This window comes from Salinivibrio sp. PR932 (assembly GCF_001996125.1).
In the GTDB taxonomy this organism is placed as follows: Bacteria; Pseudomonadota; Gammaproteobacteria; order Enterobacterales; family Vibrionaceae; genus Salinivibrio; species Salinivibrio proteolyticus.
The window spans coordinates 1-49,911 of sequence record NZ_MUFM01000023.1; the positions used below are offsets into that span (position 1 = coordinate 1).

General features: G+C 49.4%; 40 protein-coding genes and 3 pseudogenes. 9 read left to right on the forward strand and 34 right to left on the reverse strand.

The genetic code is table 11. The annotated features are described in order from the left end of the window. The 7 genes and pseudogenes from BZG84_RS16625 to BZG84_RS11335 form a co-directional block, all read right to left on the reverse strand. A pseudogene (locus BZG84_RS16625) lies at positions 1-3,085 on the reverse strand (VCBS domain-containing protein); the annotation flags it as partial. Further along, positions 3,071-3,997: pseudogene (locus BZG84_RS16630) on the reverse strand (VCBS domain-containing protein); the annotation flags it as partial. The pseudogenes BZG84_RS16630 and BZG84_RS16625, both read right to left, overlap by 15 nt. A 9-nt stretch (positions 3,998-4,006) precedes the next feature. Continuing rightward, a pseudogene (locus BZG84_RS16635) lies at positions 4,007-4,780 on the reverse strand (cadherin-like domain-containing protein); the annotation flags it as partial. Between the two features lie 259 nt (positions 4,781-5,039). Next, positions 5,040-6,911 (reverse strand): PhoX family protein, encoded by a 1,872-nt coding sequence (locus BZG84_RS11320; RefSeq protein WP_077481058.1) that lies wholly within the window; start codon positions 6,909-6,911, stop codon positions 5,040-5,042. Positions 6,912-7,137: 226 nt separating this feature from the next. Continuing rightward, positions 7,138-7,989: a lipase family protein gene (locus BZG84_RS11325; RefSeq protein ID WP_077481056.1), complete on the reverse strand. Its 852-nt coding sequence runs from the start codon at positions 7,987-7,989 to the stop codon at positions 7,138-7,140. Between the two features lie 127 nt (positions 7,990-8,116). Further along, positions 8,117-8,620, reverse strand: a complete 504-nt coding sequence (locus tag BZG84_RS11330; protein WP_077457878.1) for a hypothetical protein — start codon at positions 8,618-8,620, stop codon at positions 8,117-8,119. Positions 8,621-8,764: 144 nt separating this feature from the next. After that, positions 8,765-9,529 carry a substrate-binding periplasmic protein gene (locus BZG84_RS11335; protein ID WP_158011490.1) on the reverse strand — a complete coding sequence of 255 codons (765 nt, stop codon included), beginning with the start codon at positions 9,527-9,529 and terminating at the stop codon, positions 8,765-8,767. Between the two features lie 434 nt (positions 9,530-9,963). Between BZG84_RS11335 and BZG84_RS11340 the strand changes: the two genes are divergently transcribed. After that, positions 9,964-10,629, forward strand: a complete 666-nt coding sequence (locus BZG84_RS11340) for a TetR/AcrR family transcriptional regulator (RefSeq protein ID WP_077481052.1) — start codon at positions 9,964-9,966, stop codon at positions 10,627-10,629. Between the two features lie 33 nt (positions 10,630-10,662). Here BZG84_RS11340 and BZG84_RS11345 read toward each other — a convergent pair whose 3' ends face one another. The 11 genes from BZG84_RS11345 to cspE all read right to left on the reverse strand — a co-directional run bounded on the left by BZG84_RS11345 (position 10,663) and on the right by cspE (position 23,317). Further along, the gene (locus BZG84_RS11345; RefSeq protein WP_077481050.1) at positions 10,663-11,382 is read right to left on the reverse strand and encodes a YebC/PmpR family DNA-binding transcriptional regulator; all 720 of its coding nucleotides are present in this window, start codon (positions 11,380-11,382) and stop codon (positions 10,663-10,665) included. Positions 11,383-11,534: 152 nt separating this feature from the next. Next, complete coding sequence (locus tag BZG84_RS11350) at positions 11,535-13,769, reverse strand: methyl-accepting chemotaxis protein (RefSeq protein ID WP_077678224.1); 2,235 nt, start codon at positions 13,767-13,769, stop codon at positions 11,535-11,537. Between the two features lie 193 nt (positions 13,770-13,962). Continuing rightward, entirely contained in the window at positions 13,963-15,492 is a 1,530-nt protein-coding gene (locus BZG84_RS11355) for a bifunctional GNAT family N-acetyltransferase/carbon-nitrogen hydrolase family protein (RefSeq protein ID WP_077481046.1), read from the reverse strand. A 32-nt stretch (positions 15,493-15,524) separates the two neighbouring features. After that, the gene (locus BZG84_RS11360) at positions 15,525-16,787 is read right to left on the reverse strand and encodes a GGDEF domain-containing protein (protein WP_077481044.1); all 1,263 of its coding nucleotides are present in this window, start codon (positions 16,785-16,787) and stop codon (positions 15,525-15,527) included. A gap of 164 nt (positions 16,788-16,951) precedes the next feature. Next, a complete protein-coding gene (locus BZG84_RS11365) occupies positions 16,952-17,587 on the reverse strand; it encodes a LysE family translocator (protein ID WP_077481042.1) in 636 nt (211 codons plus the stop codon). Between the two features lie 211 nt (positions 17,588-17,798). Beyond that, a complete protein-coding gene (locus tag BZG84_RS11370) occupies positions 17,799-19,226 on the reverse strand; it encodes an aspartate kinase (RefSeq protein WP_069589806.1) in 1,428 nt (475 codons plus the stop codon). Positions 19,227-19,304: 78 nt separating this feature from the next. Next, positions 19,305-19,694: an ectoine synthase gene (locus BZG84_RS11375; protein ID WP_077457892.1), complete on the reverse strand. Its 390-nt coding sequence runs from the start codon at positions 19,692-19,694 to the stop codon at positions 19,305-19,307. A gap of 45 nt (positions 19,695-19,739) precedes the next feature. Beyond that, on the reverse strand, positions 19,740-21,017 hold the full coding sequence (gene ectB, locus BZG84_RS11380) for a diaminobutyrate--2-oxoglutarate transaminase (protein ID WP_077662528.1): 1,278 nt from the start codon (positions 21,015-21,017) through the stop codon (positions 19,740-19,742). Positions 21,018-21,028: 11 nt separating this feature from the next. Further along, complete coding sequence (gene ectA, locus BZG84_RS11385; RefSeq protein ID WP_077457896.1) at positions 21,029-21,586, reverse strand: diaminobutyrate acetyltransferase; 558 nt, start codon at positions 21,584-21,586, stop codon at positions 21,029-21,031. 360 nt (positions 21,587-21,946) lie between these two features. Further along, the gene (locus tag BZG84_RS11395; RefSeq protein WP_077481862.1) at positions 21,947-22,945 is read right to left on the reverse strand and encodes a bacteriohemerythrin; all 999 of its coding nucleotides are present in this window, start codon (positions 22,943-22,945) and stop codon (positions 21,947-21,949) included. 165 nt (positions 22,946-23,110) lie between these two features. Next, complete coding sequence (gene cspE, locus BZG84_RS11400; protein ID WP_069589811.1) at positions 23,111-23,317, reverse strand: transcription antiterminator/RNA stability regulator CspE; 207 nt, start codon at positions 23,315-23,317, stop codon at positions 23,111-23,113. Positions 23,318-23,866: 549 nt separating this feature from the next. On the opposite strand from cspE, the gene BZG84_RS11405 reads away from it, so the two are divergent. Together BZG84_RS11405 and BZG84_RS11410 are read left to right on the forward strand one after the other, a co-directional pair. Continuing rightward, on the forward strand, positions 23,867-24,814 hold the full coding sequence (locus BZG84_RS11405) for a slipin family protein (protein WP_069589812.1): 948 nt from the start codon (positions 23,867-23,869) through the stop codon (positions 24,812-24,814). 1 nt (position 24,815) lies between these two features. Further along, complete coding sequence (locus tag BZG84_RS11410) at positions 24,816-25,310, forward strand: NfeD family protein (protein ID WP_077678225.1); 495 nt, start codon at positions 24,816-24,818, stop codon at positions 25,308-25,310. 337 nt (positions 25,311-25,647) lie between these two features. On the opposite strand, the gene BZG84_RS16395 is transcribed toward BZG84_RS11410, so the two are convergent. Then, positions 25,648-25,821: a hypothetical protein gene (locus tag BZG84_RS16395; RefSeq protein WP_167370411.1), complete on the reverse strand. Its 174-nt coding sequence runs from the start codon at positions 25,819-25,821 to the stop codon at positions 25,648-25,650. Positions 25,822-26,089: 268 nt separating this feature from the next. Between BZG84_RS16395 and metC the strand changes: the two genes are divergently transcribed. Next, entirely contained in the window at positions 26,090-27,286 is a 1,197-nt protein-coding gene (gene metC / locus BZG84_RS11420; RefSeq protein ID WP_077482025.1) for a cystathionine beta-lyase, read from the forward strand. 49 nt (positions 27,287-27,335) lie between these two features. Here metC and BZG84_RS11425 read toward each other — a convergent pair whose 3' ends face one another. From BZG84_RS11425 to BZG84_RS11445, 5 genes are all read right to left on the reverse strand, one after another. Next, positions 27,336-28,934: a methyl-accepting chemotaxis protein gene (locus BZG84_RS11425; RefSeq protein WP_077678226.1), complete on the reverse strand. Its 1,599-nt coding sequence runs from the start codon at positions 28,932-28,934 to the stop codon at positions 27,336-27,338. A 155-nt stretch (positions 28,935-29,089) separates the two neighbouring features. Beyond that, the gene (locus tag BZG84_RS11430) at positions 29,090-30,316 is read right to left on the reverse strand and encodes a quaternary amine ABC transporter ATP-binding protein (RefSeq protein WP_077662523.1); all 1,227 of its coding nucleotides are present in this window, start codon (positions 30,314-30,316) and stop codon (positions 29,090-29,092) included. Then, positions 30,309-31,205 (reverse strand): ABC transporter permease, encoded by an 897-nt coding sequence (locus BZG84_RS11435; RefSeq protein WP_077457908.1) that lies wholly within the window; start codon positions 31,203-31,205, stop codon positions 30,309-30,311. Before BZG84_RS11435 ends, BZG84_RS11430 begins: the two co-directional genes overlap by 8 nt. Positions 31,206-31,267: 62 nt before the next feature. Then, a complete protein-coding gene (locus BZG84_RS11440; protein WP_077482031.1) occupies positions 31,268-32,263 on the reverse strand; it encodes an ABC transporter substrate-binding protein in 996 nt (331 codons plus the stop codon). 166 nt (positions 32,264-32,429) lie between these two features. Continuing rightward, entirely contained in the window at positions 32,430-32,969 is a 540-nt protein-coding gene (locus BZG84_RS11445) for an isochorismatase family protein (RefSeq protein ID WP_077482033.1), read from the reverse strand. Between the two features lie 159 nt (positions 32,970-33,128). Here BZG84_RS11445 and BZG84_RS11450 point away from each other — a divergent pair, with 159 nt between their 5' ends. Continuing rightward, positions 33,129-33,998 (forward strand): DMT family transporter, encoded by an 870-nt coding sequence (locus BZG84_RS11450; RefSeq protein ID WP_077482159.1) that lies wholly within the window; start codon positions 33,129-33,131, stop codon positions 33,996-33,998. Positions 33,999-34,001: 3 nt separating this feature from the next. On the opposite strand, the gene BZG84_RS11455 is transcribed toward BZG84_RS11450, so the two are convergent. After that, positions 34,002-34,976, reverse strand: a complete 975-nt coding sequence (locus BZG84_RS11455; protein ID WP_158011491.1) for a lipid A deacylase LpxR family protein — start codon at positions 34,974-34,976, stop codon at positions 34,002-34,004. 138 nt (positions 34,977-35,114) lie between these two features. On the opposite strand from BZG84_RS11455, the gene BZG84_RS11460 reads away from it, so the two are divergent. Beyond that, entirely contained in the window at positions 35,115-35,954 is an 840-nt protein-coding gene (locus BZG84_RS11460) for a sulfurtransferase (protein WP_077481211.1), read from the forward strand. Between the two features lie 8 nt (positions 35,955-35,962). On the opposite strand, the gene BZG84_RS11465 is transcribed toward BZG84_RS11460, so the two are convergent. Further along, the gene (locus tag BZG84_RS11465; protein WP_077481209.1) at positions 35,963-36,802 is read right to left on the reverse strand and encodes a phosphate ABC transporter substrate-binding protein; all 840 of its coding nucleotides are present in this window, start codon (positions 36,800-36,802) and stop codon (positions 35,963-35,965) included. Positions 36,803-37,163: 361 nt separating this feature from the next. Between BZG84_RS11465 and BZG84_RS11470 the strand changes: the two genes are divergently transcribed. After that, the gene (locus tag BZG84_RS11470; RefSeq protein WP_108743616.1) at positions 37,164-38,837 is read left to right on the forward strand and encodes an AAA family ATPase; all 1,674 of its coding nucleotides are present in this window, start codon (positions 37,164-37,166) and stop codon (positions 38,835-38,837) included. Further along, complete coding sequence (gene viaA / locus BZG84_RS11475) at positions 38,830-40,299, forward strand: ATPase RavA stimulator ViaA (protein WP_077678228.1); 1,470 nt, start codon at positions 38,830-38,832, stop codon at positions 40,297-40,299. Before BZG84_RS11470 ends, viaA begins: the two co-directional genes overlap by 8 nt. Here viaA and BZG84_RS11480 read toward each other — a convergent pair. The 4 genes from BZG84_RS11480 to BZG84_RS11495 all read right to left on the reverse strand — a co-directional run bounded on the left by BZG84_RS11480 (position 40,293) and on the right by BZG84_RS11495 (position 44,056). Next, a complete protein-coding gene (locus tag BZG84_RS11480) occupies positions 40,293-41,210 on the reverse strand; it encodes an EamA family transporter (RefSeq protein WP_077678229.1) in 918 nt (305 codons plus the stop codon). The genes viaA and BZG84_RS11480 overlap by 7 nt on opposite strands. Before the next feature lie 149 nt (positions 41,211-41,359). Next, positions 41,360-42,154, reverse strand: coding sequence for an ABC transporter ATP-binding protein (locus BZG84_RS11485; RefSeq protein ID WP_077481201.1), 795 nt, complete (start codon positions 42,152-42,154; stop codon positions 41,360-41,362). Beyond that, a complete protein-coding gene (locus BZG84_RS11490) occupies positions 42,151-43,062 on the reverse strand; it encodes an ABC transporter permease (RefSeq protein ID WP_077678230.1) in 912 nt (303 codons plus the stop codon). Before BZG84_RS11490 ends, BZG84_RS11485 begins: the two co-directional genes overlap by 4 nt. A gap of 25 nt (positions 43,063-43,087) precedes the next feature. Then, complete coding sequence (locus BZG84_RS11495) at positions 43,088-44,056, reverse strand: ABC transporter substrate binding protein (RefSeq protein ID WP_077481197.1); 969 nt, start codon at positions 44,054-44,056, stop codon at positions 43,088-43,090. Positions 44,057-44,567: 511 nt separating this feature from the next. On the opposite strand from BZG84_RS11495, the gene nhaD reads away from it, so the two are divergent. Beyond that, positions 44,568-45,998 carry a sodium:proton antiporter NhaD gene (gene nhaD / locus BZG84_RS11500; protein ID WP_069588405.1) on the forward strand — a complete coding sequence of 477 codons (1,431 nt, stop codon included), beginning with the start codon at positions 44,568-44,570 and terminating at the stop codon, positions 45,996-45,998. A gap of 103 nt (positions 45,999-46,101) precedes the next feature. On the opposite strand, the gene BZG84_RS11505 is transcribed toward nhaD, so the two are convergent. The 4 genes from BZG84_RS11505 to BZG84_RS11520 are packed head-to-tail and all read right to left on the reverse strand — an operon-like array spanning position 46,102 to position 49,515. Further along, positions 46,102-46,542, reverse strand: coding sequence for a universal stress protein (locus BZG84_RS11505; RefSeq protein WP_077457664.1), 441 nt, complete (start codon positions 46,540-46,542; stop codon positions 46,102-46,104). 21 nt (positions 46,543-46,563) lie between these two features. Continuing rightward, on the reverse strand, positions 46,564-47,847 hold the full coding sequence (locus tag BZG84_RS11510; protein WP_069588401.1) for a TRAP transporter large permease: 1,284 nt from the start codon (positions 47,845-47,847) through the stop codon (positions 46,564-46,566). Positions 47,848-47,859: 12 nt separating this feature from the next. Next, positions 47,860-48,435, reverse strand: coding sequence for a TRAP transporter small permease (locus BZG84_RS11515; protein WP_069588399.1), 576 nt, complete (start codon positions 48,433-48,435; stop codon positions 47,860-47,862). Between the two features lie 57 nt (positions 48,436-48,492). After that, entirely contained in the window at positions 48,493-49,515 is a 1,023-nt protein-coding gene (locus BZG84_RS11520; RefSeq protein ID WP_069588397.1) for a TRAP transporter substrate-binding protein, read from the reverse strand. Positions 49,516-49,911: the final 396 nt, after the last annotated feature.

Sequence of the window (49,911 nt, forward strand, 5' to 3'; positions counted from 1 at the left end):
GGTGCCGGTGGCAGTGACAGGTGCATCGCCCACGTTGCCTTCGGTCACTGAGCCGGTAAAGTTACCGGTGACTTCAGGCGCATCTTCGCTACCAGTAATAGTGATGACAATATCTTGCTCAGTACCATCGTTTGCGGTCAGGGTGATGGTGTCGGTGACTTGATCACCGGCATCTAAATCTTGCACCGCAGACTGATCAAGTGTGTAAGTCCAATTACCGTTAACTAGCTGGAGCGAACCGTAAGTGCCGGTTGCTGTGGTATCAGMAAAGGTCGGCGTATCGTCACCGTCGATATCACTGATCGCAATGGTACCCGTGGCAGTAACAGGCGCATCACCTTCGTCTCCTTCGGTGACTGAACCAACAAACTCACCACTCACTTCTGGCGCATCATCGGTCCCCGTAATGGTGATGACAATATCTTGTTGCGTGTTATCGCTTGCCGTCAGGGTAATGGTATCGGTGACCTGATCGCCGGCATCTAAANTCGATATCACTGATCGCAATGGTACCCGTGGCAGTAACAGGCGCATCACCTTCGTCTCCTTCGGTGACTGAACCAACAAACTCACCACTCACTTCTGGCGCATCATCGGTCCCCGTAATGGTGATGACAATATCTTGTTGCGTGTTATCGCTTGCCGTCAGGGTAATGGTATCGGTGACCTGATCGCCGGCATCTAAACTCTGCACGGCAGATTGATCGAGGGTGTACGTCCAATTACCGTTCACTAGCTCGAGCGAACCATAGGTGCCGGTCTCTGTGGTATCGGCAAAGGTTGGATTATCGTCGCCATCCACATCACTGATCGCAATGGTGCCGGTTGCAGTCACCGCCGCATCACCTGCGTCACCCTCGGTGACCGAGCCGGTAAAGTTACCGGTGACCTCAGGGGCGTCGTCCGTACCCGTAATAGTGATAACAATATCTTGCTCTGTGCCATCAGAGGCAGTCAGGGTGATGGTGTCCGTCACCTGATCACCGGCATCTAAATCCTGCACGCTGGCTTGATCAAGGGTGTACGTCCAAGCTCCATCTACTAGCTCCAATGAGCCATAAGTGCCTGCCTGTGTAACATCGGCAAAGGTCGGATTGTCATCGCCATCGACATCACTGATCGCAATCGTACCCGTCGCAGTGACAGGCGCATCGCCCGCGTCACCTTCGGTCACCGAGCCGGTAAAGCTACCGCTTACTTCTGGCGCATCGTCGGTCCCCGTAATGGTGATAACAATATCTTGTTGCGTGTTATCGCTCGCAGTCAGGGTAATGGTATCGGTGACCTGATCGCCGGCGTCTAAATTCTGCACGGCAGACTGATCAAGGGTGTAGGTCCAATTACCGTTCACCAGCTCGAGCAACCCATAGGTGCCTGCCTGTGTGACGTCGGCAAAGGTTGGCGCGTCGTCACTATCGACATCACTGATCGCAAGGGTGCCGGTGGCAGTGACGGGTGCATCACCTGCGTCACCCTCGGTGACCGAGCCGGTAAAGTTACCGGTGACCTCAGGGGCATCATCGGTACCGGTAATGGTGATAACAATATCTTGCTGGGTGCCATCAGAGGCAGTCAAGGTGATGGTGTCCGTCACCTGATCGCCAGCATCTAAATCCTGCACGGCAGACTGATCGAGGGTGTAGGTCCAAGCGCCATCTACTAGTTCCAGCGAGCCATAAGTCCCCGCTTCTATAGTATTCGCAAAGGTTGGCGCATCGTCGCCATCCACATCACTGAGCGCAAGGGTGCCCGTGGCAGTGACCGCATCGCCTTCGTTGCCTTCGGTGACCGAGCCGGTAAAGTTACCGGTGACCTCAGGCGCATCGTCGGTCCCCATAATGGTGATCACGATATCTTGTTGCGTGTTATCGCTTGCGGTGAGGGTGATGGTGTCGGTCACCTGATCGCCGGCATCTAAATTCTGTACTGAGCTCTGATTTAGCGTGTAAGTCCAGTTGCCGTTCACCAGTTCTAGCGAGCCATAGGTACCCGCCTCAGTGGTATCGGCAAAGGTTGGATTATCGCCGTCATCCACATCACTGATCGCAATGGTACCGGTGGCAGTGACTGGCGCATCGCCTACATCACCCTCGGTGACGGAACCAATAAACTCACCACTTACTTCAGGGGCATCGTCGGTCCCCGTAATGGTGATAACAATATCTTGCTGGGTGCCATCAGAGGCAGTCAGGGTGATGGTGTCCGTCACCTGATCGCCAGCATCTAAATCTTGCACCGCAGACTGATCGAGGGTGTAAGCCCAATTGCCGTTAACCAGCTCTAGCGACCCATAAGCACCAGTCTCAGTGGTATTGGCGAAGGTAGGTGTATCGTCACCGTCGACATCACTGATCGCAAGGGTGCCGGTGGCAGTAACAGGCGCATCACCTTCATTGCCTTCGGTGACTGAACCAACAAACTCACCGGTGACTTCTGGTGCATCGTCGGTGCCCGTAATAGTGATGACAATATCTTGCTCAGTACCATCGTTTGCGGTCAGGGTGATAGTGTCGGTGACTTGATCACCGGCATCTAAATCTTGTACCGCAGACTGATCGAGGGTGTAGGTCCAGTTTTCACCGACTAGTTCCAGCGAGCCATAAGTGCCGGTTGCTGTGGTATCCGCAAAGGTCGGATTATCGCCGTCATCAATATCGCTGATCGCAATGGTGCCGGTGGCAGTGACAGGTGCATCGCCCACGTCACCTTCGGTCACTGAGCCGGAAAAGCTACCGCTCACTTCAGGGGCATCATCCGTCCCCGTAATAGTGATAACAATATCTTGCTCTGTGCCATCAGAGGCAGTCAGAGTGATGGTATCGGTGACCAGATCACCGGCATCTAAATCTTGTACCGCAGACTGATCGAGGGTGTAGGTCCAAGCGCCATCTACTAGTTCCAGCGAGCCATAAGTCCCCGCCTCAGTGGTATCCGCAAAAGTCGGATTATCGCCGTCATCAACATCACTGATCGCGATGGTGCCCGTGGCAGTGACCGCATCGCCCACGTTGCCTTCGGTCACTGAGCCAACAAACTCACCGGTGACTTCAGGCGCATCTTCGCTACCAGTAATAGTGATAACAATAGCTTGCTCAGTGCCATCAGAGGCAGTCAGGGTAATTGTATCGGTCACCTGATCGCCAGCGTCTAAGCCTTGGATAACGCTACTGTTATTATCGAGCGTATAAATCCATGTACCATTCACCAGTGATAACTCACCATACTGACCCGACACATTGCCATCGGAAAAGCTCGGGGCATTGTTACCATCTGCATCCGAAATACTGAGAGATCCTGTCGCTTCTAAAATGCTGTCTTCGACAACATCGCCAAGGGTTTGGCCGCTAATCACAGGATCATCATTTGTACCTGTGATAGTTATCGCGATCACTTGGCTGCTGCCGTCTGATGCAGTCACAGTGAAGTTATCCGAAACCGCATCGCCCTCGCTAAGAGATTGCACAGCATCGCTATCTGCGGTGTAGGTCCAGTTGCCATTAGTGAAGACGAGCTCACCATACAGGCCGGATTGCGTGCTATCGATCCACGTTGGGCTATCGTCCGGATCGGTGATCGACAAGGTACCGGAAACCGAGTCTCTGGCTACCAAACTTCCATCAGAGCCATCGATTTCACCCTCCGAGAGCGTGCCTGAGGTATCACCTGTGATGGATGCGGGATCGTCAATACGTTCCACTGCTGAGGTGAAGGTTTCAGAGGTGCTCGTTTCGCCGTCTGAGGCAGTGATTGTAAATGTCAGCGAGGCGATATCTAGTGCATCGTTATTGATTGCATCTACGCCTGCCTGAGTGAGAACAACATTATTACCCTGCAACTCGACATAGTTTTGTCCGCCATCAGTCAACGACAGAGTGAGGGTATCGTCTTCTATATCCGTCGCCGTCACAGTGCCGACGCTATCGCCAGCCGCGACCACATCCTCGGTGACCGCCGTCGCTGAAAATTGCAGCGTGGGAGCATCGTTGACGGGATTCACGGTGACCGTGATATCGGACGGCGTTTCTGCTTGGCCATCGGAAACAATGACGGTGAGATCAAGGTCACCATTGAAATTGGGCGGTGGTGTGATAACGATATTGCCAGACGCGTCTTCGTCGATTTCGACATCTGGATTACCACTGGTGATGGAAACAATAGTGAGAGTGTCACCATCTGGATCGTTGATTTGCTGCAGTATTTGATTGGGCGTCAGCACTAATGGTTGGTCTTCATCTGTGCTGAAGGTCAACGACTCGGCGCTCGGCGCTTCATTGGTCTCTGCGGCGGGGAATACCGCGTCTGCGCTTGCCAATCTTAACGCCGTTAAAGCAAAAAGCTGTTCGTCGGTAATGCCACTTTCTGGGTCAGTGATACCTTCGGTCTGTAAGCCTGCAATGATCTCGCCAATACGGCCGTTCGCTTCAATGATTGCCATGGCCGTGATTGCAGAACCTGAAGCCGCCGCACCGGCTGCGGTGGCGGCATCTTCAATGGCATTGGGATCTTCACCGCGTTGGATGGCTTCAATGATTTCAAGTACATCCTCAGGTAAATCTTGTACCAGTGTATCGTCTTCACCTTCGCCGACAAGCAAGGCAGACAATGCAAGGTTTGCATCGACACCATTCTCAAGGCGTACAGAGGCAGGCTCGTTACCTACCGCGGTGACGAGCTCTCCCGTCGAAACCGTTTGATTGGCCTCTATCTGACGTACTTGGCCATCAGGCTGAACGGCAGCAACCGTTCCTTGTGTCTCGGTGACTTGTGTCTCTGTCGCCATGCTGTCGGCTCCTTCGGTAACTGCATTGTGCCAACGCGTTGTTTTTGAATGAGTTACATTCTTTTATCAACCTGTTAGGTGCAGTTTGGCGCATTATCGATACATATACCCTCTGTAAATATAGTTGATAGTTTGCAGATAAGTGCAACATTTGCGCGCTTGTCATAGTCGCGCATAGTAAAAAGCCCTCGTCATGACAAGGGCTGAATGGCGTTGGTTAGGTAGCGCGCGAACGTGAATGTGTCGCGGCGGAGCGCTGTTAGGTTCCGATCACGCCACCGTCGTCTTTAGTGATCATGATCACTGAAGAGCGGGGAATGGCATCACCCCCAGCAGGAAAGTGAGCGCCTGGATGTTGCACGCCCACAAACATAGTGCGTGAGTCAGGGGTAAAGGTTAGTCCCGTGATCTCACATGACGTTGGCCCGGTAAGGAAGCGGCGAATTTCTCCTGTTTGCGTGTCGGCACACAGCATTTGGTTATTGCCCATGCCAGCGAAGTCTCCCTCGTTGGAGTAATCACCGTCGGTTTGAATCCAAAGACGACCGGCACGATCAAAGCCGATACCATCCGGGCTGTTAAACATGTTGTTTTTGTTGATGTTATCGGTACCCGCCATTAACCCAGATTGCTTCTCAGGGTGGCCAGCCATCACGAAGATGTCCCACTCAAAGGTCGTCTGAGTATGATCGCCTTGGGTCGGCGCCCAGCGAATAATATGGCCATACGGGTTTTTGGTGCGTGGGTTGGCGGCATTTAATGGTTGGTTGTCTTTCACACCACGGTACTTGTTATTGGTGAGGGTGCAAAAAACATGCTTGTTGTCGGCGTGCACGGCGACCCACTCTGGGCGATCCATGGTAGTGGCACCGACTTGTGTCGCGGCTTCGCGGGCAAAAATGAGCACGCTGGCTTGGTCAGGAAAACCGTTTTCAGGGGTTAGGCCATTTTTACCAAAAGTGAGCTCTAACCACTCCCCGTGGCCTTTTAGCTTATCGTCGCTGCCAGTAAATTTCGCGACATACAAGGTGCCATTTTCGAGCAAATCGCGATTAGCGCTACCTTTACTTGGATCGTATTTTCCCTCAGAGACAAATTTGTACAGGTGCTCGCCACGTTCATCATCGCCCATATACACGACAACATGACCATCATCATTGACTGTTAGTGCGGCATTTTCGTGCTTAAAGCGGCCCAGTGCGCTGCGCTTTTTCGGGGTCGAATTGGGGTCCATAGGGTCAATTTCGACCACCCAGCCGAAGCGATGGGGCTCATTGGGGTGCTTGGCGACATCAAAGCGTTCGTCGTGTTTATACCAGTCGTACCCCCAATCGGTATCGCTGATGCCGTAGCGTTGATAGGTTTTGCCTAAGGTCACGGTTTTTTCGCTGGCGAAATAGCCATTAAAGTTTTCTTCGCAAGTGAGATAAGTGCCCCAAGGCGTTTCGCCGTTGGCACAATTATTAAAGGTGCCGAGGATCTTTTTACCCGAGGGATCAGCTGCGGTTTTAAGCAGTGAATGGCCGGCGGCTGGGCCTGTCATTGCCATCTCCGTATATGCGGTAATACGACGGTTTAAGCGACCTTGCGGGTTGATTGTCCAGCGACCATCGACTTTCTTGAGTTCAACCAAAGAGACGCCATGCGCCGCTTGTGATTTACGCGCATCATCGGCTGAGATGTTTTTACCGCCGTGCGTAAACAGAAACTCATCGTTGATGTACTCGTTATTGACGGCGAGTAAGGCGCGATCATTGGCGAGAGGGAAAAATGTCATGCCATCATTATTGTCACCAAACTGTTGTGCTTGGGCGCTGGCATCGTTTTGCTGCGAAAAGGCGGGGGCATTGGCAAAGATAGGATCGCCCCATGATACCAGTACCTCCGCTTTGTATCCTTCGGGCACAGTGACGGTGTCAGCCGTCGAGGTTGGGATGGCTTTAAAACCGAGTAATTCACTTTTACTCAAGCTGCCAGCCACAGCCTTTGCAACTGGGTTAGCGGCGAAAAAAGCTACGGTACTTGCCGCGCCTGCGCCTTGTAAAAAGCGGCGACGGCTCACGGCGGCGTCAATAAAACGGTTGAATTCGGGCTCTGCATCCAGCGGACGCTGATCAATATGCTTGCTCACGACATGACTTCCTTTCTGTTCGTTATCGTATTTATGGGTTTAGTGATAGCGAGGCTCTACGCCACCGGGCGCAAAGTTGGTCGAGAGTCTGGCGAGTCAATATTAAATCGAGGTGACTGTTGAGTGACAGTCTTGGGACACGAAAGTGGGCCGTTAACCCGATCACAGATTGGTTTGGATAAATGGCATTTAGTGACAACGTCACGTATTGGCTGTCACGAAACGATCAGTGTTGATCAAAATAGTCTTTGCGTCGGATATATTTGTCCATGTAGTGATAAGCAATCGGACGGGTTAGCCAGCTGAACAAGACGCGTAGTACTCGAATGACGGAAGGTGTGTCGGTGTAGATCTTGTTCTCATGTAGCCAAAGCAGGCGTCCGACATGCCAATACAGCATGGGAATACCAGGCAAAAATGTAATGATGTCGACATCACAACAAATACGGTAGGTTTTGGTGTGAAAAGGATAATATCGCTTAAAACGCCACATACCGGCAGCCGGCTGGCCAAAGGTGACGATGCGCTTGATTGCCTGTCCCATGGAGGGATAAAGCATTGCGGCGGCAATGACGGCCATTGCGCCTCCCGATGAGTGGCCAATAAAGGAGACCTTTTTGTTGGCTTGGAGCAGCGGCGCGAGTGCTGCCTCTAGCTTATCCAGCACTGTGTTGCCGGCCAGTGAACAGGTGTCGGCAGCTTGCGCTACATCCGCAAACTGGCTTGTGGTCATGAATTGATAGCGGCGCTTGTGCTGTTGCCACGGTAAGCTTTTTTGAGTGAGGAGATAATGAAATCCCCAGTGCACAAAACACCTAACATTGCCCATTCGTATCTGCTTAGGTCCACACGCGCAATTAACCAGCCAGTCCCACGCGGTTTGTGAGCCGCGAAATACCACCACCACGTCGTCATCATCGCGCCAGAGCACGCGAATAATGCACCGTCCCCAGCGATCATAGATATCCCTTCGTCCATTTGGGCTAAATCCATAATGGGTATGATCAAAATAGCTCGGATAGGACGCGCGGCATAAAATGGCATAACGCTCGTATTGATATCGCTTTAATCGTTTCACAGTCGCCCAATTAATTGCCTATTTGGAACGAGGTTACGCAACTAAGGTGACGAAAAAACGAAACTATCGTAACGAATGAGTGGGAGAGCGTCAGCGTGAACACACTGACGCAAGGCGCCAAGTTTAACTAGTCGTAGCTCGCGAGAAATGGCTCTAAATGGGTGTCGTAGGTCAGAGCTTGAATGGGACCTCGATGCGTGAGGATCCACTCCGCATTGGTGCAATTGCCAATACCGATAACCACTTGCACGAGTAAACGCAGGTCTTTTAGCCAACGCTGGGTTTGCTCGTGGCTCCAATCGTCACGGTAGTGAGCCATGTGATACTCCACCCACCAGTAAGCGCCTCGAATAAAGGCCTTCATGATGGATTCTGCTGCCAAGATCTGCTCCGCACTGCCCGAAAAATCAAAATCCGGAGAGATAGGATGGCCTTGTGTAAACGCGACATAGTTGCGGCAGTGCCGAAATAATGCCAATTGTAAGCCTGCCGCAGAATCATAATGGGTTAAAGGCAAAGTTGTCACTGGAAGGTGTTTGACGGACTTACGGAATAGGGCGACAGTACGTTTCCCTGGCATCAAATGCTCAATCGCGTAAAACAGGTCCAGACTAATCAGTTGGTTACTCAAGGGGCTCCTTCGCGATATCTATCCATGTTGTTGGGCACAGTCAGAAAGCTGGTCGCTTTTTCAACCAGCATCTTGAAGGACTACGAGTATACAACACCCGAGCGTGAAATGAAGTGGGAATACAGATAGATGGCGATAAACTCGTTACTCGAGTCCGTAGCTGGCTTTTAATGCATCGACATCCTCTTTGTGATCAACTAAAAACCGATTAAATTCGGCAATCACCTCGGGATACTTGATGGTTGAAAGATGACGAGTGCCCTTGCTGTGCGGCAGAGTATCGTCAAACCGTACCGAGCCTTTTTGAAACCCCATCTGCTCGAGGTAAAATTGTGCAACGGCAACGTTTGCGTACCCGCCATCAACGCGACCGCTCACTACTTTCATCAACAGTGAGTCGTATTTGTAACATTCATCGACCTGAATTTGACCGGCGCTGATCCGAGATTGGTAGGGATAAGGCGTAAACCCTGCCACAACACCTAGGTATTTAAGTTGGTTAAGAGACTGCCCATAGTTGTCATCAATCACCATGACGCCATCAATATAGTTGACGACAGGCTCGCTGTAGAAAATTTTCGACTTACGCTTGATTTCTGGGCTCCACTTTGGGCTATCGGGATATTTAAAATCGACGGCCCCGTCGACAAAACGATGATACAAGCGCTTTAAAGGAAGAGGCTTGTAGATAAAACGGTAATTCTGGGTTTTGGCAAACATATCGAGCAATTCCCGATTGAAGCCAGAGTAATTACGGTTTGCATAGGAAGAGTACGGATAATACTGCGAGAAGTTTTGCACGCCAATCACGTAGGTGGGATTCGCGTGTACAGGAAGTGTAGCGAGTATTGTCAGTAGTAAACACCATTGCCATTTCATTCTTACGTCACCGACTTGTTGCACTATCACTATTGTAGACCTTGGCTCCAGAAGTGTCTGTGGATGGCATCGTATTCGCGTGTATATCAAATTGTTAAATCCGATCAGCATCATCTTTCATTGCCTTAACAATCGATATGTCGCCACCCAATGTAGATACCATTGCTGTTGTTTAATGCGATCTCAGCTCCTTTCCTCATTCTGAAAGTCTTTCTTGTCATCCTGTTATTTAACTACAGGTTAGCCCTGTTGGCGATCAATGTGTGTTATTCCTCTCGCTAACCCGCGTTTTATCTGAGTGTTATGCGTAATGTGTCACCGAACAATGATCGTCTAGAAACGGGCTCGGAGGCTGTTTTTGATCACCTAACTGACTGATCTGTCCTTAATGCTATAACTTTCAATTACTTCCAAATCGTCCACCAAGATCTGTCGAAAAAACATTCGGTTACTGGTCACATTTTATGCAAATAAAGTTGAATGAACATTCGGTATGTTTTATTTTTTCAACTAGTCTTTCATTTTTTGATCAAATAACGATGAATAAGAACGAAATTGCTTCTCAGGCGATGCGGCAAAGAATTCTCTCGACGACTTTAGAAATTGTTGGAAATGAGGGGCTTGCAGCATTAACTGCAACAAAGTTAGGTAAGAAGGCGGGGATCAGCAAAGGGGCGCTTTATCATCATTTTGATAATCTAGATGCGGTAAAACACGCTGCGGTAGATGAGTTGATTTCAATGTTTCTCGCGGTGGCAGAGCCCGCGAATTTTGATGATTTTGAGAGCTATCTAGAAGTGACGGGTGATACCTTGTATCTCACCATGAAATGCGAACCTTATGCGATGAAAGCCATGTACAGTTTCACCGCGCAAGCGTTATTTGACGATCAGTTCAGAGCGTCAATACAGCGTTTTTCTCAGCATGGACTCGCAGAGTACACTCGGGCGATAGATTACTTCTATCAAGGCAAAATTCCTCAGCACCAAATTGATACTGCAATCCGTGTTGTCGATGCCTTTTTTCTAGGGGTTGGCTTGCAAAGCTATTTATTGCAGGGGGAAGATAAGTTCCGGCAAAACTGGGCGTTGTTCTCTCAAATGCTGCTCAAGCAACTTGGTGAGAAATAAGGCGCCTTTGCAAAGGCGCCTTGAGTGAACGGCTTAAACGAGCTCAGCATTGTGATAAACGTTTTGTACGTCATCACAGTCGTTTAGCATATCGAGGAACTTTTCAAAACGTTCAACGTCATCGCCACTGACTTCTGTATTGGTCTGAGGAACAAAGGTAATCTCTTCCAAGTCCAGAGGCGTATCACCAAGGTGATCGCTGAGTGCGTTTTTCACTTTGAAAAACTCTGTATGCGGCGCAAATACGGTGATCACACCATCTTCTGCTTCAATATCGGTCACGTCGACATCTGCCATTACTAGCGCTTCGAGAACGCCTTCTTCATCGTCGCCCGCAAACTGAAATACCGCTTGATGCTCAAACATGTGTGACACGGCGCCCGGTGAGCCAATCTTGGCATCATTCTTCACAAAGCATTGGCGCACGTCCATATAGGTACGATTGTTGTTATCAGTAAGACAGTCGACGATAACGGCACAATTGCCAGGACCAAATCCTTCGTAGCGAGCTACTTCATAGTTTTCGCCGCCACCACCATTGGCTTTATCAATGGCTTTATCGATCACATGGCCAGGTACTTGGTCTTTTTTCGCTTTTTCAATCAAACGGCGCAGTGAAAGGTTGCTATCTGGATCACTACCGCCATTTTTGGCGCACACGTAAATCTCTTTACCGTACTTTGAATACACTTTGATTTTTGCGCCCTGGGTTTTGGCCATCGACGCTTTACGAACTTCAAAACTACGTCCCATTCGGAATCTCTCTTGTTACGCTTACGCAGAAATGCGGTGATTCTATCAAGATAGCCATTCTATGTGCTAGCGAATGTTGAGAGTTTGCGCGAGGTCAGGCGATTGTTTGGGAGAAGAGAGGTACTCGGCACATAAGGTGCCGAGCGTGAGCGTTAGGCAAGTTTGCCTTGACAATGAAATCTACTGGTGTGGCCTTTGAGTACTTGAGAAAGGGCACTCAAGTCTTGCGTCGCTTGCGTGATTTGGTCCATGGCTTGACGGTTTTCACCGGTCATGGTGTTAATTTCCTCGAGGTTTTGGTTGATCTCCGTCGCGACCAAGGATTGCTCTTCAGAGGCACTTGCCATCTGCAGTGACATATCCGCGATCTCTTCGACGGCCATCACTGCTTGTTTTAGCGATGCAATGCTGGACTCTGCCCGTTCTGAGACATTGCCCGCAGCATCAGCACTGTCGACCATTGCTTGCGTTGTATCGCTGGAATCGCGTTGCAAGTTTTCAATCAATTGGGCAATTTCACCCGTCGCGTCTTGTGTGCTTTGCGCGAGGGTTCTCACTTCGTCGGCAACCACAGCAAATCCGCGTCCTTGCTCACCCGCGCGAGCCGCTTCAATGGCCGCATTAAGCGCGAGTAGATTCGTTTGATCGGCAATTTGTCCAATGGTTTGTAAAATGCCTGAGATGTCTTCTGCACTGCGGACTAAAGAGTCAGACTTGGTGCGCGCACTTTGTAATCGCGCGACTAAGTCACGCATAGAGTCGACGGCGAGTGAGACTTGACTGTCACCATCGTGGATCATCTCACGAGCTTTTTCTGCGGCATCGGCCGTGGAAGAGGTGCTTGATGAGATTTGATTGGCGGTCGCGGTCATCTGCTCCATTGCTGCCGCAACCTGTTCTGTGCGTGCATTTTGCGCTTCAAAGTTGGTCAAGGTTTCAACGGTTGACGCTGACAGTTGTTCTGCCGCTGCGGCTTGTTGGCTGGTAGCACCGATAATGTCACACACCATGGCGGTGAGATTTTTAGTCATTTCTCGCATTGAGCGATAAACCCCAGTCGCGTTCGGATCTTGATTAAAGGAGACGGTGAGATCGCCATCGGCAATGGTTTGCACGATTTTTTCCATTTCTTCAGGCTCCCCGCCAATCGGGCGGGTAATTTTGCGAGCAAAGATAATGGCAGTCGCAACGATACCCATCACGGCAATCACAAAAATGACTGCGACAGAAAGTTCGAGAGCGTTTAACGCAGCAAAGGCTTCTTTAACGTCCATTTCTGCAATGATCGCCCAGGTTAGCCCTCCAGCGGTCACCGGCGCATAGGCGGATAAAACAGGATTACCGTTATAATCGCTAATGATATCAATGCCTTTTTCGCCGTTAATCGCGCGCTGGACGGCTTGAGTATTGACTGCCCCTTCAGCGGGGTTCATAAACGAAGCGAACACGGTGCGGTGTTGTGGGTCTAGAAATGAGTTGGAGCGCATTAAGCCGTCGCTGCCCACCAGGTAGGTCTCACCGGTTTGGCCTAAGCCATCACGCTCGGTCATGATTTCGCTCAATCGATCAATGGGGAATTGGTACGCTAACACACCCAGTAACTGATTATTACGGTAGACAGGCGAGGCCATAAATCCTGCGGGTGCATTGGCGGATGCGGAGTAGGGCGAGAAATCGATAATCACGGCATCGCCATCGGCTAGCTGACGGCCTTGTTTAAATGCCTCAGCAAGCCCTGAGCGTTGAAAAGGCCCAGTAAGTAGCGAAGTACCAAAGTCGACCTCTTTTGACACGGAGTAAACCACCGTGCCTCGCTGCGCTTCAATTAAGAAAATATCGTAATAGCCAAATTTCGCTTGGACGTCTCTTAAAAAGGGGTGGATAGCTTGATGAGCGCGATCGTAAGCGGGCAATTGGCGACTGGTTTGGTAATTCCCTTTTTCGCCGACGGGACTGGGATTATTCACCAAATACGCGTTTTGCAGAGCAATAGTTTGTGGAGAAAGCTGTGCGACGAGCTCCTGTGCACTCGGTAAGCCAGTGTTGCCAGTCGCTTGTAACTTACTGGTTAGGTTCTGCTGATAATAGCCGACTAACGACGATGACGCGGCGTTTTCTGGGCGGGCTAAATTGGTAAAGGCCTGAGTCATGGAAGCCATGGCATCAGCGATAGAAGGGATTTCCGCAGTGGTAATGATCTGCCCTTCTGCGGTTTTAAAATAACGCTCCACCGCGGACTTTTTCACCTCTCGCAGTGCTTCTAACTGGTTAAACGTTTGGGTCTCGAGCGAGGAAGATGCCGTATTAAGCGACAGCAATGTGATCACCAACGCAGGCACGATGCCCACGCCAAGCAAGCTGACGAGCATTCTATGTTTGAGCTTCATGGCCTTTCACCTCAATGATTAATTAGCCGACTGGATAGATAAACCGAATTGGTTGCTTTTTAATCAATGGTAGTTAGTGATTGGCAGGGGTGTCGTAAAAAATGGGCGTTTGTTGTATTATTTTTTGTTCGTAGTGTGAGAAAGGCCAATAAATAGAAGTGATTTGCCCCGCAATTTACGGGGCAAAACGCCTTTACTCCTGACTCAGGTGATTGGCATACAGTTTTGGGCGACGATGTTTGAGGTTGGTGACTGAACCTCGTTCGTGCAGCATTTTTAGTTTGTCTAAATCGACATCCGCAAAGATCATCATCTCTGTATTGGCATTCGCCTCGGCGAGTGTGGCATCGTGGGGGAAATAGACATCAGACGGTGAGAATACCGCTGACTCGGCATACTGAATGTCGACGTTATCCACTCTAGGGAGGTTGCCTACGCTGCCTCCAATGGCGACATAGCATTCGTTTTCAATCGCGCGCGCTTGAGCGCAGAGACGAACGCGTAGATAGCCGTTTTTGGTGTCGGTCCAGAAGGGAACAAAGAGGATTTGCACTTCTTGCTCTGCGAGGATGCGTCCCAGTTCAGGGAATTCGACATCATAACAGATGAGGATCCCCACACGCCCGGCATCGGTTTCAATGACTTTGACGGTTTCGCCGCCATCAATCACCCAGTCTCGCTGTTCATGCGGCGTGATATGTATTTTGTATTGCTCATCGATGCTGCCGTCTCGATGCATCAGGTATGACACGTTGTACAACTTTTCATCTTCTAATACAGGCATACTGCCTGCAATGATATTGATGTTGTAAGTAACGGCGAGTTGAGAGAAGCGTTGTTTAATTGTCTGTGTGAATTCACTTAAAAAACGGATTGCTTCTACAGAGCCTTTTTCTGGGGCAAGCCCCATCAAAGGCGCACAGAAAAACTCAGGGAATAGGGCAAAGTCCGATTGATAATTCGATAGCGATGAGACAAAAAACTCCGCTTGATTGAGCAGGTCATCGACGGAGAGTACATGACGCATTTGCCATTGAACCACCCCAATACGAACAATAGTCTTCTCTATATCGTGGACGGATGAGGCATCTTCTTCATAAAAGAAATTATCCCACTCTAATAGGGTGGCATAGCCTGCGGATTTACCATCCTCTGGAAGGTATCGGTTCATCAAACGTTTCACATCAAAATCATTTGACAGCTGAAACGACAAAATCGGATCGTGGATTTCTTTACGACGTACTTTATTGATGTATTCGGTGACGGTCAGATCATTATGCTTGTGATAACCAGGGATCCGCCCACCGGCAAGAATGGCTTTGAGGTTAAGCGCTTGGCAGAGATCTTTACGTGCTTCGTAAAGCCGACGCCCCAAGCGGTGACCACGATAATCAGGGTGGACAAAAACATCGAGGCCGTAGAGCGCATCCCCTTTGGCATCATGAAATACCACCCCATCATCGGTGATGATATCCGCGTAAGTATGAGGAAGAGAAAAACGGTTATAAGCCACTTTTAGCGTGAGTGCCGCGGCGACAATCTTACCATTGTCTTCAATACAGATTTGTCCATCCGGAAACGCGGTCACCAATTGCATGATAGTGCTTTTGGGCCATGCGCCGCCAACATCGGGAAAAACGAGATCCATCAGTTCTGCAAGTGGCTGGTAATCACCTACCTCTATCACACGCAAGTTCAGCAGCGTGTCGGCATTTTCGTCCATTACATGATCTCCTTAGGATGTCTGACTCCCCATTATGTCAAAGATTGTCGTGTGAGATAACGTTTAGGGAGATCTGTGTTCGACTCTTCGCAAGGCATTGGGGCTGTGACTCGCATGGGCGCAACACTTGAGGGTGCCGCGTGATGCTCGGTGAGTGCAAATTCAATTCGATTCCGGCCCCGTGCTTTTGCCTCATAAAGCGCGCCATCGGCACATTCGAATAGCTGATTGATTGTTAAAGGCTGATGTCGGCGATGGATGGCGACACCGATACTGACAGTAAAGCGAATGATATGTCCTTGTTCTGTCCTGACTTGGCAGGCTTCAATTTGTCGGCGAAGCTGCAATGCGATCTGCTGTACGCGTTTGACTGAATCACCATTCAATAACAGGATAAATTCTTCTCCGCCTGTTCTCGCACACAAGGCGCTTTCTTGTTGCGCGATGTGCTGTAAATGTTGGCTAAAGGCGATCAGGACTTGGTCACCGGCGAGATGGCCATATACGTCGTTAATACTTTTAAAGTTATCCAAGTCAGCTAATAACAAGGCGTGAGCGGTATCGTCTTCAAGACGTTGGGTAGTTTGGGTCACAAAGGCACGGCGATTGGGAAGTTGAGTGAGCGTGTCTTGCATAGCAAGTTGGCACAAGGTGTATTCGAGGCGCTCGAAGCAAAGATAAATAAAGGTCACAAATTTGACGAACTCGGCCATCAAAATCATGTAATAGATGAATATATAGCGATGGGATAAAGTGGTTTCGTTGAACGGAATATCAAATGCAAACTGGATGCGCAGGCCATATAGAATCAGTAGGATAGAAACGATACTGGTATACAAACGATAGCCAGTGCGTGTGCGATAGTGGCTTTTGAGCAGTATACGAAGCACCATCAGGTGCATAACCGCATAGAATAGGCAATAAAAACTGATGCGTATCGCAAGGGGCGCATCATTGACAAGGAGTAATGAGTATATCCCGACAGCCATTGTGAACAGCAACCCGCCGACACGCCACCTAGGTGGCTGTTTTTCGAGTGACTGGGTTCCCCACCAGATGAAAACTTGGGCACTCATTGCCGCAGTGGTACCGAGCCAAACAAGCCCTGATATCTCTGTGCTATTGCCGAGGTTATATACGGACGTGCCTGCGGAGATCAACAAGCACGCTACGCCCCAAAGCTTAATATCTCTGTGTTGATTAAACTGCCAACCAATCAATAAAACAGCGACCGTTAGCAACCAAAATATACTGATGCAGGCTAGTGTTAGCGTGGGTAAATGAAGGTCAAACACGTACTCGAATCCATCCGATACAACAGCCTAAACTCGTGATGCTAGGCAAGGAAAGCCCGCACGTTGAAGGCGAGCTTACGTACAATATACCAGACAATGAGGGAAAGTTTTATGGCACCACGAGGGTTCGGTGGTTTTTTATTCAATGTCTTTTCGACAAACCACTAAATACTATTCTGTTGTAAAAATAGCCAAATAGCGAGAGTCGCAAAAATGATTGCCATCATTTTATGCTGGTATTGCTGAACGCTAGGACGTGTGAATAAAGCGGTACCTAGACGGCCAACTATCACGACAAGTAAGACATTGAATACCAACCCGAGAATATTGAGCAATAGGCCCAGACTCAATAACTGCATACCTGAGGATGCTTGGATTTGTTGCGAGATGAACTGAGGTAAAAACAGAACAAAAAAGAGTAGAGCCTTGGGGTTGAGTAAGTTCGTCATGACCGCACGTTTGTATAGGTGTCTGCCCATCTTTTGACGATGCGCAAGCGTCTCACTATCCGCTGGCGAAGCTCGCCATGTGTCTATGCTCATTTTAAGTAGATAAGCAGCGCCTACGTACTTTAAAACAGTGAGCGCCATAGGCGACATTGCAATCATCGCCGACACGCCAGTAGCAGCCAAGAGGGTCAGAATCAATCCGGATGTCGCATTCCCTAAACTTGCTGCAAACCCGACTCGCTTTCCATAACTAAGACTTGCACTAATGATCAGTAGCATGTCTGGACCGGGGATAAGAAGTAGTGCCACAACGGCCGTTAAATAAACAGGGAGCAAGGTTGGATCAATCATAGAATGCGCGTATCACTGACAAAATAAAACGCGGCATTTTACCCGGTTAAGCAAAAGGATCAACGGAACTTATCTATTGTGATAATCATTAGTACTAAGCTTAGTGTAAACAGGAGTGGAAAATTAATTTGATAAGAATAAAAAACGCCTCTCGAAAGAGGCGTTTAATGGTAGAAAAATTGACTGAGCAATTAATCTCTTAGCGCTGCGGTTACGCGGCTTTGATGGTCGGCTTTGGGGCCGGCTTTTCAATAAAGCATGCGTGTAGTGCGCAAATTGCCGCATGATAGAATTTATCCAACACCACGTACTGTACATCCACGTCACGCATAGAGGAGTGCGCAGCTTTTGGATTAATCTCTGCGTCCAGCAGTGCAAGCATACCTCGGCTCATGGTCTGGTTGGAATCAATACGGCTACCAATAACCGAAATTAACGCAACCATCTCGCCGGTGATCTTCGCTTTAGGATACAGCTTCTCAACGCGATTAATCACTTTGTCTTGGCTAGCGGTCTTACCATCCAAATAGTAAGTGATTGAGTTGGCGTTCATCTCTTTACTGATTAGCTGAACGTTCTCCTCACGAATGATTTCCATCACGTCATAGCTGACGCGGTCGACATGGCCAACCATTGATTGATCAAAGATATGCAGTGCTAGCACTTTATCACGACCTGCAATGATCTCGATTTCATTGTCTTTCGGGCGATATTTGTGGGAAATCACCGTACCTGGATGATCGGGTTCGAAGGTATTTTTCACCACCAGTTCGATGCCAACTGCACGCATTCCCGATGCGGCATTAGGGTGAATCGCTTCCATCCCCAAGTTGGCAAGCTGATCAGCCACGTCGTAGTTGCTCAAGCCCATCGGCTGGACGCGTTCTGGACCGACGATACGCGGGTCAGCACTGCTTAAATGATACTCTTTGTGGATCACCGCGCTGCTTGCTTTGGTCAATACCGCAATACGACTGAACGTCATTTCGCTATAGCCGCGATCGTATGTTTTCATCAAACCTTCATCGCAGTATACGTAGCCGGTAACGATGGGCAGCTCATTGCTGAGATCGATATCTTCCATAGCACGCGCAATCACGGTGTTTAAATCACCTTGTGCTTCGTCGGGGTTGTCCCAGCCAGAAAGGTCAACAAACCGTGAGTTAATTCCCACGCTCTCAAGCAAAAGAGAAGAGTTGTGCGCACTGTGAGCTTCACCAATTGACGAGAGGAACTCGCGCACTTGGGGCAAATAGCTTTCTAGAGAAAACTGCCCATAGTTACAGGTTTCGAGAATACCTTCGATGCAGCTGTGCGCTTTCTCCATACGCTGACGAATGAAGTTGTCTGCACGCTCGCGGTAAACGGGGTCAGGGAACATGTTGCTGTTAATAAGCAGCATACGTTGTTCCAGCTCTTCCATAGCATCGCGCCACTTCGGGTTATTGGCGGCGAGTAGGCGATAGATACCCGGCTTGCCAGAACGCTTACACTCCAGCAGTGCATCCGTGATGCCAGCATAAGCAGAAACCACAAAAATTCGGTTATAAGGGTTAGACGGGTACAAAAAGATATTATCCATGACAGCGTCGAACGCTGACATTGATGTACCGCCGATCTTTTCAACGGTATGATTCATGTGAGCTCCTTGTGGGCTTTTATGAATTGAAGTCGTCGATTGGGTTTACAGGGGCAGCATCCCGCTGCCCCAAGACGGTTAATCGACCAGAGGGTAAACACCGTTTTCGTCATGTGTCTCTTGCCCAGTAATCGGTGGGTTAAAGACACAGGCCATGACCATATCAACACCTTTATTTGCGCGAAGCTGGTGCTCGTCATGTTTGTCAAGAATGTACAGTGTGCCAGGTTTGATTGGATACACTTTACCGTCGTCGGTCGTTTCAATCTCACCTTCACCTGACATGCAATACACAGACTCTAAGTGATTCTGGTAATGGATATGCGTGTCAGTATTGGCGTAAATGGTGGTAATGTGGAACGAAAAGCCCATGTTGTCATCGCGCAACAACATACGGACACTTTCCCAATTTTCAGCCACTACGCGGCGTTCACTGTTTTGGCATTCTTCTAATGTGCGAACAATCATGTCAATCCTTTATACGTCTGTTTGTTAATGGGTGAGCGCTTTGAATTAAGACGCTTTTTTCAATTTGTCTTTTTTGTATTGCTCAACCGACTTAACAAAAATCTGCAGGCCTTTCTCCATTTCAGCTTCGCTGACTGTCAATGGGGAGAAGAATTTGATCACTTCATCATCAGGGCCAGCTGTTTCGATGATCATACCGTGCTCAAAACAAAGGCTTGTGATGGCATCAGAGATATCACCATTTTTACATGCGATACCCTGCATCAGGCCACGACCTTTGATGGTGTCGAACAGGTCACCATTTTTCGCTAAGACGTCTTTCAACACTTTATTGAGTTGATCAGCACGCGCTTGGATATGAGTTTGGAACTGATCATCTAGCCAGTAAGTTTCAATCGCTTCTGCAGCTGTCACAAATGCATGGCTGTTACCACGGAATGTACCGTTATGTTCGCCAGGTGCCCATTGATCCAGCTCAGGTTTCAGCAGAACCAGTGCCATTGGTAGGCCATAACCACCAATCGACTTCGACAAGGTCACGATATCTGGGTTGATACCTGATGGCTCAAAGCTAAAGAAAGTACCAGTACGACCACAGCCAGCTTGAATATCATCGACGATCATCAAGATGCCATGTTCTTTACAGATGCTTTCTAGGCGTTGCAGCCATTCATTGGAAGCTGCATTGAGACCACCTTCACCTTGAACGACTTCAAGCAAGACTGCGGCGGGTTTATCTCCACCTGTTAGACCGCTTGAGGCATCGTTTAGCATGGTTTCGAACAGTGTGAGACCGTCAACATCGGCATAGCCGTCATACGGAATACGTGTTACCGCGTTATTCACTGGCATACCGCCACCACCGCGATGGTGATGATTACCGGTCACAGCGAGTGCGCCATAGGTACAGCCGTGGAAGCCGTTCGTAAATGAAACGATGTTCGGACGACCTGTCACTTTTCGTGCCAGCTTCATCGCCGCTTCAACAGCGTTTGTACCGGTTGGACCGGTGAACTGGAGTTTGTAGTCCAAGTTACGTGGTGCCAAGATGTGCTCTTTAAATACCTCGAGAAAGCGTGCTTTTGCACCGGTGTGCATATCCAAGCCGTGGGTAATGCCATCTTTCTCGATGTACTCAATCAGCGCTTTTTTTAGCGTCGGGTTGTTGTGTCCATAGTTAAGCGAACCGGCGCCAGCAAGAAAATCGAGGTAGCGCTTGCCGTCAACGCCCGTGATCCAACAGCCCTTCGCGCTTTCAAACACGACGGGGAAGTTGTTAGCGTAACATTGAACATTTGACTCCTGCGATTTAAAGATATCCATAACTCATCCTGTTATTTTTTGAGTGGAATTCGGAAAAGGTATTCGGTGTCATGTTCACCGTTAAAGTGCTCTTGTTCATCAAGGAACACTGAGCGCTGACCACCTGTACCGTAGAGGCGGTCTACCTTTTTGAACAGCGCCCAAGAACCAGCGTTGTCTTCAGTGATTGTGGTTTCAATGAATCGGATGTCTTGTGACACTTTGCGCGCTAGTAACGCTTCGACCATTGATAGGGCAAGCCCTTCTCCACGTGCTTTGGGCGATACGGCTACCTGCCACACAAAAAATGTGTCTGGTTGCTCTGGACGAATGTAGCCAGAGACGAAGCCGTGAATGTCGCCGTCACGCTCTGCCACAACACAGGTCTCTTTGAAGTGCGTTGCCTGTAAGAAGTTGCAGTAGGCGGAGTTCACATCCAACGGAGGGCACTGAGTGATTAATCGATAGATGTCGCCACCATCACGAATTGATGGCTTACGAAACACAAACCGCGTGCTCGGTTTTATCTGTTTACGGTCAAGGACTTCGTTTTCAAGAACTGCCGTATCTGTCGTTTTTGATCGCCACATAATTGTTTTGTGCTCTAACGAATTCGTTATACATAATAGGCGATGGATTTTGTTTATCAACCCCGGGTTGCGCTAATCGGTTTGTCACTACAGTTTAAATATATGATATTTATGAGATTTTTTAATGTTAAATTTTTTATTAATCACAATGCTTTGATGCGTAACATTTACTGGCCTAAATGTATTGACGATTCTCAATCTGGTGTGACTCATGCCACAAAGATGGGAGGAGCGGCTTGGACTTCGTCTCAGTTGGAGTTGAGTGAGGTGAAAGGGTTGGCTATTAAAAATAGACACAAAATAGATTTTAATAGACAAAAAGCCTAGTCACCTTTGCTGCTTGTGAATCTAATAGGGTGACTAGGCGGATTGAGGCGACTGGCTAAGGAATTCGCGATATTGTCTGTCTTCTTTGACGACGTGGTGTACCCACCAGTAACGCAAAAACTTGAAAAAGACTGAAGGGTACAGTTCAGGATCCGCCTGGCATTGCAGTAACACATAATGTGCTTGCCGTGATAAACGTTCATGGATGGCTGCATGTTGTTTGTATTTGGGGTAGGCGAGATCGTGAAGAATGTCTTCTTCTAGCTGGAAGTGGGACACAATGTAGTCTCGAAACCGCTGGGCGAGATCATCAAAATCTCCTTTTTCACCATCGGCATGATGGTACGCGATAGCCTCATAGGTGTCATTGATGATAGCCAGTAATTGCTTGTTGCTGGCATCGAGTTCTGAGTGCCCCACAGAGTATTTGTCCTGCCAACGAATAAACTTTCTGTCTTTGCTCTTTGCTGTCGCTTGTTCAGGCGTAACAGGGGGTGCTGTTGTATCAATTGTCGGGCTTGTGTCCGAAATGTTTTCGATTTTCTCCTGCTCTTCTTCAGTGAAGACAATGGCCCCATTGTGCTCAAAATCGGTCGATTTAGCTGGATCGGCCTGATACATCTCAAAGTAGTATTTTGGTGGCTTTTTGGATTTGGTATCTTTGGCTAGCTGTTGAACGCGATTTTCGAGGTCTTGTTTTCTAACTGGCTTGACCATGAATGCGTCAACATCATAGCGGATGCATTCGCTTATCACTGATTGGGAGGCATTTGCGGTGAGAATGATGATCGGGACATCGTGCTGTAGGTGGTAGCGACCACTACGGATAAGCCTAAGCATCTCCAAGCCATCGATAGGCTCCATCTGTAGGTCAGTGATAATTAAGCTAGGTTGTTCGTGAAAGGCCCTTGATATAGCTTCAGCACCATCGGCCGCCGTGATAACGGATTTGATCCCTAGCGCTTGTGCCATCAAACTTATGGTATCTCGAATCATCTCATGATCATCTACCACTAAACACCGAGATAGCATACTCCCTCCTGCCAAAGCGCTAACTGTTTTAAAAGCATAGTAAATGGCGAGTTTTGCTGCTGAGTGATTTGTAGAATTTTTTATACGTTTTTGCGGGGAGTGAGAGATTACGCATACAAAAAAAGGCGCCTAAAAGGCGCCTTTTCTTCTTAAATCTGGTTTAGCTTACAGGCGAGTTACGTTCGCTGCCTGTGGGCCTTTTTGACCTTGCTCGATATCGAACTCAACCTGTTGGCCTTCTGCTAGAGTGCGGAAGCCTTCACCAACGATGGCGCGGAAGTGAACGAATACGTCTGGACCGTTCTCTTGCTGGATAAAACCGAAACCTTTTTCTTCGTTAAACCACTTAACGGTACCATTAGCTTTAGACATGATGTCTCCTGAATATATTAACTAGGTGTAGCAGTGACGCGAGTGCCATTAATCGTTCTATGGGCAAATGTAGCGAATATCTTCAGGACAACTAACTTTCCAGCCAAACGGTAGGGTGTTTCGATGTTTCTATATTCAATTGCTGCATAAATTTCCGATTAGCGAAGCCGCTTAACAGCTCCAAGAGGACTACGCGTAATTTGCGCGTCAGTTTACTGTTGGCTGTGACGATAGTCGCCTTTCAGCTTTCAGTAACGTCAACCAACACGGTTGAACATTAGCGAGAATACACGCAAAAGAATGTGAGGTAAATCTCTTTTCGCACTTTATATCCGGTTTATTTTGAGTGAATGATTGAAAGTGAGATCAAGCGCCGAGATTTTTGTCAGAATTAAGCAAATCAATGGCGAAAATCGCGTCCTGTATTGGGACGGATGTCAAAGATGCTATCGGGCGCTGTCTTTTTTCATCGACATTGACGTACTCTTAATGCTTTCTACGAGTAGCAGCGTGTTGCTGTTTGTCGATCCTCTACTGATAGGAACTCCAATGAACGAAATGGTCTCTCTTACTAGCGCGTTTAGCGTTTGGATTGTACTCGCAATCCTAGTGATTGTTTTCTTGCGTGGCTCGGTAAAGTTTGTTCCGCAAAACACCGCCTATGTGATTGAGCGTTTTGGTAAATATTACAAAACGATGGAAGCGGGTTTGAACTTTATTGTGCCTTTTATCGACCGTCTAGCCTATGAACGTACGCTAAAAGAGCAAGCGTTCGATGTGCCGAGTCAGTCGGCCATTACCCGAGACAACATCTCTCTAGTCGTAGATGGCGTGCTTTATATCAAAGTGCTGGATCCTTACAAAGCTTGCTACGGTGTCGATGACTATATCTACTCCGTGACCCAACTGGCGCAAACCACAATGCGTAGTGAAGTGGGTAAGATGGAACTAGATAAGACCTTCGAAGAGCGTGAAAGCCTTAATACGGCAATCGTCTCGGCGATTAACGAAGCCGCTCAGCCTTGGGGCGTACAAGTCCTTCGCTATGAAATTAAAGATATTGATCCGCCGCGTTCCGTATTGGATGCGATGGAGCGTCAAATGAAAGCCGAACGTGAAAAACGTGCGGTGATCCTTGAGTCAGAAGGGGCACGTCAGTCGGATATCAACGTTGCAGAAGGGCAAAAACAAGCACGGGTACTTGCTGCAGAAGCGGAAAAGTCTGAGCAGATCTTGAAAGCGGAAGGGGAAGCGAAAGCGATTATCGCGGTCGCGGAAGCACAAGCTGAAGCGCTTGAAATTGTCGGTTCACGAGCGATCACGGAAGAGGGCCAGAAAGCCATCCAATTAGACTTGGCAGAAAAAGCCATCAGTGCCAAAGAAGCGATCGCGAAAGAGTCTTCTGTCGTATTGCTTCCTGAGTCGGGGACCGGTGCAGCGAGTACGGTTGCTGAAGCGATGACCATCATTCAAACACTGAACAAAGTGAAAGGCTAATATGCACAACTGGTTTACCACCCATCTAGCTGAGATGACGATGGTTATCGGGCTGTTACTGCTCGTAGTCGAAGTGTGGTTGCTTGGCTTATCAACCATCGTATTGCTGGCAACAGGGGTTGCTGCGGTGCTGGCGGGTCTTTTGGCGATGCTCGGCGTGCTGCCGGAAACTGTGACCGTGATGTTTAGCGCAACCGGGATTGGCGCTGGATTGTTAACCGCCGCGCTGTGGCAGCCGCTAAAGCGGCTGCAACGTGGTGCACGCAGCCCTGATAACAAGCACAGTGACTTTATTGGTTTGACGCTGACATTGACTGAGCCGTTAACGTCGGCACATCCAGCGACAATTAAGTATTCGGGTGTGGCGTGGCAGTTAGTGCTTAGTGGCAGCTGTAATGATGCTAGCTTGCAAGCAGGCGACAAAGTGCGAGTGGTCGGTGTTGATGTCGGTCGCTTTACGGTCGAGCCAGTCGGCGAAGCGGAGTCGAGCCACTAGGCGTTGTTTGCCATTCTGGTTTAATTGAGCCAAATAAAAAGCTCGGGCACCATGTCCCGAGCTTTTTTGCGTTATACGCGCTATGCCTAGCTAACCGAGTGCCTCGATAAGTGGAGGCGCTGTATTTAGGCTTTTTTCAGCTGTTTTTTCAGCTTTTTCAATTTGCTTTCTTGTTTAGCAACTTTTGCTTTGGTCTTTTTGATCGATTTTTTCAGATCTTTCTTTGATGCTTTAGCCATCGGTTTTCTCCTTTCGTTGTCATTGCCGGTGTTTTCGCCACCGCAATACGGCTTCAATGCCGTGGACAGGTGCCGGCAAGTTGCACCTAAAACTGTGATTATGAGCTCTTTTTTTCTTCGTGTTCTTTTAAAAATTGTTTGATAAATCGACGGATCTCTCTAGCAGCTGACGTGTCGAGATCCTCGCATTTTGACAAGAAGGCATCGCGTTGCTCACTATTAATACGAATGAGTAACTGACTGTCTTTTTTGCTTTTTTCTTTTTTTGTCATCTGCATTTGCCTATCGTTTGGATATACAATGTATATACACTTTCTACGCTTTTCCACCTGGCGTGCTTAATTTGTGATCTGTTTAGTGATCTAAATAGTTATTTTCATACAACTCGACATTGTAGCCGCGGGGTTTCGTCATCCATGCCATAAATAATAAGGAGACGTGCGATTGAACCTATTTAAATAGATGGCTAAATGGCTTTACTGCTAAAGAAATAATGCTTAGGGTAAGGTATCTATGGAGCAAATATTTGGGTAAGGAATTATGGAAAAAAAATACCTGAGCACGCAATTGATTCACGCGGGGCGCGACAAACGTTATACCCAACAAGGTGTGAACCCTGTGATCCAGCGTGCTTCCTCCATCGTTTTTGACACGCTCGCCGACAAAAAACATGCAATTGCGCATCGACACCAGCACACCTTGTTTTACGGCCGCCGTGGCACCCAGACGCATTTTGCCCTGCAAGATGCGATGACAGAGCTCGAACAAGGTGAAGGATGTGCGTTGTTTCCGTGTGGCGCTGCCGCCATTGCCAACAGTATCTTGGCATTTGTGAAAACGGGCGACCATATTCTGGTGACAGGCTCGGCTTACGAGCCCACACAAGACTTTTGCCAAACTATCCTTGCCGATATGCAGATTGAGACTGAGTTTTTCGATCCGCTTGAAGGGGTCCAAATCGCTGAGCGTATTCGGCCTAATACCCGGATTGTGTTTCTCGAGTCGCCTGGGTCGTACACCATGGAAGTCCATGATACGCCAGCCATGGTGCAAGCGATTCGCGCCAAAGCGCCAGAGGCAATCATTATGATGGATAACACCTGGGCTGCTGGCGTTTTATATCAGCCTTTAACACATGGGGTCGATATTTCGATTCAATCCGGCACCAAGTATATTATTGGCCACTCTGATCATATGCTCGGCACCGCGGTGGCAAATCGTCGCTGTTGGCCGCAGCTACGAGAACGTGCCTATTTGATGGGACAAACCATTGATGCCGAGACGGCGTATCAAGCGGCAAGAGGGTTGCGTACCCTAGGGGTGCGTCTGAAGCAACATCAACAAAGTGCTCTACAGATTGCGCAATGGCTAAAAGAGCAGCCGGAAGTCGCGCATGTCCTTCACCCTGCGTTTTCTGATTGCCCCGGACATGTCTTTTTTGAGCGAGACTTTTCTGGGAGTAATGGCTTGTTTTCGTTTGTTTTTGACCAAAGACTTACCGATGCACAGCTGGAAGCGTTCTGTGATCACTTACAGCACTTTAGCATGGCGTACTCATGGGGTGGGTTTGAGTCGTTGCTGTTGACCAATCAACCTGAACAACTCAACCGTATTCGTCCTGCCGGTAAGGTGAGTTTCAGTGGCACCTTAGTCCGTGTGCACATTGGTTTAGAAGCGGTAGAGGATTTGATCACTGACTTAGCAGCAGGCTTTGAACGCATTAAAGCGGCCCAGTAAAAGCTGATAAGCCACCTTAAGTAAATGAAGGTGGCTTTTTGATGTCGGTTTAAGTCTGAAACTGGTCGGTTAGCGTGGTGAGTGCACTCGATTGATGACTCAACTGGCCACTGACGTCGCTGGTGGTATTGATGGCTTCAGTGAGCGATTGGCTGCCTTGCTTAAGCGCACGTCGGCCAGCAGTGAGGTGTTCAATTTCCTTGTGCTGTGAGGCCAATGCGGCTTCTACCTCGGCGCTCAATTGTTCTAAGCCTTGGAATGTGGCATGCATATCACTGAGAAAGCCTTGAAGACGAACGCTGGCTTGCTGGTTGGAGGCACTGGCCGTTTGTGTTTCTGTGAGCAGTGAACTGGCGGTATCAACTTGTCCTAAGAGATCGTTAATCCAATTGCGAATATCACCGGTCGATTGTGCCGTACGCTGTGACAGGCCTCGGACCTCATCGGCAACGACCGCAAACCCTCGGCCATGCTCGCCGGCACGCGCGGCCTCAATGGCTGCATTTAATGCCAGTAGGTTAGTTTGCTCCGCAATCCCTTCAATCACATCCATGACCCCTGCAATTTGCTCACTGGTTTGTTTCAGTGTTGCCATGGTTGACGATACCTTCTCCACGATACCCACACTGTGTGCGATAGCGGCGTCGGTAGTCCGCATTTGTTGCTGGATCTCGTCGTTATCGTGCGACACTTTGCTAATGTACTCGCGCGTATCATGAATGGCACTGGCAATGTTTGTGGTGGCACTTTCCATGACGGTGAGAGATTGGGCGACGTCGTCGACTTGACGACGGGTCTGCTGGTTAATCTGTGCGACTTGTTTGCTTTGGGTATCGAGCGTGTCAGATTGACCATCTAATTCGGCGGTTCGCGATTGAATGTCAGTGACAAAATGCGAGAACTTGTCGAGTAAGTTATTAGAGGCCCGCGCGACTGCACTGACCTCATCACTGTACCGATCGGTGAGGCGGGTACTCAGATCGGAGCGCTGGTCAATATCTGTTAAGGCATTAGCGATATGATCCAAGCGAACCACCACAGTTTTGCGCAACCATGTCATCAATACCAATGCCAAGAGTAAGGTGGCGCCACAACCAATATACACGGTATGCGCTTGTTGGTTTAGAAAGGTGATCAGCCCGCTTGCAGAGTGTTTCGCATGAGATTGCCTTTCGGCCAGCTTCTCGTTGATAGCGAGCAGCATAGGATCAACGGCCGGATACATATCAAAGTCGACTAACCTCCCCGCATCATAGAAGCTTTTGGCAGCGATGGTTTTTTCTAGCTGGACGAGATAGTCATCGAATGCCTGTTTATCGGCTTGATGTTTCGCGCGCCAGGTTGCGAGCGACGGAGAGCGAGAGAGTGCTTGCCAGCTTTGCTGATAGTCTTGATGGAGTTGTTCAAACTGCGGCTGAATTTCATTCCAGAACAATAACTGTGCTTTGATTTTTTGCGATAAGTTGACCAAGTTGCGGTGATCGCGTTCCAGCGCGAGCAACGCCCAGACTTCAGGCAGCTGTTGATTGACATATTCTGAAGAGGCTTGCGCAGAGCGGGATGAAATCCACAGCGATAAGCTTCCTAGCCCAATCGTGGATGCAATGAAGAGGGAAAATGCGATTAACAGTCGCTGTCGTACACTCATGTTGTTTCCTACCAACTACTCATGTTCGGATGAGGGGCAGGTTAGGCAGCGACTGTTGCAGGGGAATGACACCTGTCTCAATAGTGTGATTTGCGACTAATATCACTGTTTAGTTTGATGAACACAGCGGCTAATAAAATAGCCGCTGTCACCGGTTAGCTCGCAATCGCGGGAGCGTCGGGATCCTTTGTGGAGGCGGCTTTCTCGCTGAGAATCGTGGCAACCGTTTGGCGTGAAAGGTGGCCAATCAATTCCCCTTCTTTGTCAAAAACAGGGAGCGGCCACTTCGATGCCAGCGTGTCTGGGATCACTTGTTCAAGCAAGGAGTCTTGGTCGATAGCAGGCACATCTTCAATCATACTGGCATCAATTTGTGTACTGGGATCAGCTTTGCTGAGCGCTTTTTCACTTAGTGTGCCTTGGTAGCCTTCTTCGGTGACATAATAGCCATAGCTGGCTTTCTGTTGACGCATTTGCGTGATGGCATCGCCAATGGTATTTGCACTTATGCGACAGATCTGCGGCTGCATCACCGTCTCCACCGTTAGTGCGCGGGCGCGATTCACATCTTTGACAAAGGCTTCCACATAGTCATCTGCTGGACGCAATAGAATATCGACGGGCTCACCAACCTGTACGAGTTTACCATCGCGCAAGATCGCAATGCGATCGCCCAAGCGTAAGGCTTCATCCAGATCATGCGTAATAAACACGATGGTCTTATGTAGCTTCTCTTGTAACTCAATCAATTGATCTTGCATCTCGCTGCGAATAAGCGGGTCCAGCGCAGAGAAGGCTTCGTCCATGAGCAAAATATCGGCATCGGTACACAGGGCACGCGCGAGTCCTACCCGTTGCTGCTGGCCCCCTGACAATTGCGCAGGGTATTGGTCCGCGTACCCCTCCAAACCAACGGTTGATAACCACTGTTGGGCTGTGGCGTCGCGTTCCTTTTTGGCCACGCCTTGAATGTGCAGCCCAAACGCGACATTTTCTTTAACGGTACGGTGCGGTAATAAGCCAAATCGTTGAAAGACCATCGACATTTTATGACGGCGGAATTGCTGCAACTCTTGTTGAGAGAACTGCATAATATCCGTGCCCTCAATGCGAATCGCACCTTCGGTAGGATCAATCAGACGGTTAAAGTGACGGATAAGGGTCGACTTCCCCGACCCCGATAGTCCCATGATCACGAAGACTTCACCGCGTCGAATCGAGAGGTTGATATCACTTAACCCAATGGTATGCCCAGTTTGTTGAAGCAAGTCATCTTTGCTTTTTCCGTCTTTCACACTGGCCATTACTTTGTGAGGGTGTTTACCAAACACCTTGTACAGGCCTTCAATTTCAATCAGCGTGTCATGGGTTGGCTCAGTCATGCTCACTTCCTTTTAAATGCTGCTGCGCACGTTTGGCGTAGCTTTGTGAAACGCGGTCAAAAATGATGGCGAGCGCCACAATGGCTAAACCGTTCAGAAGACCTAGGGTAAAGTATTGGTTAGTAATGGATTTGAGAACGGGTTGCCCCAAGCCTGCCACACCAATCATGGATGCGATAACAACCATGGCCAAGGCCATCATGATGGTTTGGTTAATACCGGCCATAATGGTGGGCATTGCCAAGGGTAGCTGAACTTGGAAAAGCCGCTGCATGCCGCTGGCACCGTAGGCGGTAGCTGCTTCGAGAACATCTTTATCGACCAATCGGATGCCTAAATTGGTTAATCGGATCACCGGCGGAATGGCATAAATCACCACGGCAATGACACCGGGAATTTTCCCGATCCCAAGCAACATAACCACTGGAATCAGATAGACGAATGCCGGCATGGTTTGCATAACATCCAAAAGTGGCGTGACAATCGCTTGGGTTCGGTCTGACTTTGACATGGCTATCCCAATCGGTACACCGACACCAATCGCGAGCAGGGTACAGACGAGAATAATACTCATGGTGCTCATGGTGTCTTCCCACATTCCCAGATAGCCGATGGCCGTGAATGCAACCACCACGGCCAGAGGCAGCTTCCACGAGCGGCTGGCCAGATAGGCAATACCGGCCAGAATCGCGATCACTAACCACCACGGTGTCGACAGCAACAAATCTTCGAACCAAACCAGAAAGTTAAGTAAGGGGTCAAAAAAAGACTCGATAGATTCGCCGTATTCACGGGAGAAGCTGCGATAGGCACCGTCGAGGGTTTTACGTATTTCAAGCAGATCTCGTCTGCTCATTTCAGGCACATCAGTTAGCCATGAATTTGCCATTTTCAGGGGGTTCCTTTACTGCGGGGAAAGCGCAGCGCAGCCAAAGACTGCGCTGAGTGAGGTTAAAGTGCATTGTTGATTTTATCGGCGACATCATCGGACACCCATGATGTCCAGATCTCAGGGTGCTCAATTAAAAAGTGTGTCATGGCATATTCGCCATCGGCCTGATTTTCTTCCATCCAGGCAAGCAGTGTATTCATTTGGTCGTTAGTAAAGCCTCGTGTTTCGAGATAAGCCACGGCGTCTGGTGCACGCTTTGCGAATCGTTCGGTGATCACGGTATCAACATCAGCCGCGGGATACATAGTGACCCTTGGGTTGAGACAGTCATTCGCGGTCACACATTGTTTGTAGTGATCAATATCGGTGCCGGATTCAAAGTCTATTTTGACCATGTCATATTTGCCGAGCACGGCCGTGGGCGCCCAGTAATACCCGAACCAAGGCTCTTTACGTTCATAAGCTTTGGCGATTGAGCCGGCTAAGCCAGCGCCAGAGCCCGGGTCAACCATTTCAAAGCCGCTATCGGCAAGGTTGAGGGCGCGAAAGAGGTTGGTTGACGTGATCTGGCAATTCCAGCCGGCGGGGCAGCCATAGAATGCAGATTTAGAGGGATCTTCAGGGTGAGTAAATAGTTTGGCATTCGCCTTAATCCCCGAAATGGTTTTCAGCTCAGGGTAGTCATCGACGAGATATTGCGGCACCCAGAATCCTTCTTCACCGCCATTAATCAAGGCTTTGCCTGCATAGCGAATCCGGCCCTCGTCGATACCACGTTGCAGTCCTTCACGCATTGAGTTGCTCCAAAATTCCGGCGCAATATCGGGCTCTCCTTTTTCGACCATCGATGTACCGGTCGGCATGGTGTCACCCGGCACCAGCTCTGCATCACATCCGTAACCATGCTCGAGAATAAAACGGTCGATATTGGCAATTAAGCTTGCAGAGTTCCAATTCATATCGGCAATGGTCACTTTGCCGCAGGTGTGATCATCCGCATTCACGGGCAGTGCGCCTACCGCTAACAGGCTGGCGGCAATGATTCGCTTGTACATAGTGCTTCCCTTCTTCTTTTACACGCATTCCCAATAATATTAGACCACTAACCAAATTGTTAGGGGGAAGAGTACTAGATAGATCACGCTGTATCATCTGCAGGGCTTGCAGTGATTATTTGTTGCACTAAATATTTAGGCGGTGTGTCATGGCGCCGACCTGCGCTTATTTGATCAACGATAAAAAGCGTTTGAAGTCGTCGCCACCGGCTTGTTGTTGCCACTCGAATAACAAAGACTCAACCACGGTTATCCATGCACCATGTTGTTGCATCATGCTCAGGCCTACTTGATGGTGATTGGCATGGCACGAAGACGTCGCGTCGACTGCCACGTGAACATGATAATGAGCACGAAGGAGGTCGCAAGCGGTTTGGTAGACACAAATGTGCGTTTCGATGCCACATAAAATCACTTGTTTACGGTTGAGCGTTGTTAGTTTTTGCTGCACTTCGGGGTGGGCGTAAGCGCTGAAAGTTTGCTTAGCGATGGGGGTGTTCTCGGGCAACAGCGCGGCGAGCGATGGAGAAGTTGGGCCGAGTTTATCTGGCAATTGCTCCATCCAAATAACGGGCACATCAAAATGCTGACAGGCGCGTAGCAGTTGCGCGGTCTTTTGGTGTAGCGCATCGCTATTTACCACTTTCTGCGCCAGTTTTCCTTGTACGTCAATCAGAATGACGACAGCATTTTCTGTATTAATCATCACACTATCCTTTTGTTTTCACGAAGTAATAAGCGTAGCAGGACGGTTTTTTCTTCGCCGAGGCCCATCGCACAAGTTATTATCATCACATAAAGATACTTGATATAAATCAACTGGAGCACTAATATATCTTCACATTAAGATAAATAAGGGCAAGGTATGCATTATTTGATTGCGGTATTGGCACCGATTTTTTGGGGGAGCACTTACTCCGCGGTGGCACTATTCTTGGCGGATCTGTCTCCCTATTGGATGGCAGTGTGGCGCGCATTGCCAGCAGGCTTGCTGATGCTATTGATTAGTCGTCGCGGCTTACCGTTGAGCGTGCCGCGCATGCTCGCGGTGAGCTTTTTTAATATCGCAGCGTTCTTTTTGTTGTTATTTGTGGCTGCTTATCGTTTACCGGGTGCGGTTGCTGGGACATTAGGAGCGACCTTACCGCTCGTATTGATGTTGTTGCAGTGGTTAACAGAAGGGAAACGCCCTCAGTTAAAGATGTTGATGTTGGCACTGCTCGGTTTGGCTGGGGTGGGGCTACTCCTTAATCCTTCTTCCGACATTGATTGGATTGGTGCAGGGGCGATGTTGGCCGCCACCGTTTTTGTCGCGCAGTCGACCTTGTGGATGAAGCGCTGGGAGGCCAAAGATATCTTTGGTTTAACTGCGTGGCAGTTGGTGATTGGTGGCGTGATGTTAATCCCGTTTGCATGGTTACTAGCAGGACCGCCACAGGCTATCAGCCTCCATGCCGTTCCGGGTTTGATCTGGGTAATTGTGTTGAATACCGCGGTAGGTTACTGGGCTTATATACGCTCGATTACCGTGTTAGGCCCCAATCGCCAGTCGATCATTATGTTTTTGAACCCACTGACTGCTGTCACCCTCGGGGTCTTGTGGGTTAATGAGACACTTCAGCCCATGCAGTGGGTCGGTATTGGGTTGATCCTTGCTTCCTTGGTATGGATGAAATGGTCTGATCGCGGCGCACGACCTGTGGTGAAACAAGCCGTAGAAGCCTCTGCCAGTTAACCGTTAATAACGATAGTGGACTGTCCATGACACATAGCTGTAGGTGTCGTCAGTCGCTTGTTGATAGTCTTTACTGTGCAGCGCAACGCTCACGTCAGTGCCCCAGCGCGGTTGGTAATAAGCGAAACCGGCCGCGGCACTGGCTTGCCAATGGGTCATATCAATATCTGCGTTTTCAGGGGGCTTATCGCCATTAATGGTGATGTCATTGGCGCGGTATCGACCTTGCACAGCGGTGTAAAAAAACGCGCCTTGGGTGCTGGCATCAAACATTCGGCTGTCAAGGTGGCGACCGGGCTCAAAACTGATCCCACCATAGGAATTCGCTAAGTCTAGCCCGATGCGATAGCTGAGCCCGGCGGATACTTCACTGCGAAAGTTACCAATATCTGCGCGACCAGATACGCCCCACTCTTGGTATTCGCTCCGATGAAGAAGCTGGTGGCGTTCGTAGGCAAACTGTGCCACCGGCGTATTTCGCACCTGATAGTCCCATCCTTTGGGATCCGGTGAGTCGATAAGCTTGTGCACGTAAGATTGCCCTTGTTCGGTCAAAGAAGCAGGCCCTACGATGCCAAACAATACCGACCATTTATCGACACGTTCAGGCGTTTGCTGATACACACCCGGCTCGATAAAAATCAGCCCCGCGTAGGGACGCTCGTTAGGTTGCGGTGTGGTGAAGGTGATGTCATTCGGTGTCCACATCATCTGGCCGATGTCTAGACTCCAAGCTTGACGGGCCTCTGGGTTTAAAGGCAGTTGCTCTGCAAACCAACGTATCGGCGCCACCGATGTGGTGGTGACATCGTCAGACCAGTCACTGTGCCAATGGGCATATACGCCACTGGTATATTGATTATCTTCGCCGAGTGGGCTGTCATTTTCGATCGTTACGCCAAACCCTGCTGCTTGGCCGAGTGAGGGAAGCACGAGCAAGGCTAAAGCGGTTCGACGAATTAGGGGCAGCGATGTCATTAACGTCCTCATTGGCTTGCATCTTAATGGCGACAGAATCAGTATGAAGAAAAACTGAGTGTTACTCTATGTCACGCTCGTCAGTATCGAGTGAAACATGAGTAAGGCCTCCATCAATAATGAAAAGGGATCGTCAAGATGTCAGTGTTTGTCAGTGCGCAGTGGTTAACGTCGCGATTAGAGTCGGTTGTCCCCGTAGACGCCAGTTGGTTTATGCCCGACGTGGCGCGCGATAGCTATCAGGAGTGGCAGCAGCGCCGTTTGCCGGGTGCCATATTCTTTGACTTTGATGGCGCTATTAAAGATACCCAATCGACGTTACCTCATATGTTACCCAGTGCTGAGGAATTTGCGAGACACATGGGCAAACTCGGCATCGCGCCACAAGATACCTTGGTGGTCTATGATACCCAAGGCCTGTTTTCTGCCGCCCGCGTGTGGTGGATGTGTAAAGTCATGGGCCATGAAAATGTCTTTATTTTAGATGGTGGATTGCCGGCTTGGCTGGCACAAGATGGGCCTGTGGAAGAGTCGGCCGCGAAACCCCGCGTCGAAGCAACGTATGTGTCGAGCTTCAAACCTTATCGCTATATAGATGGAGAAACACTGGCGGCAAAACTGGCGGCTGTGAATGTGATTGATGTCCGTCCAGCGGCACGGTTTAACGGGACGGTGCCAGAGCCAAGAGACGGTGTGCGCGCAGGGCATATGCCGGGCGCAAAGAACTTACCATTTGCTAGTCTTACTGACCAACAAGGCTTCGTGATTGATCAAACAGAAGCCAGACGCCTTGTGCTTCCGCTACTCAGTGATACACGCCTTAATGTTGCAAGTTGTGGGTCTGGCGTGACGGCTTGCATTCTCGCCGCAGTGGCCGAGCATTACTTTGGCTACCCGATTGCTGTCTACGATGGGTCATGGACAGAGTGGGGTAGCCATAAAGCATGGCCGGTGACTAAGGAAGCCAGTACGGCCTAATTGCTCGCTCAGGGCGTTGTCAGTGCCATCTGTTGCGACTGACTCGCGACATAGCCGGCATTGGCAAACGCTTGCTGGCCTTGCTCAGAAAGCAAGTAATCATAAAAGCCGTTAGCGGCGGATGACAGTGGCGCGGTTTTGCGCAATATCACAAAAGGGCGCGCCAGCTTATAGCGCCCATCAGCGATGGCGGCCAAGGTTGGTGCTTGACCATCCACCGATAGCGGCTTGATGCCTGCATCGACCGAGCCTAGCGAGACATAGCCGATAGCATGAGGGTTCTTGGCGACTAGGGTTTTCACCATGCTATTGCTATTCACCACCATTAAGCGCGGACTCACTCCTGACACTGTCTCACCTTTCACGACCTTGGTCAGGTCGAGTAAGGTTTCAAACGAAAAGCGCGATCCCGAGGCTGACTCACGAGACACCGCGGCGATTTCACGATCCGCTCCCCCGAGTGCTTGCCAGTTTTTAATCTCCCCCAAATAGATCTTCCGAATTTGAGCTTGGGTCAGGGCCGTGACGGGATTGCTGGGATGAACCACCAAGGCAATGCCATCATAGGCCAGAATATCGGTGGTGAGATCGGGAGCAATTTCTTCTTGTTTTAAATACCGCGAACTCATGCCCATGGGTGCAATCCCTTGTTTGACTGCAGCAATACCCGCGGCCGAGCCCGTTCCTTGTACCTGAATGACCACATCATGGTCGCGCTGATAGCGCTCGGCAATCACTTCCATCACATGGCTCACAGACGTTGAACCCGTGATAGTGACTGATGGCGCGGCGATCGCGAGTTGGCTGATGCAAAGGAAGAGGAAAGAAAAAAGTGTGTGTTTAAGCATGGGTTAACGTCCTGTCGCGATAAAGAGGCAACGGATTCTATGACAATGATGTGTCATTCCAGTGACAACGTGAGCCAAAACCATACTGAGTTAACAAGATCAAAGCGTTCCTGATGCTTTAACCATCAGCTTCTTCGAGCGACTACACAATATTGACTTTAAGGTGATCTGTGTCACTATTTGATATCTGCATCAATGATATATCCATACATTACTTAAAATTTACTTACACATTAGTTTATTTATTGTGCGCTTGTTCAGCGTGTTGATGGCAGCCTTGGATGGACTTGCCATGCTTTATGTAGAAGCAGGAAGCCGCCTTATCACCGCGAGAGGCCGCTCAGACTGAAACCGAATCAGAATGCGGGAGTGTCACTTGTCTCAAAACCTCGCCACCGTCAGCCGTCGTGCGCTATTGCCTGAGCGCATTTCTCAACTCATTGATGCCCTCTCCAGCGGCGTCTATGAACGTGAACATACGATCAAAATGTGTTTGCTCGCCGCGCTTGCTGGCGAAAGTGTGTTTTTGTTGGGGCCACCGGGCATCGCTAAGAGTTTTATTGCCAAACGCCTAATCGATGCGTTTGAAAACAGCCAGTTCTTTGAATATTTGATGACCCGCTTCTCCACCCCTGAAGAAGTTTTTGGGCCGTTATCCATTCAAGCGCTGAAGGATGAAGGTAAATATGTTCGTCTCACTGAGGGCTATCTACCCAACGCCGATGTGGTGTTCCTCGATGAGATTTGGAAAGCTGGTCCGGCTATCCTCAACACGCTATTAACTGTGGTCAATGAGCGTACGTTTCGTAATGGCGAGCATGTTTATCCGGTTCCCATGCGGCTTCTCGTCACGGCCTCAAATGAACTTCCTGAGCCTGATAGTGGGCTAGATGCTTTGTATGACCGAATGCTTCTGCGCGTATTTGTCAACCGTATTCAAGAGAAGAAGAATTTTAAACTGATGCTCACTGAGCCGAGCCAAGATGAAACCTCGGTGCCAGATAAAATTAAAATTGGTCATGAGGAGTATCAGCAATGGCAAAGCATTATTCCTAGCCTTGCTTTGCCTGATGCGATTTTTGACAAGCTCTATACCTTAAAGCAGCGGCTCGAGCAGGCGGGCGAAGAGAGTCCAAGCTTTAATCCAGCCGAATTATACGTCTCGGATCGCCGCTGGAAAAAAGCGGTGCGCCTCTTAAAGGCGGCGGCGTTCTTTAACGGGCGTGATGAAGTCGGGCCGCTCGACTTACTGCTACTCGAAGACTGTCTCTGGCACAGCCCTGAATCGCGCGACGTGGTACAGGATGTGATGCGTCGGTTTGCGGCTGAGATTTTGTTCGATCAGCAAGAAGCCTTAGCGTTAATGGATGATGTGAAAGTGGCCTTGCGTGACATAGAGCAAAGCACGGTCGATGCGCTCGCTTACCAGCAAGACAGCGCAAGTTCGAGCTTACGAAAACCCACCATTGATATCAGCAAAGCCCCGCGTTTTAGCGTCAATCAAAGTCGCGACCTCGTCCGCTTTGTGCTGCTCACTGCCAATCCGTCGGTCTCGGAGCAAGAAAAGGGCGATAGTCGCTGGATATACCTCGATGCGGCCGATGTGGAGAAGAAGCTCAAGCCCGGCAGCACGGATCTTTATGGCTACGTCAACAAAAACACCCATTTGTGTCGCCTCACGTTAGAGTGGGACGCACAGGGCATGCTGGTGGTCAAAGACATTGCCAATCGTGCTGTGCCGGTTGCACTGGCGGGGGTGAATAATCCAAACGCTGAACAGCTTGACACCTGGCACGCGCAAACCGACCAAGCGCTTGAACAATTAAATCAGGCGCAGTTTCTTATTCGTCGCGCTCGTAGTCAGCTAAATGCAGGCCTACCGCATCTTTTTGCCCAGCCAGAGTTACTGGAAGTCGCATCTGCGAGCTTGGTGGATGCCGAGCGGGATGTAAAAGCGCACATGGCCACGCTAGAACAGCAAGCACGCCGTTTACGTCGTCTCGATACGTTTTTTACTGGAGCGGACGATGCTTAGCGCAGAAAGCTTAAACATGGGCTTGATGTTGGCGGAATCCGGCTTGCTTGATGCGGCAATGACCGAGTTAATGTCTCACCCCCAGTTACTGCTTCTCACTGAGCGCAGCCCGGCGATCAAACGTGCGGTACAAAAACAGCTCGATAGATGGCGCGGCCACACCAAGCGCAAACTCATGCAGCAAGGGTTGTCACCGGCCCTGAAGCAAGAAATTCAGTTGTATGAACAAGCGACAGAGAAGTCGGCACGCGCCTTTGAGTCCGACATTCAAACACTCCTCGCTGACTTGGAGTCGGTCTCTTCGTTTCATGCGCAAGCGTCATCATTGGCGGCACAACAGGCTGAACATCCTGACCCAATGTTTCAATCGTATTTTTGCAATAAATGGCATGCGCATTTAAAGGCAGAAATCCACGCGTTGCAGTCGGAAAATTTGGAAGCGCAAAAAGAGAAGCTTTTAGACGATCTTTACCGTCGTATTGCAACCTATCAAACGATGGATGGCGTCGATCAATCCGGTGATATCAGTAAAGTGGGCCGGTTGTGGGATATGGCCGCGAGCCATTTGTCTCAACATGACGTGACCTTACTGAAACGTTTTGTCACTTTCCTAGAGAAAAATCCTGATCTTCAAGCGATTGCGGAGCAGTTGGGACGGATGGCGAATCAAGTCAGTGCCAGTGGCCCCAGCCAGCAACCGACTGAAACCTTAAAAACAGTGCCAGAGCGACAAGTTGACGTTCCTGATGATATTACGGGTATTTGTCAAAGCGACCGCGTTGATCGCTTACTTCCTAATGAAGCGGTGCTGCTCTCAGATCCTACGCTCGAAGTGGTGTTTTACAAGCAATTGGTCGATAAACAGCTACTGAACTATCAATTGTCGGGGAAGGCGCATCGTCGCCAAAAGGTAGAAACCAATGCACCGAGTCAGTCTAAGCCTGAGCAGATAAAAGGCCCATTTATTATTGCGGTCGATGCCTCTGGCTCCATGAGTGGCTTTCCGGAACAATGTGCAAAAGCCTTGGCGTATGTATTGATGCGTATCGCCGCCACCGAGCATCGTGACTGCTACGTGATGCTGTTTTCCACTGACCATATTAGCTATGAGCTGACTGGCGAACAGGGACTACAAGAAGCGATGAGCTTTCTTTCATACCGTTTTCATGGTGGTACCGATATGGCGCCAGTGATTGATAAAGCGCTCGATTTAATGGCAGGTGACCGCTACCAAAATGCTGATCTGGTGGTGGTGTCTGATTTTATCGCGCCCAAACAATCGGATGCGATGATCGAAAAAGTGAATGCATTGAAAGCGCAGCAAAATCGATTTCACGCAGTGAGCCTGTCTAAATATGGTAATCCAGAGCTGATGGCGATGTTTGATCACTGTTGGCGCTATCAGCCATCTTTAGCCGGACGCTTAGTTAACCAATGGTGGCCGGGCAAGCGCGATCACTGAGCGGACGCAGACGGTGCTTTTTTCGCCGATGCTTTTCTTACTTGCATAAGATAACGCCACAGTCTCGCGCCAAGTACGGAAATGGTTAGCCCAACCACGATCAATCCTGCCCCCACCCATTCGATGGGTGATAATCGCTCCCCCAGACCTATCGAGGCGGCACTCATTCCCACAATGGGGATTAATAACGCGAACGGTGTGACCGACGCTGAGGTATGTTGATTTAATAGCCAGCCCCACAAAGCAAAGGCCACCAAGGTAGAAATGTAGCCGACGTAAGCGATGGATAACCAGCCAGATAGCGGTGTAGCTTGCAGCAATTGGAGCGGATGTTGGCTCTCCAGTAAATAGGATAGGGCGAAGAGTGGCAGGGGAGGGATCAAGCTCACCCATACCATAAAATGCATCAGATTCACGCCTGGCATCTGTTTCATCACCAGATTGGCAATGGCCCAGAAAAACGCCGCGGCGACGATCATCGTCACACCTGTGAGGGTAGCGCTACCTGTGGTGGTAAGAAAGAAAAGTGCAAACCCAGACAGAGCAATGAACAGCCCCAGTCCTTGCGCGCGAGTAACAACTTCGCGCAGTAACACCGCACTCAGTAAGATGGTAAAGATCACCTGCGCTTGCAACAGCAAAGACGCAATCCCTGCCGATGCGTCGGCGTCCATCGCCACAAAGAGCAGGCTGAATTTAATCACGCCAAGACTGAGTCCAACGGTCAATAACTGCCACAGTGGGACGCGAGGACGTGGGACAAACAATACCGCTGGGATAGCAACAATTAAAAAGCGCAACCCAGAGAAAAGAATTGGCGGCAGTGTGTGTAAGCCTACTTTGATGACAGAGAAATTCACGCCCCAAATAACGACCACGGTGAGGGCGAGTGCGATACTTTTTGCGTTCATACCTAATTCCTTGGCAATACTGGCGTTAGGCTAGCATGGAAATGTCATAACCCCTAATTGTTAGACAGCCATGCCAATAAATTAGAACTGTTGATGGGGCCATCATGAAAAAAGGCGCCGAGAGGGCGCCTTGTGGCTTGGGAGGTGAGTTAACTGAGAAGCAAACTGTCGTCTGCCAGTGTCTCGCCGCGCACTTTATTGAACATCTCAAGCAGGTGCGGCACATCCATGTTTTTGCGCTCATCGCCATGCACATCAAGCACAATGTTTCCTTGGTGTAGCATCACGGTACGGTCGCCACAGGCAAGGGCATCTTTCATGGAGTGCGTGACCATCATCGCAGTAAGGCTAAACTCATTGACGATGGTTTTGGTCAAATCAATCACGAACGCAGCCATGCGAGGGTCGAGCGCGGCGGTGTGCTCATCCAGCAATAAGAGTTTGCTTTCCGACAAGGTCGCCATGACCAAACTGACCGCTTGGCGTTGGCCACCGGAGAGCAAACCAATACTGTCGCTCAACCTATCTTCAAGGCCCAAACCTAAAATCGCTATCCTTTCTTGAAAGAGCTTGCGGCGCTTGTCACCGAGCGCACGTGTCCAGCCACGTCCTTTACCGCGACGATAAGCCAGTGCAAGGTTTTCTTCAATGGTCAGCGAGGCACAGGTGCCTGCCAGCGGATCTTGAAACACACGGGCTGCGAGGGTGGCGCGTTCATGAACGGCTTTCTTGGTCACATCGACGCCATCAATATTGACGCTTCCGCCGATCATTGGCGTCTCGCCGGTTACCGCACCGAGCAGTGTTGATTTCCCAGCGCCATTAGAGCCGATAATGGTGACAAACTCTTTTTCTGGAATCGTCAGACTTACGCCACGTAAGGCGCGGTTTTCAAGCACAGTACCGGGGTTAAAGGTCACTTGAATATTGGTTAATGAAATCATTCCGACACCTCTGTCTGCTTGGCGCGTTTTGATTTTTGATATTGCTGACGCATTTTAGGCGCGATAAGCGCGACGGCGACCAGTACGGCGGTAACCAGGTTGAGGTCCGAGGCTTGCAAGCCAAACATACCACTGGATAGTGCAAAGGCGACGGCGAGACGGTAGAGAATCGAACCAACAATAACGGCAACTACCGCCACCCACACTTTGCGGCCCGGTATCAGTGTTTGGCCTAAAATCACAGCCGCAAGACCAACCACAATGGTGCCGACCCCCGAAGTAACATCGGCAAAACTATTGGTTTGTGCAAATAGCGCCCCAGCAAAGCCGACAAAGGCGTTGGATAGGGCTAAGCCAAAATAGGTATACATGGCGGTACTGCCGCCCTGCGCCTTAACCATTCGAGGGTTCACCCCAGTGGCGCGCAGGCCGAGACCAAAATCACTGGCGAGTAAGCGAATCACCAACAAACCACTGATAATCACTAAAACACCGACCACGAGCGGACGCAGATAGACAGGTGCGATACCCAGCTGTTCGAATGGGGTAAGAATGGTTTCCTCACCCAACAAGGCGATATTCGGCCGACCCATAATACGAATATTGATCGAAAAAGCGGCAATCATCGTCAAAATGCTCGAGAGCAGATTGAGGATGCCGCACTTCACCGTCAAAAACGCCGTCACCAAGCCAGTGATCCCACCGGCCAGAATAGCGACTGCGGTAGCAAACCAAGGGTTGTAGCCTGCGACGATAAGTGTGGCCGCCACCGCAGCGCCCATCGGGAAGCTGCCATCAACGGTAAGATCGGGAAAATCAAGCACCCGGAACGTCAGATAAACCCCTAAGGCGACCAAGCCATAGATAAGGCCTACTTCCAAGGTGCCAAAAAAAGCAATGGCAGTCATTCACTACTCCTAAGACTGATACTGACTAGTCTTGAATACGCGCGGCACGATCCAAAATCGTGTCGGGAACCGTGATGCCAAGTCGATTGGCTGCCGCACGATTAACGGCTAAGTCAGAGCCGAGCGCGACTTTGGCCGGCAGTGAAGACACGGGTTTCCCTTCCAGTACCGCAGCAACATAATCAGACGTTTGCACACCAACGGAGTAGTAATCAAAGCCGAGCGCTACCACTGCGCCGTTAGGGATATACGATGTTGACCCACCAATCACTGGGGTATCAGCAGAATTAGCCGCTGCGACAAGACCATCGATCGCGCTGGCAACGGTATTATCGGTTGGCGCATAAATCACATCCGCTTGGGTGGCCACAACTTGCGCAGCAGATTGAACATCTGCACTTTTTAGCGCTGTGCCTTCCACAACCTTAATGCCTTGAGCACTGGCAGCTTCACGGAGTAATTCGACTAATGTGACGGCATTGGCTTCCCCTGGATTGTAAACCACCCCAATGGTGGTGAGCTCGGGGAGTAACTCTTTAGCCAATGCAACGTGTTGAGCGACAGGAGAGAGGTCAGACAGACCGGTTACGTTGCCACTCGGAGCATCCATATTCTTAACCAGTTTCGCTCCCACAGGATCGGTAACGGCGGTAAAAATAACTGGGATATCTTTGGTTGCTGCTGCCAGTGCTTGTGCGGAAGGTGTCGCGATCCCAACCAGCACGTCAGGTTGTTCGCCAACATATTGACGAGCGATTTGAACAGCAATAGCCGGGTTACCTTGCGCTGTTTGATATTTAAAATCTAGATTTTCTCCCGGCGTATATCCTTTGGCTTTTAACCCATCGAGTAGACCGTTTCGCGCGGCATCAAGCGCAGGGTGCTCGACAATTTGGGAAACCGCAACCGTCGCGGTTTCTGCCAGTGCCGTCACAGAGACGCCAACAGACAGCGCGGCAGCGCAGGCCAATGTGGCGAGTTTAGGTGCTTTCATAGTGACTCCCTTCTTCTCATCATGCATGCCATGGGTGGTGATCAAGCAAGGATGTTAGATTGCGATGTTGTGTGTTAGTTAAAATACGAGTTTTGTTTTTATAGCAATTGAATTTATTTGCTTTTTATTCAAACTTAGTCGTTTTTTGCTGACGATGACAGCGTATGTCGACTAGTAAGTTGATATTATTAAGCTTGACAGTAAGCAATGTCATCTCTTTTTTGCCGATTCACCTCGCTTAAAGATAGACGTTCACGCCACATTTGTTAATATTATGTTTGCTTTTGTGCTGCTGCTCGGCAAATGAGCAAAACAAACGATTATGAAAACCCGTTGAGTGCAAAAGCGTGCGCTGTTTGAGGTCTTTTTTGAGGCTGAGAATCGTGTCACGACAGGGCGTTCACTGGCATTTATCCCTCGTCGATATAGGGTTTTAGACAACACGGCCGATTAGGCCGGTTTTTTTATGCAATGTAGAAAAGTTAGGTAATCAATACTTGGAGGCTCAAGGATGAAGCGTTTGGTTGCGGCACTGGCGGTAGTTTCGCCGAGTGCGTTTGCCGCTACGACAGGACAAGGACTGGATTTAACCCAGAACTGGGTAGGCTATGCCTCTTTAGCCATTTTTGCCGTGGCTTACAGCTTGGTGATGCTAGAAGAAAAGCTTCATTTGCGTAAGTCAAAGCCTGTGTTACTGGCGGCGGGGTTAATCTGGTTGCTAATCGGATACGCGTACTCACAATGGGGAGACATGGCCCCCGCGCATGCAGCGCTTGAGCATAACCTTCTTGAATATGCAGAGCTACTGCTATTCTTGCTGGTGGCGATGACCTATATTTCCGCGATGGAAGAAAGGCGCCTATTTGATGGCTTAAAAGCGTGGATTTTAAGCAAAGGCTATGATTTACGCACCTTGTTTTGGATCACTGGAGTACTTTCCTTCTTTATTTCTCCCATTGCGGATAACCTCACAACGGCACTATTGATGTGTACGATTGTGCTAAAAATCGGCGGTGACAATCCTCGCTTTGTGAACCTCGCGTGTATCAACATTGTGGTTGCCGCGAACGCAGGGGGCGCCTTCAGTCCCTTTGGTGATATCACCACACTGATGGTTTGGCAGGCGGGCAAAGTGACCTTTGCTGAGTTCGGAGCTTTGTTCATTCCATCTGTAGTCAACTATGTGATCCCCGCTTTTATTATGTCACTGTTTATCCCACGGACTCAGCCGGATGTGATGCAAGAGCACGTCGAGCTTAAACGTGGCGCGCGTCGTATTATGGTGTTGTTTTTACTCACCATTGCCACTGCAGTTGCGTTCCATGGCTTTATTCACTTCCCACCGGTGATGGGTATGATGATGGGCCTCGCGTACTTGCAGTTCTTCGGCTTTTACTTGCGTCGCACCCTGCCGCGCTCATTGGCACGTAAGCGTGCGATTGCGGAGGCGAAGAATGACGAAGCGGCATTACGTCGCCTAGGCTCAGTGGTGCCTTTTGATGTGTTTCGTCGCATCTCGCACGCGGAGTGGGATACCTTGCTTTTCTTCTATGGGGTCGTGATGTGTGTCGGGGGACTTAGCTTGATTGGTTACCTCACCATGGTCTCAAACGTCATGTATCTGCAGTGGGATCCTATCTGGGCGAATAGCTTGGTTGGGGTGTTATCCGCGGTGGTCGATAATATTCCTGTGATGTTCGCAGTATTAACGATGAGCCCAGAAATGTCGCACGGAAACTGGTTGCTGGTGACATTAACGGCCGGTGTTGGCGGCAGCTTGCTCTCTTTGGGGTCAGCCGCAGGGGTGGCATTGATGGGACAAGCGCACGGCAAATACACCTTCTTTGGTCATTTGAAGTGGGCACCTGTCATTATGTTGGGGTATATCGCCTCTATCGCTGTACATTTAGTGCTTAATAGCCACTACTTTCATATTCAATAGCTGATAAGTTGGCATCATAGAAAAACGCCGCTATCCAATAGCGGCGTTTTGCTGTTTAGCGTAAGGGATTTTGCCGTGTAGTGAAGCAAAAGCCATCACGGCGTTAGACGACCATCGTGGGGCAGTGGGCGCGTCCAGCCACGCGATGTGACACACTGCCGAGGAACATACCGTCTTTATCTGAATGTGTCCCGTGTGCCCCCATCACAATCAAATCTACCTCTTTGCTTTTGGCAAACTTAATGATGGTTTTAGAGGGGCGACCGCCTTTTACAAAACCTCGTACATTTTCGCCGCCATTTTCAAGCGCATGTTGTTTGGCTTGCTCGACGATGTTACGCGCGTATTCGCTTAAGGTTTGATCTGGGATTTGTAATCGATCAGGGCGCACCATCGATAGCGATGCCTCAAACAAACTGTGATGCTTAAACACACACAAAAGATACAACTCTGCACCGGTGAGTTGTTGAATTTCTAGCGCTTTATCCAATGCGTTTAAGGCTGAAAAAGAGCCATCAACCGCAACGAGTATTCGTTTAAACATCCAGTTACTCCTGTTGTTAGGTTATCCAAACGCGATATCACGCAGGAATAACGCAATCTGAGGGAACATCACCAGCAGTGCGGCGGAGAGAAGCAGCATCGCAATAAAAGGGCCTGTCCCACGGATAACTTCCCAATAGGGTTTTTTGAAAATCGCAATCGCGGTAAAAATATCGCAGCCAAAGGGTGGTGTTGCTGAACCAATCGCGACTTGCAAGGTGATCACTATCCCCACATGTACAGGATCAAGACTAGTGGCTTCTATCGCAGGTGCAAATATAGGCGTTAACACCAAGATAACCACAATGGGGTCAACAAACATACAGGCGACGAAGAAGGCGATAGAAATTGAGGCAAGGACACCCATAGGGCCCATTTGGCTAATCCCGACGGCTTCTAGAATGGTTTGCGGGATTTGTGCGAATGAGATAATCCAAGAGAACCCATTACCGACCCCCACCAAAATGAAAACCACTGCAGTGATAAGGCCGGTTGAGCGCGCGATGGTAAAGACATCTCGACTGCTTAATGATCGGAATACTCCAAACTCCAAAATCATCGCATACAGCACACACACGGCAGCCGCCTCGGTGGGACTAAACACACCGCCATAAATCCCCCCCACAATAATTAATGGGAACATCAGTGGCCAAAGTGCTTTCCGGGTAGCCTGCATACGCTCTTTCCATGTGGCCTTTGGCTCAGTCGGCACTTTATTGACCGTCGCGTAATAGAGGCAGTACAAAGAGAAAAAGCACAGAATCATCAAACCAGGGCCAATCCCCGCGATGAATAGCTCGGCAATCGAGGTTTCGGAGATCACCCCGTAAATGATCATCCCGATACTCGGTGGGATCAAAAAGGCGATATCACTCGAGTTGATAATCAGCGCGAGTGAGAACGAATCGCTGTATCCGGCGCGCAATAATTTAGGACGTAAAGCAGAACCCACTGCGACCACTGTCGCTTGGGTTGAACCTGAAACGGCGCCGAACAGCGTACACGAGGTCGCCGTACTGATGGCTAAGCCGCCACGAATATGGCCGATAAACGTCATGACCATATCAATCAAGCGTGAAGCCGATTGACCACGGGTCATAATGTCTGCAGCAAGGATAAACATGGGCACAGCAATCAAGGACGCTGGGCGGATGCCGCCTAACACTTGTTGGATAAAGGTATCCATTTGACCGACGCCACCAAACATCATGTAAAAACCAGTTAAGGCGGCAGCCGTAAGGGGAATCATCATCGGAAAGCCAAGCACGAGCAAGACGATCATGATGAACATTAAAGTCAGGGCCATAAGAGTGCCTATTTAAACTTCACTTTCAGTCTCAGCGTAACCGTCAAGCACGCCGGCGGAGAGGTAAACATCTGGAGCGGTTAGGTTTTTATAAACGGTTAGTCCGTATTGGATCCCTGTGATGACAAATCCAAGGGGAACCCAGATATAGATCCACCAAATTTCAAAACCGAGGGCGGGCAAAATACGGCCTCGGTCGTATACCGAAACGATGTATTGATAAGAAAAATATGCGAGAACCAGCATAATCAAACCAGTTACTAACGCGATAGTGATCATTAGGATCTTACGTCCCTTAAACGGCAGGGTATCGTAAAGGGCAGACATACGAATATGTCGACCATGACGAGCGGCATAGCCAATCCCCGCGAACGTGATCAGAATGATCAGAATGCGGTTTATCTCACCGGAAAAGAACAGCCCTTGACCAAAGCCAAAACGCGCCACAACGTTCACGCAGGTATTGAGCGCCATTAACAGCACGCCTGCGGCGAGCATAAAAGACTCGATTTTGCAGATCAGGGTGTCCAATTTACCAAGAAGGCCGGGAAGCTCTGAGTGATAAGTGAGAGAGTCGGAATCGGTCATTACGTATTCCTCAAAATAAACAGGCACCGCAAGGCGCGGTGCCTGAACAACTGACAACTAGTTAGTAACGGCTTCGAGATCTTTCTTAAATTGATTAAGAAGGGCTTTGCCGCTTTCGCCGGTCATTTCATAGAAGGTTTCTTCAACCTGAGGGGCACGTGCTTTGAACTTAGCGATTTGCTCATCCGTCAGGCGTGTGACAGTCACGTCGTCACTCGACGCCTGAATTTTCTCCAATGACTTCTCAGCAAGGCCACGGATATGTTTCACCGTTTCATTGAAGGCATAATCAGCTGCGTCACGGATCATGGCTTGATCGTCTTTCGACAACCCATCAAAGAAGTCTTTGTTTGCCATGGAGGCAGTCGTAAACCAACCGTGGTGTGTGAAGATCAGGTTCGGCGATACTTCGTACAAGCCGCCTGATTCAATCCAGAAAATCGGGTTTTCTTGACCTTGGATCATATTGGTTTGGAGTGCGCCATATACTTCACCCCATGGCAATGGCGTTGGCGTTGCACCAAAGGCTTCATAGGTTGATGAAAGCAGTGGGTTAGTCATGACACGGATCTTCTTGCCTTTCAGATCGGCCGGCTCAGTCACAGGCTCGTCGGCAGTCATGACCATTTCGCCCTCAGGGTACATTTTGAGAAGCTCAAGGCCTTGCTCTTCATACAGTTTCGGGAAATCTTCATTCACTGCCTTGCTCTGACGGAAGAACTCGATCACGGTTTCCATGTTGGTTGGCATCAGATAAGGGATGAAGAAAATTTGTGCCTCTGGGATCAATGAGCCAGTAAAGCCCGGCGATTGGTTAACAAATTGAAGAATACCGGCTTGGGTTTGCTCCATGATGTCATCAGACTCACCCAGCTCGCCGAAGCGATAGATTTGCAAAGAGTGTTCAGAGTTATCTTCGATGTATTCCTTAAACTTGTGTGCATACACGTCTTGTACGTCACCTTCATACTCTTCGTGCGCATAGCGCCAAGTATCGGCGCTGGCTAGGGCTGAAAAGCCAAGCGCAGCAGCAACGCATGAAACCGCAGTCAATTGCTTAAGATGGCTATAAATGGACATCGTGTCCCTCCGATATGTGGTTTAGCTTTCACTCGTGGTTAACGAGAGTGTGATTAAGATCTTTTTCTCACTTGACGAGTTGGCACTTTGTGCCTGTCTCTCCTATACCCGTGGAAGCATCTGCCGATGTTTTTGCCACCAGACAGACTATCCCAACAGCTTAAACATCAGAGCTGTAATTATTAAAGCCAGATGAATTTTGGCGTGTTTGCACTGTGACTGAGATCTTGTTTTTGCATCAAAAGAGAAAATCTCAGCGCAAAATAACAGCGATTCACTGAAGGAAACCAGGTTTATTCAGGGGGTTGCGGTCATGTAACAACACGGCAGATAATTGGATGGTGTTTTTTTTTAATAAAAGATATAGAGACAACAGTAAATAAAAATCTACACCAA

Excerpts from the sequence above, each read along its gene's own strand:
- BZG84_RS11340 (WP_077481052.1), top strand. The coding sequence starts at position 9,964 with ATGCAAATAAAGTTGAATGAACATTCGGTATGTTTTATTTTTTCAACT.
- BZG84_RS11345 (WP_077481050.1), bottom strand. The coding sequence starts at position 11,382 with ATGGGACGTAGTTTTGAAGTTCGTAAAGCGTCGATGGCCAAAACCCAG.
- BZG84_RS11350 (WP_077678224.1), bottom strand. The coding sequence starts at position 13,769 with ATGAAGCTCAAACATAGAATGCTCGTCAGCTTGCTTGGCGTGGGCATC.
- BZG84_RS11355 (WP_077481046.1), bottom strand. The coding sequence starts at position 15,492 with ATGGACGAAAATGCCGACACGCTGCTGAACTTGCGTGTGATAGAGGTA.
- BZG84_RS11365 (WP_077481042.1), bottom strand. The coding sequence starts at position 17,587 with ATGATTGATCCAACCTTGCTCCCTGTTTATTTAACGGCCGTTGTGGCA.
- BZG84_RS11370 (WP_069589806.1), bottom strand. The coding sequence starts at position 19,226 with ATGAATCATACCGTTGAAAAGATCGGCGGTACATCAATGTCAGCGTTC.
- BZG84_RS11375 (WP_077457892.1), bottom strand. The coding sequence starts at position 19,694 with ATGATTGTTCGCACATTAGAAGAATGCCAAAACAGTGAACGCCGCGTA.
- ectB (WP_077662528.1), bottom strand. The coding sequence starts at position 21,017 with ATGGATATCTTTAAATCGCAGGAGTCAAATGTTCAATGTTACGCTAAC.
- ectA (WP_077457896.1), bottom strand. The coding sequence starts at position 21,586 with ATGTGGCGATCAAAAACGACAGATACGGCAGTTCTTGAAAACGAAGTC.
- BZG84_RS11395 (WP_077481862.1), bottom strand. The coding sequence starts at position 22,945 with ATGCTATCTCGGTGTTTAGTGGTAGATGATCATGAGATGATTCGAGAT.
- cspE (WP_069589811.1), bottom strand. The coding sequence starts at position 23,317 with ATGTCTAAAGCTAATGGTACCGTTAAGTGGTTTAACGAAGAAAAAGGT.
- BZG84_RS11405 (WP_069589812.1), top strand. The coding sequence starts at position 23,867 with ATGAACGAAATGGTCTCTCTTACTAGCGCGTTTAGCGTTTGGATTGTA.
- BZG84_RS11410 (WP_077678225.1), top strand. The coding sequence starts at position 24,816 with ATGCACAACTGGTTTACCACCCATCTAGCTGAGATGACGATGGTTATC.
- BZG84_RS16395 (WP_167370411.1), bottom strand. The coding sequence starts at position 25,821 with ATGACAAAAAAAGAAAAAAGCAAAAAAGACAGTCAGTTACTCATTCGT.
- metC (WP_077482025.1), top strand. The coding sequence starts at position 26,090 with ATGGAAAAAAAATACCTGAGCACGCAATTGATTCACGCGGGGCGCGAC.
- BZG84_RS11425 (WP_077678226.1), bottom strand. The coding sequence starts at position 28,934 with ATGAGTGTACGACAGCGACTGTTAATCGCATTTTCCCTCTTCATTGCA.
- BZG84_RS11430 (WP_077662523.1), bottom strand. The coding sequence starts at position 30,316 with ATGACTGAGCCAACCCATGACACGCTGATTGAAATTGAAGGCCTGTAC.
- BZG84_RS11435 (WP_077457908.1), bottom strand. The coding sequence starts at position 31,205 with ATGGCAAATTCATGGCTAACTGATGTGCCTGAAATGAGCAGACGAGAT.
- BZG84_RS11440 (WP_077482031.1), bottom strand. The coding sequence starts at position 32,263 with ATGTACAAGCGAATCATTGCCGCCAGCCTGTTAGCGGTAGGCGCACTG.
- BZG84_RS11445 (WP_077482033.1), bottom strand. The coding sequence starts at position 32,969 with ATGATTAATACAGAAAATGCTGTCGTCATTCTGATTGACGTACAAGGA.
- BZG84_RS11450 (WP_077482159.1), top strand. The coding sequence starts at position 33,129 with ATGCATTATTTGATTGCGGTATTGGCACCGATTTTTTGGGGGAGCACT.
- BZG84_RS11455 (WP_158011491.1), bottom strand. The coding sequence starts at position 34,976 with ATGACATCGCTGCCCCTAATTCGTCGAACCGCTTTAGCCTTGCTCGTG.
- BZG84_RS11460 (WP_077481211.1), top strand. The coding sequence starts at position 35,115 with ATGTCAGTGTTTGTCAGTGCGCAGTGGTTAACGTCGCGATTAGAGTCG.
- BZG84_RS11465 (WP_077481209.1), bottom strand. The coding sequence starts at position 36,802 with ATGCTTAAACACACACTTTTTTCTTTCCTCTTCCTTTGCATCAGCCAA.
- BZG84_RS11470 (WP_108743616.1), top strand. The coding sequence starts at position 37,164 with ATGCGGGAGTGTCACTTGTCTCAAAACCTCGCCACCGTCAGCCGTCGT.
- viaA (WP_077678228.1), top strand. The coding sequence starts at position 38,830 with ATGCTTAGCGCAGAAAGCTTAAACATGGGCTTGATGTTGGCGGAATCC.
- BZG84_RS11480 (WP_077678229.1), bottom strand. The coding sequence starts at position 41,210 with ATGAACGCAAAAAGTATCGCACTCGCCCTCACCGTGGTCGTTATTTGG.
- BZG84_RS11485 (WP_077481201.1), bottom strand. The coding sequence starts at position 42,154 with ATGATTTCATTAACCAATATTCAAGTGACCTTTAACCCCGGTACTGTG.
- BZG84_RS11490 (WP_077678230.1), bottom strand. The coding sequence starts at position 43,062 with ATGACTGCCATTGCTTTTTTTGGCACCTTGGAAGTAGGCCTTATCTAT.
- BZG84_RS11495 (WP_077481197.1), bottom strand. The coding sequence starts at position 44,056 with ATGAAAGCACCTAAACTCGCCACATTGGCCTGCGCTGCCGCGCTGTCT.
- nhaD (WP_069588405.1), top strand. The coding sequence starts at position 44,568 with ATGAAGCGTTTGGTTGCGGCACTGGCGGTAGTTTCGCCGAGTGCGTTT.
- BZG84_RS11505 (WP_077457664.1), bottom strand. The coding sequence starts at position 46,542 with ATGTTTAAACGAATACTCGTTGCGGTTGATGGCTCTTTTTCAGCCTTA.
- BZG84_RS11510 (WP_069588401.1), bottom strand. The coding sequence starts at position 47,847 with ATGGCCCTGACTTTAATGTTCATCATGATCGTCTTGCTCGTGCTTGGC.
- BZG84_RS11515 (WP_069588399.1), bottom strand. The coding sequence starts at position 48,435 with ATGACCGATTCCGACTCTCTCACTTATCACTCAGAGCTTCCCGGCCTT.
- BZG84_RS11520 (WP_069588397.1), bottom strand. The coding sequence starts at position 49,515 with ATGTCCATTTATAGCCATCTTAAGCAATTGACTGCGGTTTCATGCGTT.